The organism is Myxococcus sp. AM009, from assembly GCF_013372605.1.
GTDB classification, from domain to species: domain Bacteria; phylum Myxococcota; class Myxococcia; order Myxococcales; family Myxococcaceae; genus Myxococcus; species Myxococcus vastator.
In genome coordinates this window covers 1-44531 of the sequence record NZ_JABXEP010000063.1, presented here as the reverse complement: position 1 = coordinate 44531, position 44531 = coordinate 1, and the positions used below count along the sequence as shown (strand labels likewise).

33 protein-coding genes, 1 tRNA gene and 2 pseudogenes are annotated in these 44531 nt (G+C 69.2%); 3 read left to right on the top strand and 33 right to left on the bottom strand.

The window, feature by feature from the left end; translation table 11 throughout:
* From HV824_RS37420 to HV824_RS17475, 7 genes and pseudogenes are all read right to left on the bottom strand, one after another.
* Positions 1 to 199 (bottom strand): annotated as a pseudogene (locus tag HV824_RS37420) (prepilin peptidase); the annotation flags it as partial.
* A 109-nt stretch (positions 200 to 308) separates the two neighbouring features.
* A complete protein-coding gene (locus tag HV824_RS17500; protein WP_176419613.1) occupies positions 309 to 1178 on the bottom strand; it encodes an FHA domain-containing protein in 870 nt (289 codons plus the stop codon).
* Between the two features lie 63 nt (positions 1179 to 1241).
* Positions 1242 to 3308 carry a hypothetical protein gene (locus HV824_RS17495; RefSeq protein WP_368738071.1) on the bottom strand — a complete coding sequence of 689 codons (2067 nt, stop codon included), beginning with the start codon at positions 3306 to 3308 and terminating at the stop codon, positions 1242 to 1244.
* A complete protein-coding gene (locus HV824_RS17490) occupies positions 3305 to 4783 on the bottom strand; it encodes a YncE family protein (RefSeq protein WP_176423805.1) in 1479 nt (492 codons plus the stop codon). Before HV824_RS17490 ends, HV824_RS17495 begins: the two co-directional genes overlap by 4 nt.
* Positions 4784 to 4920: 137 nt before the next feature.
* On the bottom strand, positions 4921 to 7032 hold the full coding sequence (glyS, locus tag HV824_RS17485) for a glycine--tRNA ligase subunit beta (RefSeq protein WP_176423804.1): 2112 nt from the start codon (positions 7030 to 7032) through the stop codon (positions 4921 to 4923).
* Positions 7022 to 8014 (bottom strand): glycine--tRNA ligase subunit alpha, encoded by a 993-nt coding sequence (glyQ, locus tag HV824_RS17480; protein WP_176419609.1) that lies wholly within the window; start codon positions 8012 to 8014, stop codon positions 7022 to 7024. Before glyQ ends, glyS begins: the two co-directional genes overlap by 11 nt.
* 47 nt (positions 8015 to 8061) lie before the next feature.
* On the bottom strand, positions 8062 to 10344 hold the full coding sequence (locus HV824_RS17475) for a serine/threonine-protein kinase (RefSeq protein WP_176423803.1): 2283 nt from the start codon (positions 10342 to 10344) through the stop codon (positions 8062 to 8064).
* A gap of 225 nt (positions 10345 to 10569) precedes the next feature.
* Here HV824_RS17475 and HV824_RS17470 point away from each other — a divergent pair, with 225 nt between their 5' ends.
* Complete coding sequence (locus HV824_RS17470; protein WP_176423802.1) at positions 10570 to 11742, top strand: PAS domain-containing sensor histidine kinase; 1173 nt, start codon at positions 10570 to 10572, stop codon at positions 11740 to 11742.
* Positions 11743 to 11765: 23 nt separating this feature from the next.
* On the opposite strand, the gene HV824_RS17465 is transcribed toward HV824_RS17470, so the two are convergent.
* Positions 11766 to 12965, bottom strand: coding sequence for a cyclic nucleotide-binding domain-containing protein (locus tag HV824_RS17465; RefSeq protein ID WP_176419606.1), 1200 nt, complete (start codon positions 12963 to 12965; stop codon positions 11766 to 11768).
* 649 nt (positions 12966 to 13614) lie between these two features.
* Here HV824_RS17465 and HV824_RS17460 point away from each other — a divergent pair.
* Positions 13615 to 14964: a sigma 54-interacting transcriptional regulator gene (locus HV824_RS17460; protein WP_176410666.1), complete on the top strand. Its 1350-nt coding sequence runs from the start codon at positions 13615 to 13617 to the stop codon at positions 14962 to 14964.
* Between the two features lie 3 nt (positions 14965 to 14967).
* Here HV824_RS17460 and HV824_RS17455 read toward each other — a convergent pair whose 3' ends face one another.
* From HV824_RS17455 to HV824_RS17435, 5 genes are all read right to left on the bottom strand, one after another.
* Positions 14968 to 16341: a serine/threonine-protein kinase gene (locus tag HV824_RS17455; protein ID WP_176419605.1), complete on the bottom strand. Its 1374-nt coding sequence runs from the start codon at positions 16339 to 16341 to the stop codon at positions 14968 to 14970.
* A gap of 12 nt (positions 16342 to 16353) precedes the next feature.
* Entirely contained in the window at positions 16354 to 17898 is a 1545-nt protein-coding gene (locus HV824_RS17450) for a hypothetical protein (protein WP_176423801.1), read from the bottom strand.
* Between the two features lie 161 nt (positions 17899 to 18059).
* Complete coding sequence (locus HV824_RS17445) at positions 18060 to 21884, bottom strand: serine/threonine-protein kinase PknK (protein WP_176423800.1); 3825 nt, start codon at positions 21882 to 21884, stop codon at positions 18060 to 18062.
* A 15-nt stretch (positions 21885 to 21899) separates the two neighbouring features.
* Entirely contained in the window at positions 21900 to 23756 is a 1857-nt protein-coding gene (locus HV824_RS17440) for an OPT family oligopeptide transporter (RefSeq protein WP_176423799.1), read from the bottom strand.
* Between the two features lie 16 nt (positions 23757 to 23772).
* A complete protein-coding gene (locus HV824_RS17435) occupies positions 23773 to 24576 on the bottom strand; it encodes a MerR family transcriptional regulator (protein ID WP_176423798.1) in 804 nt (267 codons plus the stop codon).
* A gap of 55 nt (positions 24577 to 24631) precedes the next feature.
* Between HV824_RS17435 and HV824_RS17430 the strand changes: the two genes are divergently transcribed.
* Positions 24632 to 25120 (top strand): GyrI-like domain-containing protein, encoded by a 489-nt coding sequence (locus tag HV824_RS17430; RefSeq protein ID WP_176423797.1) that lies wholly within the window; start codon positions 24632 to 24634, stop codon positions 25118 to 25120.
* Positions 25121 to 25177: 57 nt separating this feature from the next.
* Here the strand turns inward: HV824_RS17430 and HV824_RS17425 are convergent, their stop codons facing one another.
* The 20 genes and pseudogenes from HV824_RS17425 to tuf all read right to left on the bottom strand — a co-directional run.
* A complete protein-coding gene (locus HV824_RS17425) occupies positions 25178 to 26173 on the bottom strand; it encodes a carbohydrate kinase (protein WP_255208111.1) in 996 nt (331 codons plus the stop codon).
* Between the two features lie 23 nt (positions 26174 to 26196).
* Positions 26197 to 26931: a DNA repair protein RecO gene (gene recO, locus HV824_RS17420; protein WP_176423796.1), complete on the bottom strand. Its 735-nt coding sequence runs from the start codon at positions 26929 to 26931 to the stop codon at positions 26197 to 26199.
* Positions 26932 to 26940: 9 nt separating this feature from the next.
* Positions 26941 to 27327 carry a helix-turn-helix transcriptional regulator gene (locus HV824_RS17415; RefSeq protein ID WP_176419618.1) on the bottom strand — a complete coding sequence of 129 codons (387 nt, stop codon included), beginning with the start codon at positions 27325 to 27327 and terminating at the stop codon, positions 26941 to 26943.
* Between the two features lie 22 nt (positions 27328 to 27349).
* Positions 27350 to 28111: a social motility TPR repeat lipoprotein Tgl gene (gene tgl, locus HV824_RS17410; protein WP_176419598.1), complete on the bottom strand. Its 762-nt coding sequence runs from the start codon at positions 28109 to 28111 to the stop codon at positions 27350 to 27352.
* Between the two features lie 37 nt (positions 28112 to 28148).
* Positions 28149 to 28616 carry a social motility and stimulation tgl protein gene (locus HV824_RS17405; RefSeq protein ID WP_176419597.1) on the bottom strand — a complete coding sequence of 156 codons (468 nt, stop codon included), beginning with the start codon at positions 28614 to 28616 and terminating at the stop codon, positions 28149 to 28151.
* Positions 28617 to 28648: 32 nt separating this feature from the next.
* Positions 28649 to 29338 (bottom strand): hypothetical protein, encoded by a 690-nt coding sequence (locus HV824_RS17400; RefSeq protein WP_176419596.1) that lies wholly within the window; start codon positions 29336 to 29338, stop codon positions 28649 to 28651.
* Positions 29339 to 29469: 131 nt separating this feature from the next.
* Positions 29470 to 30210: a lytic transglycosylase domain-containing protein gene (locus HV824_RS17395; RefSeq protein WP_163783658.1), complete on the bottom strand. Its 741-nt coding sequence runs from the start codon at positions 30208 to 30210 to the stop codon at positions 29470 to 29472.
* The gene (locus HV824_RS17390; protein WP_176412683.1) at positions 30207 to 30557 is read right to left on the bottom strand and encodes a phasin family protein; all 351 of its coding nucleotides are present in this window, start codon (positions 30555 to 30557) and stop codon (positions 30207 to 30209) included. The genes HV824_RS17395 and HV824_RS17390 overlap by 4 nt, the downstream gene beginning before the upstream one ends.
* A gap of 172 nt (positions 30558 to 30729) precedes the next feature.
* Positions 30730 to 31260 (bottom strand): hypothetical protein, encoded by a 531-nt coding sequence (locus tag HV824_RS17385; RefSeq protein WP_176423795.1) that lies wholly within the window; start codon positions 31258 to 31260, stop codon positions 30730 to 30732.
* Between the two features lie 210 nt (positions 31261 to 31470).
* A complete protein-coding gene (gene rpoC / locus HV824_RS17380; protein ID WP_163783661.1) occupies positions 31471 to 35682 on the bottom strand; it encodes a DNA-directed RNA polymerase subunit beta' in 4212 nt (1403 codons plus the stop codon).
* A gap of 135 nt (positions 35683 to 35817) precedes the next feature.
* Entirely contained in the window at positions 35818 to 40044 is a 4227-nt protein-coding gene (gene rpoB / locus HV824_RS17375) for a DNA-directed RNA polymerase subunit beta (RefSeq protein ID WP_163783662.1), read from the bottom strand.
* Positions 40045 to 40221: 177 nt separating this feature from the next.
* Positions 40222 to 40590 (bottom strand): 50S ribosomal protein L7/L12, encoded by a 369-nt coding sequence (gene rplL / locus HV824_RS17370; protein WP_176419594.1) that lies wholly within the window; start codon positions 40588 to 40590, stop codon positions 40222 to 40224.
* Between the two features lie 102 nt (positions 40591 to 40692).
* Entirely contained in the window at positions 40693 to 41214 is a 522-nt protein-coding gene (rplJ, locus tag HV824_RS17365; RefSeq protein ID WP_176419593.1) for a 50S ribosomal protein L10, read from the bottom strand.
* A gap of 389 nt (positions 41215 to 41603) precedes the next feature.
* Entirely contained in the window at positions 41604 to 42317 is a 714-nt protein-coding gene (gene rplA / locus HV824_RS17360) for a 50S ribosomal protein L1 (RefSeq protein ID WP_176419592.1), read from the bottom strand.
* A gap of 36 nt (positions 42318 to 42353) precedes the next feature.
* Positions 42354 to 42800, bottom strand: coding sequence for a 50S ribosomal protein L11 (rplK, locus tag HV824_RS17355; RefSeq protein ID WP_163783666.1), 447 nt, complete (start codon positions 42798 to 42800; stop codon positions 42354 to 42356).
* A gap of 146 nt (positions 42801 to 42946) precedes the next feature.
* Positions 42947 to 43489, bottom strand: coding sequence for a transcription termination/antitermination protein NusG (nusG, locus tag HV824_RS17350; RefSeq protein ID WP_090494984.1), 543 nt, complete (start codon positions 43487 to 43489; stop codon positions 42947 to 42949).
* Entirely contained in the window at positions 43489 to 43932 is a 444-nt protein-coding gene (secE, locus tag HV824_RS17345) for a preprotein translocase subunit SecE (protein ID WP_176419591.1), read from the bottom strand. The genes nusG and secE overlap by 1 nt, the downstream gene beginning before the upstream one ends.
* A 100-nt stretch (positions 43933 to 44032) precedes the next feature.
* Positions 44033 to 44108 (bottom strand) — tRNA-Trp (locus tag HV824_RS17340).
* A 23-nt stretch (positions 44109 to 44131) separates the two neighbouring features.
* On the bottom strand, positions 44132 to 44296 hold the full coding sequence (rpmG, locus tag HV824_RS17335) for a 50S ribosomal protein L33 (protein WP_011553120.1): 165 nt from the start codon (positions 44294 to 44296) through the stop codon (positions 44132 to 44134).
* 99 nt (positions 44297 to 44395) lie between these two features.
* A pseudogene (tuf, locus tag HV824_RS17330) lies at positions 44396 to 44531 on the bottom strand (elongation factor Tu); the annotation flags it as partial.

The window sequence follows — 44531 nt, the reverse complement described above, 5'->3', positions numbered from 1 at the left end:
CTCCCCCCGATACCACACCACTGATGAGCCCATGCTCCAGGTCCCCCACCCCTTCGGTGGCCAGGCGCACGCCCAGGCCCACCGCCATCAGCGGGTAGGTGACCGCGTCGAGGATCTCGCGGCGAAGCACATCCGTCACCACGGAGATCACGAGGGCCACTCCAAGAACCGTCCACAACACGATTTGAACAGGCGTCATCAGCGCCTGTCCTCTTCGCGGCAGGCGTCCGGTATCAAACCAGGGACGCCTGGAGCCCGTCAATTGGCGAACAACCAGAAGCCCCGCGGGACGGGGCCTGGGTCACCGATTATCGGACCAGGAGACGGATTTTCTCGCTGCAGATGAAATACTCGTCCCCGTCTTCAATCTTGCGGCGCTTGATGCGCTGCTTGTTGAACCAGGTGCCGTTGGACGAGCCCAGGTCTTCGATGATCCAGTCGTCACCCTCGTGGGAGATGACGGCGTGCTCACGGGAGACCTTGCCGGAGTTGATGACGAAGTCGCAGTGCTTGCCGCGGCCGATGACGAAGCGCTCCTTGACGATCTGCTCCTGATCACCGGACTCGGTCACCAGGTACAGCGCGCCGACCTCCTCCTCCTCGGCGAGGTCGTCAGCGGGCTCTTCGTCGGCCTCCTCGGGGAGCGGCTCCTCGTCCAGGAGGCCTGGATCCTCGGCCTCGGGAAGCGGCTCCTCGTCCTCCTCCACCAGGTCGTCGGCGGGCGGAGGCGGCTCGCTGTTCTTGCCCTTGATGAGGCGCTCCAGCTCCGCGGCGGTCTCCAGGACGCGCTCGGCCACCTCGCGGCGCACCGGGTCATTGTCGAGGCCGTTGGCGGAGGCCCGCTCTTCCGGCGTGGCGCGCACGGGAGGCCGCGCGGGCGGGGGCGTGGACTCTGGACGGGGCGCGGGCGCCAGCACCGGCGGCGCGGACGGACGCGGAGGCGCGGAGGCAGCGGCCTGAACGGGCTTCATCGGCGCAGCGGCGGCCGCGGGTGCCACGGCGGCCTCGGAGCGAGACTTCACCTCGAGGAAGCCGTTCAGGCGCGCGAACATGAAGAGCGCCTGGTTGATCAGGGCATCGCGATCCGAGCCCATCTGCTGGGCCATGTCTTCGAACGTCTCCCACAGGTGGTCGGCGATGCCAACCTTGCGGGCAGGACGGGAGTTCTGATCGATCATCGGTCTTGACTCGCGTGAACCAGGAAGCCCCGGACGATAGCAGAGGCCTCCCCGTCCGCCCAGTTACTCGAAGGGGACCAGCGCCAATGACTGCGCCCGGTTGTCGGAGAGGCCCTCGAAAGCGACCTGGAGGATGCCGTCCGCCGATGGGTAGGCGATGTACGCCATGCTGGCCTCCCGGTCCTGGGCGGCGACCACCGGCCCCGGCAGCGTGTAGAAGGCCAGCCCCGTCCCCGCCGTAGCATCCGGCGTGAAGATGTAGCTGCGGATGCCGGAAATCACCGTCACGGCGTAGCGGTCTCCCCGACGCACCTCGCGGCCCACGGCCGCCACCCGGATGCGCACCGGCGGCGGCGGCTGGGGGAACCTGGACAGGTTCGGCACCGGCGGCGTCAGAGGGTTGGAGTCGTCGTCGAAGTAGAAGCCTTCAGCGTGGAAGAAGTACTCCGTGGGGATGCTGTAGCTCGAGGCCCCCGTCACATCGCGGGACAGGAAGGTGCCCGCCTCGTCGAAGAGGACGAAGGGCTGGTCTCCACCCGCACGCACGGTGAACCGCGTCAGGCTGGCGCAGTCCGTCGGAATCTCCTGTGCGTCCGCGATGGCGAAGCGCACCCGGGACGTCCCCGCCACGGGCTCCACCGACGTGATGGGCAGGTCGACGGCGCACAGGACATCCGTGCCCTCCAGGACGATGAGGTCCCCGGCCCGCGCCGAGGCGGCAACGGTGGCCTCGGCCTCGAAGGTCCGCGGGGCGTCGAGGTCCCGCGGCAGGCTGCTCAGCCCTGGCAAGCCCCCCTGGTAGATGATCCGGTAGAAGCCGTTCGGAACGGAGCCCTCATAGAGCACCGTCGACTGGAGCGTCGGGTCCTGAGTCACCGTCACCAGGTCCGCCGTCTCGATGACGACGGGCAGCTCGTTGCTGTCCAGCAGCGCCACCGTGGCGCGCGCGGCCGCCCCCGACAGGTCGAACTGGCGCAGGTCGCTCGCGGAGAACAGCGAGATGTAGCCGTTGGAGGACGGCATGACGCCCAGGAGCGGCACCCGAATGGGGACCGCCGTGCCATCGTCGAGCAGGATGCGAAGCGGCGCGTCCGGAACCAGGGCCAGTCCGGTCGGCAAGCCGCCCGCGGGGAAGATGGGGAGCATCGGCGCCCCGCTGAGGTCCCGCGCCGTCTGCCCGGGGGGGGACGACTCGGTGTCCACCGCGAGCACGCCAGAGCACTCGCGCGCGGCGGAGCACGCGGACTCGTCCCGGACGCCGAAGATGTAGCGGCCCGCGTTGATGGGCTCGACGTCGGGGATGGCGATGCGGGGGTGGCTGACCAGGAGCCGCACCGGCACGCTGCCGAAGCCCTCGGACAGATCCACCGTGGGCGCGGAGGGCTGGAGGCAGTCGGCGACCGGGCCCGAATCGGTGACGAGCAGCGTGCGGCCCGACCGGCCCGACGCCTGCCGCGTGGCCACCGCGAACTGGCCCTCGCCGGCCAGCATCGTCATGGCCAGGATGGACTCACCGGGCTCGAGGCAGAACACCGTCACTGGTTCGGGAATCGCCGCGGGCTCCGCGGCCTGCAGTGCATCGGGCCCCGGGAGCTCCTGCCGCATCACCCGGGCACCGCCGGTGTCCGCGCCGAAGAGGCCGTCGGGGTCCTGGATGGCGTAGTACAGCGTGCTGGGGCCGCCGCTGCCCTCGGCGGGCGAGCGCGCCGCGAAGGCCGTGACGATGCTCGCCGCCTGGAGCCGGACGACCTGCCGGAGCTGGTCGCGCGCCGACGCCACCACCGAGACCTCCGACGAGCCCGAGCTGCGCGCGTAGATGTACGGCCCCGGGACGTCGTTGCCTTCCGCGTTGTAGGCCACGTCGCGCGTGAGCCCGTCCGGCCGGTCCAGCACGGGGATGGACAGCGCCTCCAGCGGGTTGGGCGCCGGGACGAAGGTGCGGGGGTTCGAGTCCAGGTCGAGCACGCGCAGCTCGTCCCGGTCCGACGACGTGACGAAGACGAGGTTGTTGGCCAGCGTCACGTCGAAGGTGCCGGACAGGCCAGCGAAGCCCGTCGTCACGTTGGTCGATGAGCAACTGCCGGACAGGCCGGCGCTCGCGAGGAGCAGAGCAAGGGTACCGCGCTTCACGGGGAGGTCTCCTGGCACAGGCTGGTGCCCTGGCGCGGGTCTCTTCCCTGCCGGGCGCCGAGCCGCGCCACCAACCGGGCGTTCTGCGGCCGGTCGAGGTCGGGAATGTCGATGATGGCCACGCGGCCGTCACCAAACGTGCTGGTGAAGATGCGAGCGCTGTTGCCGCGCACGTCCGCGGCCAGGCCGAAGGGCTGGCTGGGCTGGTTCGGGTCGTTGTCGCCCACCTGCACCTGGGCGACGAGCTGCCCCACTTCTTCGTCGAAGATGGCCACGGCCTCGTCGCCGCTGCCCGTCACCGCCACCAGGTTGCCGCGGCCAGGGCCGCGCGGAATGACCTCCAATTCGCTGGCACCCGCGGGCACCGGCAGCGCCGACACGATGCGCACGCTGGGGGCCGTCCCCGCGTCGGGCGCCGTGCCCGCCGCGTTCAGCACGTCCAGGATGAGCAGCGTGTCCGGACCGCGCGCCAGCAGGTAGACGCGCTCGTCCACGATGGTGAGCTCGGGTGACGCCGGGTCGGGCACGCGCGTGGCAGCCGGGACGACCGCCACGCCGCGCGCCTCGCGCACCGAGTACGACAGCTCCAGGTCGGTCTCCAGCACGCGGCCCGCGACGGTCCGGTCCACCAGCCGCAGGATGAAGCGCGCCGGCAGCGCCCCCAGCTGCGTGGAGGAAGAGTTGCGCCCCGAGGCGTACACATACCGGCTGCCAATCGCCGTCGCGTGGGCGACGCCGGAGAGCCGGTCATTGGTCCCCAGCGTCACGAACTCGCTGGTGCTCAGCGCGTCGCGCGTGGGGTTCGCCGCGGGGAGGTGCAGCACGTAGCCCGCCAGGTCCGCTTCGGCGAAGGTCGTCGGCGGCCCGGCCAGCTCCGTGTGCGTCACCCAGACGCGAGCGTCCTCGCCGTTGCCGGCCACGCTGACACCCAGCGGCCCCGGCGCCGAAGGCAACCCGTTGGAGGCCCCTGGGACATCCAGCAGCGACAGCGCGTTGACGCGGCAGTCGCGCTCGCCGCCCTGCACGCAGCTCAGGCTGAGGCCGTCATCGCCCACGTCGATGGCGTGAAGCAGACTGCCCTCCGCCCGCGCTGGGACGAACAGCCGCGGCGGACGGCCCGGGGGGCTCCACATGGCCATCTCCCCGGCGAAGCTTTGAATCTGCACGTAGGACTGGGCGCCAATCCCCAGCGACGTGACGTCGTTGGGCAGCGACTCCTCGGGGCCGAAGTCCGTCCCGAAGGGCCGCACCCCCACCGCGTCCAAATCCAGCGCGATGACCGAGCCGGAGTCGTAGCACTTGTCGAAGTTGGCGCTCGCCACGTAGAGGTATCCGTTGGTGGACGGACCCGCTTCGGGGCGCCAGAAGGCAAGACCGCTCGGGTACACGAGCCGGGTGGACGGGGGAGGCTTGCTCTCGGTGCCAACGTTGCAGGACACGAGGAGCAGCGCGGAGGTAAGAAGGTAGGCGCGCATCAGAGGGGGGCGGAGTGTAGGAAGGGGCCTCCCCCCGGGCAACCGGAAACGCGGCGCGCCATTCCCATGCGCCGTGCGCCCGACGCCGCCGTGCCCCCCGGGGTGCTTCTTCCCCCGGAGGGCAGGCAGGCCACGCCTCAGGCCGCGGCGGCCGTTTCGGCCTGGATCTTCGAGAAGTCGGCCACCTGGTTGAACAGGGCGCCAATCTCCACGAGCAGGCGGATGCGGTTTTCCCTCAGGGCCTTGTCCTCGGCCATGACCATCACCTTGTCGAAGAAGGTGTCCACGGCGGGCTTCAGGCCCGTGATTTCCCGGAGAGCACCGGAGAAGTCATCCGCGCGCACCAACCCCGACACCGTGCTCCGGGCCTGGGTGAAGGCGGTGTGGAGGTTCCGCTCCGGCTCGTCCACCAGCTTCTGGGGGTTGGTCTCCCCTCCCTGTACGTCGCGGCCCTGCTTCTCCACGATGTTGACCACGCGCTTGAAGGCCGCGGCCAGGGGTTGGAAGTCCGCCCGGCCCACGAGGTGGCTCAGGGCCTCCAGGCGCTTCTGCGCGGCCACCAGGTCGTCGAAGCCGGCGGACAGCACCGCCTCCACGACGTCCGTGCGGTGCTGCTCGCCCCACAGCGCCTTGAGGCGGCCGCGGAAGAACTCCAGCACCTGCTCACGCGGCGCGGGCTCGCCGGCCTTGCGCTTCGCGTTGGCGATCTTCGGGGCCAGCAGCCGGAGTGACTCGTCCACCGCGGCCGACAGGCTGAAGCGGTAACCCCGCCCCAGCACCAGCCGGATGATGGCGATGCACGCGCGGCGCAGGGCGAACGGGTCCGCCGCGCCCGTGGGCGCCTTGCCGATGGCGAAGATGCCGCACAGCGAGTCCAGTCGGTCCGCGATGCCGATGAGCGCGCCCGCGTCCTGCGTGGGCAGCGCGTCGTCGGCGCCGCGCGGCAGGTAGTGCTCCGCGATGGCCAGGGCCACGGCGTCTGGCTCACCGCCCGCGCGGGCGTACTCGCGGCCCATGATTCCCTGGAGCTCGGGGAACTCGCCCACCATGCCGGTGACGAGATCCGCCTTGGCCAGGGTGGCGGCGCGCTCGATGGTGGCCGCCTCCCCTGCCCGCCCCGTCTGCTGGCCCAGCCACACCGCCAGCGTACGGAAGCGCTCCACCTTCTCCAGGTAGCTCCCCAGCTGCCCCTGCCACACCACGCGGCCCAGCTTCTCCACGCGGTCGATGAGCGGCGTCTTCCGGTCCTCGTCGAAGAAGAACCGGCCGTCCGCCAGTCGCGCGCGCAGCACGCGCTGGTAGCCGCGCAGGCTGAGCTGCTCGTCGCGCACCGGCGTGTTGGACACGGCGATGAACTTCGGCTGCAGCTTGCCCGCGCTGTCCACCAGCGAGAAGTAGCGCTGGTGGCTCTTCATCTCCTGCACCAGCACCTCCGGGGGCAGGTCCAGGTGGCGCTCCTCGAAGGTGCCCACCACCGGGCTGGGCAGCTCGACCAGGTTCGTCACCTGGTCCACCAGCGACTCGTCCTCCAACAACTGGGCGCCGGCCTTGCTCGCAGCGGCCTTCACCTTCTCCACCAGCTGCGCGCGGCGCTTCGCGATGTCCGCCACCACGTGCGCCTTCTCCAGCGCCGCCTCGTAGTCCGCCGGAGCCGTCAGCTCGATGGCGCCGGGCGACAGGAAGCGGTGGCCCCGCGTGGTCCGGCCGCTCGTCACGTCACCGAACACCACGGGCAGCACGTCGCCGCCCAGCAGCGTCACCAGCCACTGCACCGGGCGCGCGAAGGACGTGTCCACGTCCCCCCAGCGCATGGACTTGCGGAAGTTGATGCCGCGCACCGCCGCGTGCAGCGTGTCCTTCAGGATGTCCGCCGCCGGGCGGCCCTTCTCCTCCACGCGCGCGGACAGGTACTCGCCCTTGGCGGTGGTGGCGCGGCCCAGCTGGTCCACCGTGAGCTTGAGGCCCTCGGCGAACTTCTCCGCCGCCTTGGTGGGCTTGCCCTGCGCGTCGAAGGCCGCCTTGGCGCTGGGGCCCAGGACCTCCTTGATGATGTCCTCGCCCGCGTCGGCCACGTCCCTCACCCACACCGCGAGCCGCCGCGGCGTGCCGAAGGTCCGCACCTCGCCGTGCTTCAGGCGGGCGTCGGCCATGCGCTCGGTGATGACGCGCTTCAGGTCGTCCAGCGCGGGGCCGATGAATGACGCCGGAATCTCCTCCGCGCCCACTTCCAGGAGCAGGTCACGCGCCACGGGTCACCTCCGCCTTCTGCTTCTTCTCCACGGGCTTGTTGAGGACGACCGTCTTCCAGTAGTCGCTGGCCGGCTTGCCCTCCAACACCGGGGGCTGCTCACCCACCGTCCACGGCGACTTGAGCAGCGGGTAGCCCAGCCGCTCACGCATCTGGAGGTAGCCCTCCGCGCACAGCCTGGCGTTGTCGCGCACGCGCTTGATGAAGTTGGCGCGCTCCGTGACGGAGATGGCGCCGCGCGCGTCCAGCAGGTTGAACGCGTGCGAGCACTTCAGCGCGAAGTCGTACGCGGGCAGCGGCAACTGGCGCTCGATGAGGCGCTTGCACTCCTTCTCGTACGCGTCGAAGAGCGCGAAGAGCATCTGCGCGTCCGACTCCTGGAGCGCGTACCTGCTCATCTCCACCTCGTTGGGGTGGAACACCTCGCGGTACTTCACGCCCTTGACCCATTCGATGTCGAAGACGTTCTCCACGTTCTGCAGGTACATGCAGATGCGCTCCAACCCGTAGGTGAGCTCCGCGGACACGGGCTTGCAGTCGAAGCCGCCGCACTGCTGGAAGTAGGTGAACTGCGTCACCTCCATTCCGTCACACCACACCTCCCAGCCCAGGCCCCAGGCCCCCAGCGTGGGCGACTCCCAGTCGTCCTCGACGAACCGGATGTCGTGCGCCAACGGGTCGATGCCAATCTTCCGCAGCGACTCCAGGTACAGCTCCTGGACGTTCTTCGGCGCCGGCTTGAGGATGACCTGGAACTGGTGGTGCTGGAACAGGCGGTTGGGATTCTCTCCGAACCGGCCGTCCGCGGGGCGCCGCGAGGGCTGCACGTACGCCACGTTCCAGGGCTCCGGGCCCAGGGCACGCAGGAAGGTGTACGGGGCCATCGTGCCCGCGCCGACCTCGACATCATAGGGCTGCGTGTTGATGCACCCCTGGTCGGCCCAGTGCTTCTGGAGCGTGAAGATAAGGTCCTGAAAATACATAGCGCGCGGACCCTAGTGACGGGGGTCCAGAGCGTCAAGGACGGCGCTCACTCCTTGTACGGTGGGAGGTCCGCCAGCCGGATTTGAAGCTTCGTCTCCTCGCCCGGCTTGATGGGGGCCGACAGGAGCCGGCTCTCCGCAGCCACCTCCGTCGGGTCCACCACGCGCAGGCGGTAGACGCCCACGGGCAGTGGGAATCGCTTCAGGGGCGTGGTCCCCAGATGGGTGGCGCCGTCGAACACGGCCGCGCGCGGCACCGTGTAGAGCGTCATCCACCCCAGTCCCGCCTTCGCGGCCCCCTGCGCCGTGCGGGTGTCCAGCACCTCCGCCATTCCCTCCGGGTCCTGCGTCACCGTGGTGACGGGCTCAGCCGCCGGAAGGGCCTCCGCCACGCGAGGCGCTGGCTCGCGTGGAGGTGGGCTGCCCTGCGCGACCTTGGCACTGGCCGGTTCGGGCTCGGCCTTGGGAGCGGCCGCCCACCGCGCCGGCGAAGAGGCGCCTTCCTTTGCCTTCCGCACGGCAGGGGCCTTCGTCGGAGCCTTGGCTCCGGGTGCGTCCTCCACCGCCGCTTCGTCCAAGGCGGCCTGCTCGGCCTGGGAGGGCGCGGAAGGTGCGGGTTCCGGCTCGGCCCGACGGAAGCCCGGCGGCGGGCCCGCCTGCCGCGGTGGCCAGGGCTGGTTCGCGGGGTCTTCCGGCGGCGGCGAATTCAGCTCCGCGCTCACCCACGCCTTGGCGGCTTCGAAGCCCGGCTGGAGCTGCGCACGCACGGCGGGCAACGTCGCCGCCCAGCCGAGGCCTCCCAGCAGGAGGAGCAGGAACAGCCGACGGGCCCAGCGCGACGGCGGGCGGGCGGCGGGCGTCTCCACCGGCGTGTCCGAGGCCCGGGACGCACCAGGGCGCGCCGGCCGTCCGGAGGCCCGAGCACCGTCCGCGCCGGGCCGCTGGGGCCTGGAACGGAACCGCTGCGTCTGGAGCTCACTCGGCTCGTCAAAGGACTCGGCCGGGGCCTCCTGCCGGGCAGTGGAACGCGGCCGAGGCGTACGCGAGGCCGGCGCGCTGTCTTGACCTCCGCGCGGCGTGCGCGAAGCCGAAGGGGCCGCCTCACTGGCGCGCCGCTGAGGGGTGGGCTTGGGCGCGCTCCCGTTGCCGGCGCTTGAGGGTCCACGCGAGGCCACGCCGCCCTCCGCCGGACGGCGCAGGGGCTTGGGCGCGCTCGAGGGCCGGGCCGAGGGCGAACCGGGCCGTCCGCGCGGGGCGGGCATCTGCGACGTGGGGGCGGCGTCCGAGCTGTCCTCCTGCTGGAGGGCACCCGCCGCCTCGCTGACGCGGGCGTCCTCCGCGCGGCTGGCCAGCTCCAACAGCGTGCGCGTCTTCTGACGCTTGTCGGCGAAGAGGTCGCCCATGACGGCGGTCATGCCGTCCTCGTCGAAGAGCTCCGAGCCGAGCGCCGCTTCAATGGCGCGCGCCATCTCCCGGCAGTTGGTGAAGCGCTGGGACACGTCCCGTGAGAGCGCTCGCGTCACCACGGCTTCCAAGGCCTCGGGGAGGTCCGGGTTGAGGCCGCGCAGCGGAGGCACGTCGGCCTCGGCGATCTGCATCATCACCGCCGCTTCGTGTGGCCCGCTGAACAACCGCTGGCCGCTCAGCAGCTCGTGCAGCATGACGCCCACGGAGAACAAGTCACTGCGGCCATCCAGGGTGGCCGCGCCCCGCACCTGCTCCGGGGACATGTAGCCGCTGGTCCCCTTCACCGTCCCCACCTGCGTGCGGCCCAAGCGTCCGCGCGCCTTGGCGATGCCGAAGTCAATCACCTTCACGACGCCGTCGTAGGTGAGCATCACGTTCTTCGGAGACACGTCGCGGTGCACCACCACCGCGGGCCGGCCCGACGGGTCCGTGAAGTGGTGCGCGTAGTGCAGGCCCAGGCAGGTATCGCGAATCACCCGCCCGACGAAGCCGAGCGGCAGCGGGTAGCCCTGGCGCGCGGAGGCCTTCACCACCTGCTCCAGGTTCTGCCCGGGCAGGAACTCCATGGCGAGGTACAGCTCCCCGCCTTCCTCGCCCAGGTCGAACACCTGGCCGATGTTCGCGTGTGAGAAGGCCGCGGTGATGCGCGCCTCGTCCAGGAACATCTGGACGAATTGCTCGTCCTTCTTGATGTCCGGGAGAATCTGCTTCACCGCGACGAACTTGCGAAATCCCCCGGGCCCGGAGGTGTAGGCCAGGAACAGCTCCGCCATACCTCCTATCGAGAGGCGCGTGAGGATTTCGTATTTTCCGATGCGCCGCCCCCGATCGGGATCGTCACCGGCGCCACCCTGCATGGACATTCGCGCGGCATGTTATCGCCCGCCTGGGTCCACGTCGACCTTCGTGACGACCCCTTTCTTGACGCGCCGTAAGGGTGCTCGGGCACACCGCGTCGGGGCTGGGTAGCGGCGGGCCGCCAGCTCGCGCGCCGACCGGAGTGTCTGCTGGCCGATGGCCACGTCACGCGATTCCCCGTGACGAAAGGGGGCGTGTTCTCATACCAGCCAGTCAGGAGCAGGAGGCCCATGGAAGACACCAACGGCTGCCCCGGAAGCGCCAGGCGCATCGCATACTCCGGGCAAGGCGAATCCAAGCAAGACACTGCGGACCAGCTCCGGCTGTTGATTGAGAGCGTCACCGACCACGCCATCCTGACGCTCGACCTGGACGGGTACGTCGCGAGCTGGAACCCGGGCGCCGAGCGCATCAAGGGCTACCGGGCGGACGAAATCCTGGGGCAGCACTTCAGCCGCTTCTATCCACCCGAAGCCGTGGCGCGGGACCGGCCGCGGTACGGGCTCGACGTGGCGACGCGTGAAGGCCGCTTCGAGGAGGACGGCTGGCGCGTCCGCAAGGACGGCCGCCGCTTCTGGGCCAACGTCGTCATCACCGCGCTGTACGACGAGACGGGACAGCTGCGTGGCTTCGGCAAGGTGACGCGCGACTTCACCGCCCGCTATCAGGCCCAGGAGCAACGGGAGATGGAACGCCTGCGGGAGGCGCTTCGCATCCGTGACGACTTCCTGTCCGTGGCGTCCCACGAGCTGCGCACCCCGCTCACCCCGCTGCAACTGAAGCTGACGGCCATGCGCCGCGCCATCGACAACGCCTCGGGTGGCCTGCTGCCAAGCGCGCGCGTGGAACGCGACCTCGACGTCGCCGTCCGTCAGGTGCGCAAGCTGGTGGATTTGGTGGACGACCTGCTCGATGTGTCACGCATCAGCGTGGGCAAGCTGACCCTGGAGCACGTGCCCGCGGACCTCACCGCGCTGCTCCGGGAGGTCATCGCGCGCTACCTGCCACAAGCCACCCAGGTCGGAAGCACCGTGGCGCTGGACGCGCCGGAGCCCGTGCGCGGCGAATGGGACACGCGCCGGGTGGAGCAGGTGATGACCAACCTCCTCTCCAATGCCATCAAGTACGGAGAGGGCAAGCCGGTTCACGTCAGCCTGCGCGCGGAAGGTGGCATGGCGCTGCTGAACATCCGCGACGAAGGCATCGGCATCGCGCCGGAGGCACTGCCCCACGTCTTCGACCGGTTCATGCGGGCCGTGTCCGGCCACAACTACAGCGGGCTGGGGCTCGGCCTCTTCATCGCCCACCAGGTCGTCACGGCGCACGGGGGCGACATCCAGGTGTCCAGCGTGGTGGGCCAGGGGAGCACGTTCAGCGTCCGGCTCCCGCTCGGCCCCACGTAGAAGCGCGCCCTGGGCCGTCGCCGTCAGGTGCTCAGCGCACGCACCCGGCCCGCGAGGTTCTGGGTGAAGAGGCGGTAGATGCGCAGCGCCGCCGCCTCGTGCGTGTCCACGAAGCGGTCGAAGTCGGCGCGGCTGATGCGCAGCGCCCGCACGGAGGTCCGCGCACGGACGTGCGCGGACACGGGCCCGTCCTGCACCAGGGAGATTTCCCCCAGGTAGGCCCCTGGCCCCAACGCGTTGAGGTGCCGAGCGTCCTCTTCGGGTCCACTGAAGACGTCCACGGAGCCGTCCATCAGGACGAAGAGCCCCACGCCGGGCGCGCCCTTCTCCAGCAACACCGCGCCGGGCGCGATGACGACCTGACGCGCCAGCCGGTAGAGGTCCTTCATGTCCTCCAGGGACAGCTCGCCGAAGATGGGGATGGCCTTGAGGAACCGGTACCCGTTCGCCGCGGGCGCCGACGCGCCTCCGGAGCGGCGGATGAGCATGGCCTCCGCCTCCGCCTCCATCCCCATGCGGCGCAGCAGCCGGGCCTTCTCCGTCACCAGCGCCGGGTCTCCGCGCGCGTCCTCCGAGCTGCTCACCGCGTCCGCGAGCACCGCCAGCGCCCGGTGCGTGAAGCCCTCCGCGTCCAGCAACTGGCAGATGCGCAGCACCGCCTCCACGAAGCGCGAGTCCTCCACGCGCACGCCCCCGAGCGCCTCCACCTCCGCGTGCGCCTGCCCCAGCTCCCGGTAGAGCGTGGCCGCTTCGAAGGGGCGATCCAGACGCACCAGGCACTGCGCCATGGCTTCGCGCGAGCCCAGCTCTTGATAGACGGCCAACGCGCGCTCCAGCGCCCCGCCTCGCTCGAAGGCGGCGGCGGCGCGCTCGGCCTCCCCCGCGCGGAGGTAGCTCTCCGCGGCGGCCATGTACTGGCCACTCTGGAAATAGAGGTCCCCGGCGGTGGCGTCCTCGCCCTGGCCATCCATCAGCCGGGCCGCGCCCAGGAAGTCCCGCGCGCGCCGCAGCACCTCGACGAAGCCCCGGCGCTCCTTCGCCGGACCCTGTTCGGCTTCGTGGCGGATGCGCTCGCGCTGCGCATCGCCCAGTTCCTCGTAGAGCTGCGCCGCCCGGTCCGTGTCCTCCAACTCGACCAGGGAGCGCACCGCGCGGAGGGCCCCCTCCACGGGCGTGCGCAGCCGCCCGCTCCCCTCGCCCTGGCCACCTGCTGACTCTGACATGTTGGGTCTCCCGTTCCGGTGAGACCGGCCAGCATGGGCGCTGCCAACGCATGGCGCCCCCTCCCGGCCTGCCCCCCTCTTCTCCCAGAGACTCGCATTGAATGCCGGGCCTGCCAACGCCCGCCGCGAAAACGCTGGCGTCAGTCCGCGCCCCGCGCCCGCTCCGCCGCCACGCGTCCTCCAACAGCTCGGGGACCAGCGCCGGACGCGCCGCGGCAACACGCACGCGCGGGTACTCGGGGCACCCCGCGTCATGTTCGGTGAACGTGAAATGACAGACATGAAGTCCCCCGGGGCGGATGTGGCGCCGCGCGGCACCCGCGGTGTCATGTCTGTGATTTCACCGGCGCGACCGCTCGCGTCGACTTGTGGGGTCCGTGACACTCCGAGTCCGCTGTGACACAGCGCTCTCAGGCGAAGAGGTCCAGACAGCCTCGACTAGCGGAAACCCCGGAGACGCCGCGCCTTCCGCGCGGGCCCTGCCTTGCTCCCAGAGCGGGCGGCCAATACCCACCCCACAATAAAAATGAGCCCGGGAGAGAAGCGTTCGGATGTCGGCCCCCGTGATATCTTGACTTCCATGTCTGCACTGGATCGGGCTCGGGCCGCACCCTCCTCGCCGGACGTGAAGGGCGAATCGCAATGGAGGATGGAAGTCGAAGGTGGGGGTGAGACGCCGCTGCACGTCACGCTGCCCTACGAGCACGCACGCCGGGGCTATGACGCCTCCACGGTGCGCCGGTTCCGGCTCACGGTGGCGGAAGGTCCGAACATGGGGACGACGTGGGAGTCCACGGGCGACACGTGCTCGGTGGGCTCACACCCGCTGAACGACTTCGCCGTGGAGGACTCCACGGTGTCACGGTTCCACTGCGAGGTGCGCATCGGGCCTCGGGGCCCCCAGGTGAAGGACCTGGACAGCCTCAACGGCGTCATCGTCGACGGGGTGCAGGTGGTGGAGGGCGTGCTGCGCAGCGGCAGCCTGCTGCGCCTGGGACGCGTGGTGCTGCGCTTCGACTTCAGCGCGGAGAACAACCGCCTGCCGCTGTCGGAGAGCACGCGCTTCGGCACGCTGGTGGGTGCCTCCGTGGCCATGCGCGGCTGCTTCGCGATGATGGAGCGCGCGGCGGGCCGCGACGTGACGGTGCTGCTCGAAGGTGAGACGGGCACCGGCAAGAGCCAGGCCGCGCTGGCCATCCACCAGGCCAGTCCCCGGCGAGACGCCCCCTTCCTCATCGTGGACTGCGGCGCCATCCCCGAGCACCTGCTGGAGAGCGAGCTGTTCGGCCACGAGAAAGGCGCGTTCACCGGCGCCGTCCAGCGCCGCGCGGGCGTCTTCGAGGAAGCCGACGGAGGCACCGTCTTCCTGGACGAGATTGGCGAGCTGCCCCCGGAGCTGCAGCCCAAGCTGCTGCGCGTGCTGGAGAACCGCGAGATTCGCCGCGTGGGCAGCAACACCTATCAACCGGTGAACGTGCGCCTCCTCGCCGCCACGCACCGGGACCTCCGCGCGGAGGTCAACGCGGGCCGGTTCCGCTCCGACCTCTTCTTCCGGCTCGCGGTGCTGCGCTTGCTGCTTCCACCGCTGCGTCAGCGCCCGGAGGACCTGCCCATGCTGGTGGAGGGCATCCTCGACCTGCTCGGCGCGGACCGCGAGCGCACGGGCGCGCTGCGCACGCAGGACTTCCTGGCCAGGCTGCGGCACGCGGCGTGGCCCGGCAACGTGCGCGAGCTGCGCAACTACCTGGAGCGCTGCCTCGTCTTCGAGGAGGCCGTGGAGCTCTCCGAGGAAGAGGCCCGCCGCTCCGGCCCGCCCGAGGTGGACCCCTCGCAGCCGTACGCCGACCAGCGGCGGCACGTCGTCGACGACTTCGAGCGCCGCTACCTGCGCGCGCTGCTGGAGAAGCACCAGGGCAAGGTGGCCCAGGCCGCCGTCACCGCCGGCATGGACCGCGTCCACCTCTACCGCCTGCTGCGACGCCACGGCATCAAGCCGTGAGCCTCAACGCGGGCGGCTGACGCGCCAGCACCCCAGCCCCGCGGCGGACACGGGCGTCGCCAGGAAGCCCGCCTCCAGGCCCTCGAGCGCACGCGAGGTCGCCACCAGGTCCGTCCCCGGTGGCTCCGCGACCCAGCCCGGCAGGTGCAGCAGACCGCCGCCACCAGCCTCGCCAGGCAGCTCCGCGACGTGAACGGTGATGGCCAGGTCCACCGGGCGCGGCGCCTCGCTCGCCGCCACGAACTCCACCAGGGCCAGCGCGGCGTGAAGGACGCGTGCTCGCGCGGCCTGCTCCGCCCCTGCGTCCGGAGGCAGCGGCGCGAAGGCCAGCAGGCAGCCGCTCCCCTCCAGCCGCACGTCCAGTCCCGCGGCGCGCGCGGCTCCCCCCACGCGCTCCAGCAACACATCCAGCCGCTCCAAGGCGGAAGGCTCCACCGCGCCGTGGAGCCGGGCTTCCGCGTACAGCGCCACGGCGAGCATGGGGGCGTCCTTCGTGGGGCTGCCCTTCACCGCGCGCCGGAGCGCGTCGAGCCAGGCATCGACGTCCGGGTAGCGGTCCTCGCGCCGCTTTCCCAGGCTGCGCAGCACCACGGCATCCAGCGCGGCCGGCACCGGGGCGCGCTCACTGGGCCGAGGAGGCGGCGCATTCAGGTGCAGGTCCTCCACCTCGTGCCGGGTTGCCCCCTGGAACGGCGGCTGTCCGGTGACGAGCTGGAAGAGCAGCACGCCCATCGCGTACAGGTCCGTGCGGGCGTCGGGCGGCTCGCCGCGAATCTGCTCGGGCGCCATGGACAGCGGCGTGCCCAGGGAGACGCCCGTCAGCGTGAGCGTGGACGCGCCCGGCGCATCCGGCGTCAGCCCCTTCGCCACGCCGAAGTCCACCAACTTCACGCGCGGCGCGCCACCGCCCGTGCTCAAGCGCACCACGTTCTGGGCCTTCAAGTCGCGGTGCACGACGCCGGCCTGGTGGGCGGCACGCAGCGCGCCGCCCACCTGCTCCAGCACCTCCAGCGCCTCTCCCGGCGACAGCGGCCCGCGTGAGGCCAGCTCCGCTGCGAGGTCCCTCCCCTCCAGCCACTCCATCGCGATGAAGGGCCGCCCGTCCGCGAGCGTCCCATAGCCGAGCACATCGACGATGTGCGGATGGCTCAACCGCTGGAGTGTCTCCGCCTCTCGGCGGAAGCGGCGCAGCGCGACGTCCGAGGGCTGCGGGAGCAGGACCTTCAGCGCCGCGGGCCCGCCCGTGCGGACATGACGGGCGCGGTAGAGCGTGGAGACAGGTCCCCGGTAATGGACCTGCTCCACCAGCCAGTCCGACACCAGGGCGCCGACGCCCAGCTCCTCACCATAGAGGGCCTCTTCGTCACCCGGCGCCATGCGGCAGGTGGCCTACTTCTTCCGAGGGAAGGGAAAGGGCAGCTCCTCCACCGGAGGCAGCGGCTCGGTGGGCACCGCCGCGCGCACGCAGGACTGGGCGCGCTGCTCCTTCGGCACCGTGTCACACGGGGCATGGAGGTAGGTGGTCACCGACTCCGTCCACAGCGCGTTGGTATGGTCGCGGCACAGCTCGTAGTCACCGTCCCCCGGCGTGAGGGGCCCATCCTGGACCAGGCACTTGCCGGCCACCGGCGGCTTGAGGGACATGAAGCAGGCCCCCGTCACGCGCGCGGCGCAGTTGGAGCCCGACGTGGGCAGCGCGCAGACGCGGTTCGCCGCGTACGCCGCCCCGCTGGACCAGGCCGGGTCGTAGCAGGAGAACATCTTCCGGTAGATGGAGCCGCGCACGATGACGTCGGCGCCCACCACCACGTACTGCCGCTTGTCTCCCTCGCCCAGCGCCACGACCTCCACCTCCGCCCCCAGCTCGCCCGGCACGAAGATGTTTCCGTAGAACGCGCCCTCGCGCACGGCATAGACCTGCTGCTCGGAGAGACCATAGGTGGACGCGGAGTCCGGATGAGACTCGACGTTCGCCACCAGCCCCACGGTCGTGCTCGAAGCCGGCGCGGTCATCACGCTGTAGTAGCCCCCGGCCGGGCAGGTGAAGACGACCACCGGATTGGCGGGCGCGGCCCCGCATGTCCCGGTCGCCTCGCCCAGGTTGCGCCCGTCGAAATGGTCGCACCCCGCGATGCCCTGGCACACCCGCAGGGCGGCGGGCCCATTCACACTGGAGCCCAGCGTGGGAGACGGCCCCGCGCAGGACAGCGGGCCGCCAGCGCCCACCACGACGGTCGAGGAGGGCGTGCAGCTGCCGATGCCATCCGGCGTCCAACCGCAGTCACGCTGCGCGCCTGACTCGCCCAGGACGCAGTCCTCGAAGCTGGCCAGCGGACTGCCCGTGATGGGAACGTGCCGGGCCGGGAGCGTCTTCGCATCCAGCGTGTAGATGTTGGGCCCCGACGCGTAGAACTGGTGCTCGCCGCGCATGGACAGCTCCACGCGCCGGCCCTCCGCGTTGTTGCGCGCCAGCACGCACGCGGAGACGCGCTCCAGGCACTCCTCCGACGGCGCGGCGGTGGCCCAATCAGGGCAGAGCCCCGCCTGTCCAACCCACTTCCGGATGCCGGGGCTGGGCAGCCGCGGGTCGAAATAGGCGACCTCCTGTTCAGGCGTCAGCGCGCAGCCCACCAGGTACTCCATGAACCGCTGCGCATTGGGGTCATGCAGCCGTCGGCGCGTGTTCGCGTCGCCCAGCGTGGGGTGGAACAGCTGGAGCAGGGCCGAGGTTCCCAGCAGCTCGTTGGACTCGGCGTTGGTGGAGATGGCGTTGAGCACCAGCGCCTGCGTCGTGAGCGCGTTGGCGATGCGAATCTCCGACACCTGCGCCCCTACCGTGGGCGTCTCCTCTTCGTGAGGCCCGGTTCCGCAACCCCACAGGGCGAAAAACAGGAGCGAGGTAACCGCCAACAGGCGAGGCGAACCAAGGGCCATGAGACGTCCTCCAGGAACGACGGAAGGAAGGAGAGCTTCCTCCCAGCAAGCATGTGCCGAGCCAGCCTGGGAGGTTGTGTGCGGTGACATGAGAGCAGATCTGCGGGCAGCATTCGCGTAGCGCTTCACGTCACACCGCCGCCAGACAGTGACATTTCTCGTTACACGTTGAAAAGGGCGGCCCGCAGGGACTCCAGCCGGGCTCGCCACAGGGGCGCGCCCTCCTCCACCGCGCGCTCGGCTCGAAGCACCCAGGTGCGCGCCTCGTCGGCGCGTCCCGCCTGAAGCGCGCCCTGGGCGGCCTGGAGGAGTATCTCCGCCTTCTCATCCGCCGAAGCCAGGGTGTCCGCGTCGTCCGCCAGGGCCAGCCACGCCTCCCGCGCCGAGCCACCGCCCCGTGCGTCCTGGACCTGCAGCTCCACCAGCCTTCGCATGACGGCGGTGGGGGGCAGCGATTCGGGCGGGCAGTGGGCGTCAATCCACCGGAGCTGCCGCGTCGCCTCCTCCAGGTCGCCCAGCGCGGCGGCCAGGCGCCCGAGCAGCAACGCATCCACCGGGACGGGATGCTCACGGAAGAAGCGCACCCCCAGCTCGTGAGCACGCCGGGCCAGCGGCAGCGCCTCCTCCAGGCGGCCTTGCATGTAGAGCACCTCGGCGAGGTTGAAGGTGGACCAGCGCTCCACCTGCGCATGGCCCAGCTCCCGGCCCAGCGCCATCGCGCGGCGCAGGTCCTCTTCCAGGCGAGCCACGTCCCCCAGGCGCAACCACAGCAGCACGCGGTTGATGAACGTGGCGGCCCGGTGCAGTGCGTCCCCGGCCTGCTCACAGCGCAGCAGCGCCAGGTCGAAGTGGGACGCGGCGTCGTCGGTCCGGTCCAGGAACGTGAGCGCCGAGCCCAGCAGCGCCAGCGACACCACGAGCGTCTCGTGGTCATGTGCCCGCTCCGCGCCTTCCACCACGCCAGTGAGGACGCGCACGGCGGCGCCCCACTCGCCCAGCCGCACGTGGAGCCGGCCCCGGGCCAGCGAGCAGCGCAAGGACAGGCGAGGCTCATCCAGCCGCTCGATGCGCTCCAAGGCCTCACGCGTACAAGCCGAGGAGCCCTCCACGTCCTCCATCCAGTCGCGCGCGGTGGCTTCCTCCAGGAGCAGCTCCACCTGCTGGGCCTCGTCACCACGAGCCACGGCCAGCGCCCGCGCCGCGCCCAGGTCCGCCAGCCCCTCCCGGAAGCGCTGGAGCCGGTGGCGGACGCGCCCACGCCCCGACAGCGCCAGGGCCCTGCGCTCCACTTCTCCCTCCGGCAACAACGCGAGCGCGCGCGTGTAGTGCTGCTCCGCCTCGACGGACAGGTGCGCGCGGCGCGCGGACTCCGCGAGCGCGAGGAACGCCGTGGTGGCCTCCGCGTGAGCGCCACAGGCCGCGGCATGGTGGGCCCAGCGACGGCGCTCGGCCATCCCGTCCCGGGGCGTGGCACGCAGCGCCGCGGCGTGGAGGACGCGACGCGAGGACGCCGGCAGCAAGGCCTCCAGCGCCTCGCGCAGCAAGGGGTGACGGAAGGCGAAGTGGCCCGGCGCCGTGGGCCGTAGCAGCCCCGAGCGCGCCAGCCGCTGGAGCCCGGCCCCCGCGTCGAGCGACGTCACGCGCGCCAGGTCCTCGCTCGGCGCCAGGTGTCGCAGGGCGGCATCCACCCGGGACACCTCCACCTCCGTTCCCAGCACCGCGCACAGCCGCGCAAGAACTCGGTGTGCCGCGGGGAGTCCGGCCAGCGCCCGCGCGGCGAGTCGCTCGAAGAGCGGCGTCACGGAGACGTCCAGCAACGCGTCCGGCGCGATGTACCACCCGCCCCCAGGGGACGCCCGCAGGGCCCCCGCGGCCCGCAGCGCGCCCGCGAGCTCCACCAACGACAAGGGGACGCCCTGCGCCAGCTGTTCCAGCCGCGCCAGCACCGGCTCGGGGACGTGCTCCGCGGGTCGCAGCAGCTGCAGCAACAGGGAACGGCTCGCCTCGGGCGTCAGCGGCGGCAGTGCGATTCGCGCGACGCGCGCGCTGCGCTCACCCAGGTGCGGCCTCAACCCGAGCAACGCGGGCCGCGCGGCGACACAGACCCAGAGCGGTGCACGCACGCCGGCCAGGGTGGCGACTTCCAGTGCGTCCAGGCTGGTGGGGTCCGCCAGGTGCGCGTCGTCGACGAGCAACACACGGGGAGCTTCGTGAGCCTGGCGCTGGAGCCCCTCGGCGAGCGCGCGCGCGGCGGCGTGTCGCTCATCCACGAGCGGAAGGCCCGGCGCCTGGACGACGCGCGGTGGCTCGGCGGTGGCCCTCAGCGCGTCCAGCAACGACTCCGAGGACGCGGCATCGGGAGCGGGCGCGCGGAGCCGCACCACGAGACACCGCCCCGCGGCCTCCAGCCGGGTGGCCAGCGCCTCCAGGACACGGGACGTGCCGTGCCCCACGTCGCCCGTGAGAACGCACAGGCCCGGGACCCCCTCTTCGATGCAGCGTGAGGCTTCGGCCTCCAGCGCCGCCAGGACGGCATCGCGGCCCGACAGGGACGGCGCATCCGCGGAGGACGTGGCCGCGCCACCGTCGTGCAGTCGCAGGCGCGCGCCATCGGACAATGGCTCCGTGGCGCCCGGCCCCAACCGCGCCGCGGCGGAGGCAGTGACGCGCGCCTCTCCCAGGGCGAGGTCTTCCGGCCACCAGTCCCCCACGGCCTCCAGCGCGGGCCCCGCGACGCGCGTGGTCGTGGCGCCTGGATGAACGTGCAGTCGCGCCAGGTGCAGGACGGTGGCGGCCTTCCCCTCCTCCATCAGCTTGCGCGCCACCAGTGCACCTGCGCGAAGGTTGGCCTCGGCGGACAGGGACTCGGAGAACCCGACCAGATAGCCCCGTGTGCGGACGCGCGCGAGCGTGCCGCCCTGAGGCTCGAAGGTCGGCCGAAGCGCATCGACCGGTAGGTCCGCGCGGACGCCCAGCAGCGCGACCCACCGCTCGCCGGCCCCCGGCCCGGACGACGTGGGCACCGCGGCGGGCGCACCCTCCGGCGGAGCCATGGACAGGGACTGGCTGCACGCGGCATCAAACGCGGCGAGCACGGCCGAAGCGCGCGGGAAGCGTTCGGCGGGCGCCTTCGCCAGACACCGCGACAGCACCGCGTCGAGCGCCGTCGGCACGGGCGCGCGGGCCGACACCCGGGCTGGGCGAAGGCTGACGTGCCCGTGGCGAATCTCCTCGGCCCCGCCGAGGAAGGGCGGCGCGCCGGTGAGCAGCTCGTACAGGAGGACGCCCAGCGCGTAGACATCCGCGGCGGCGCCGGCCTCGCGTGCGTCCAGGCACTGCTCAGGTGCCATGTAATCGGGCGTACCCAGCCGCTGCCCCACGAGCGTCAGGCCCGCTGCCTCCGGGCGCGCTTCGTCGTCAGGCGTGTCCAGGAACCGCGCGAGTCCCAGGTCCAGCAGGCTGAGCGCCCCTCCCTCACGCAGGAAGATGTTCTCCGGCTTGAGGTCACGGTGGGCCACGCCCGCGGCATGGACGCGCTCCAGGGCGGCGCAGAGGCCACTGAGCAGCTCGCGCACGCGGGGCACTGACGCCGCCCCCGAACCCGGCAGCGCCGCCATCCACGCGGCGAGCGTCTGGCCATGCAGCCGCTCCATGACGAGGAACGGCCGCCCTCGGACCACCCCCGACTGGTGGAGCGCGGGCGTCGTCGGCGCGCCGACGCGGTGGAGCGCGGCGGCCTCCCGGGCGAAGCGCTCACGGTGAGGCGGCCGTCCCACCTTGAGCGCGACCTCACGGCCATCCTCCTCGCGGTACGCGGTGAAGACGTGTGAGAAGCCACCCGAGCCCAGCAAGGCCGCGGGGCGTAAACCTGGCACGTCCGGGAGCGGAAGGGGCTCCGCGTCAGGGCCAGGCGACGAAGCGCGCTGGCCATGCACAGGACACACCGCGCCGGTGGCGAGACGGCGGTGGCAGACCGGACAGCGCATGGGGTGAGACGAAGGTTACCAGAGCGCCTGGCTCAGGACGATGACAACCCCCACCAGCCCTTCGCCCGCGATGAGGCCGGCGGCCAGCGTCACCACCCGCCCCTCCTGCGCCCCTGGCTGCGCCCTGCGGGCCAAGGCCGCCGCCACGCCGCCCAGGAAGAACCCCAGCGCGGTGGAGGCCGGCAACAGGCAGGCCAGGCCCATGCCCAGGGGCGACGGCACCCAGTGTCGCACCCGCGTGGGAAGCAGCCGCTCCGCCAGTGTGAGGACGGCGGCGGCCAGCGCGGCCCAGCCGAGCGCCGCACGCGTGCCCGGCTCCAACCCCGAGAGGCCCGAAGCCAGCACCTGGGCGATGCTGGCGGTGACCGTGGCGGCGGGTGCGGGGAAGCGCTCGCCTCCCAGCGCCGAGCGGTCCGGCACCAGCAGGAAGAACAGCGGCACCACCGCGGCGGCCCCTACCGCGCAGCCCATGAGCTGCGCCAGGAACACGCGCCGGGGATGGGCGCCCAGCAGGTGTCCTGTCTTCACGTCGCTGAGGAGGTCCGCCGCGGACGACGCCGCGTTGACGGTGATGCCCGCGGTGGCGAGGTTCGCCTCCACATTGCGAGGCAGCAGCACGCCATAGGTCATCTGCGTCACCTGCCCCAGCGGGCCCACGGGCGTGACGTCCGTCTCCCCGGTGACGCGGCAGGCGATGAGACACAGCACGAAGGACAACGCCACCGCGAGCGCGGCGTGTGGCAGGGGAACACCAAAGCCCACCTTGGCCACGGCGAGCGTGGCGGGCGTCAACACCGCGAGGCCCGCCAGCAGCCAGCGTCCCGGCACCTGCAGCGCGTCCACTGGATGGGGCGTCACGGCGGAGCGCTTGAAGAGCCCCTTCAACGCGCGCCCCAGGACGCGGCCCTCCAGCGCGAAGTGCAACAGCGACGCGGTGGTGAGCGCCGCGGTTCCCGGCCAGAGGCTCCAGGCGAGGAAGTCCCCCTCTGGAGGCAGCAGCCCCGAAGTGAACACGCGCGGCGCCACGACGCCGTGGATGAGCAGCGCCCCCAGGAGCCAGGACGCGGTGAGCCGCAGCCCCAGCAGCGCGCCCGCGCCCAGCGGAAGCAGGCTCGTCTCGAAGCCGAAGCCCAGGCGCTCCAGCGACACCCCGCTCAGCGTCCCGGGAAACGGAAACACGTAGGGAAGACGGCCCAGCCCATCCCGCACCAGGGTGACGAGCGCGGCGATACCACCGCCCAGGCCCAGCATCGACAGCCGCGGACGGGACGACACGCCCGTGGTGTGAAGCGCGCGGATGGTCGCCGCCGCGGCCGTGCCCGTGGCGAACGGGAGCTGTTCGTGGTCCACCAGCTTGCGCTTGAGGGGCACCGCGAAGAGCACCCCCAGCGCGGACAGGAGGAAGGTCCACGCGAGCAGCGCCCACCCGGGAGGATGACTGCCCGTCGTGAGCAACCAGGCGCCCTGGACAGACACCAGGGCGCCGCCCGTCGCATAGCCCGCGGACGACGCCACCGCCTGCGCGGAGCACGTCTCCAAAGGTGAGAGCGGCGCACCGGCGACGCCAGGCGCCACGCGCCGCATCGCGCCGTGTGCCGTATGCGCGAGCAACGCGGCGGTGATGGCCACGGGAAAGGCCACGGCCATCTTCAGGCCCGCGTAGAGGTTGGTGGCGCAGGTGATGGCGCCAATGCCACTCCCGAGCAGCACCGCCCGCAGGGTGAGCTGCGGCACCCTGTCTGTCTGGAAGACCTCGCGCAGCCAGAAGGTGTCCAGGGCCTCGGGGGAGTCCCCCGGGATTCGCAGCAGCGTCAGCGGGGCCTGCGTCGGTGCCACTTCCTCGGAGTCATCTTGGGGGACGGGCTGAGACATGGGCCGTTCCATCTTTTCATTCCGAGGCCCTCGGGGACGAGCCCCCTTCCCCATTCTCCACCGCTGGGCGCAGGCGCCGCACGCCCAGCATCAGGAGGTACCGGTCCGCGACGCCGGGCAGGTAGCGCTCCAGGTGGAGTCCATCGGGGCGGAATCCCAGTTCGGCCAGGAAGCGGAACACGCGGTGCGCGGCCACGTCATCGCGGACGGCGCACTCCAGCGTCGCGAACAGGGTCGGCGCCATCTCCTGCCGGCGGCTTCCTGGAGGAAGACGCCGGCGGGGTTTGATGCGGAAGCCCACCTCGCCCAGGAGCTGCCCATCCACCACGTCGAGCGTGCGGACGTAGCCACTCGTCAGCACGGGGACGCCCCGACGCTCGAGCGCCTGCTTCCACCCGGGCACCGCGGCGCGGAACGCCAGGGGCCCGGGCGGAGCTGTGACGGGGAACCACACGAGCACGGACGGCTCGGCCCAGTGCTCCAGGTGGACCCGCGGCCCCGGCGACGCGCCGAGCCCCCGGAGGTACTGGTCCGCCAGCTGGAGCGAAAGCAGCCGCGCGGAAAGGTCCTGCCGCCATGACGTGAGCATCACCTCGCGCGTCCGTGCGTCTCTTCGGAGGAACTCACGGATGGCGGAGAGTGAAATGCCCGCGGCGCGCAGGCTGCTGATGAAGCGCGCTTCTCCGACCTGTCCAGGAGCGTAGGCGCGGTAGCCATTCGCGCGCCTCGCGGAGGGCAGCAGCAGGCCCTTGCGCTCATAGAAGCGCAGCGCGCTCGGTGCCAGGCCACATCGGTCCGCGAACTGGGAAATCGTCAGCATCCGGAGGCTTTCCCCTTGAGGTTGAACCAGCTTCAAGGTGGAGGGTTTGGAAACCATGAACGTTTCCATCGTCTCCCGAGGTGAAATCAAGCTGGTGGGCATCAAGGTCGTCGGCCGGCGCAGCGAGCTGAGCCACCGCGTCCCGCTGGCGTGGCTGGAGCTCCTCTCGCGCGTGGACGGACTGCCCGGCGTGGTGGACCGCGACCTGTTCCATGGCTGCGTGCCGGGCAGCGACCACGAGCAGCCGGGCGCTGACCCCGTCTACCGGTACTGGGTCACCACCGAGGTTCGGGACCTCGACGCAGTCACTGACGGGTTACAGACGCTGGTGATTCCCGCGCGCGACTACGCCATGACGCCAGTGCAGGGCACGGCGGACGCCATCAACGCGGCCTACAGTCGGCTGGCGGCCTGGCTTCAGGCGCAAGGCAGGCGCTCGGAGCCCGCCGCCTACGTGCTGGAGCGGTACGACCAACGTCGACAGCCCGTCACACCGCCGTACGAGCGCTTCGACTACGAGCTGCTCACGCCACTGGCCTCCTGAGCGACTTCGCACCAGGGGCTGTCCGCGAGGGGGCGCGACGACATCAGCGGCGCCGTTCTACGCGCCAGGCCTGGCCGGACGCGACGGCATGACCCGGGCCAGCGCCTCCGCACGAGGAAGGCCCTCCACCGCGCCAAGCCTCTCCACCACACGGGCGCCGACCTCGCACGCGAACGAGGCCAGCGCCGCCAGCTCCGCACCTGTTGCGTCGCGCAGCCCCTCGGCGCCGCCGTACCAGCGCACCAGCCCATGCAGCAGGCCCGCGACGAAACCATCACCAGCACCGGTGGTGTCGACGACGCGCGTCAGCGGCGCCGCGACGTGGATGCGCGCCCCCTTCCACAGCAGCAGCGCGCCACGCTCGCCCAGCGTCACCACGGGCAGCGGCACGCCCATCGCGGCCAGTCGCGTCAGCGCTTCGTCGGGCACCTCCGTCCCGGTGACGAAGCCAATCTCCTCCTCGGAGAGCTTCACCACGGTGCACAGCGGCAGCATCCGGGCCAGCAGGCCCTTCAGCAGAGACGTGTCCTCCCATGCATGCAGCCGCAGGTTGGGGTCACAGCTCACGATGAGCCCCGCGTCGCGCGCCAGGCCCAGCATCCGCACCGCGGCCTCCTGCGCCTCCGGCCACTGGAGCGAGTTGGAGCCACAGTGCACCGCCTTCGCCCCCGACAGGAACGCCGCGTCGACATCCGCGTGCCCCAGCAGGAACTCAGCGGAGCGTGTCCGGAAGAAGGTGAAGCTGCGCTCGCCCTTCCCATCCAGGGAGATGAACACCAGTCCGGTGCGCGCCTCCGCCGTCTGACGCAGGTGGCTCACCTCCACGCCCTCCGCCGCCAATCGCTCGCGAAGGAAGTGACCGAACTCATCCGCGCCCACCACGCCCAGCATGGCCGGACGCAGCCCCAGCCGGGCCAGCCCCACCGCGACGTTCGCCGGCGAGCCACCGGGACACGGATGCCACGCGGGCACGTCGCGCACCCGGTGCCCCGGAGCCGCCGGGAGGAAGTCCACCAACGTCTCGCCAAAGCACACGACATCCGGCGGCGGCATGAGCCCCTCGCTTCCGAACTCCGTCAGTCCAGGCCCACCTGGGCCATGAAGTCCACGCTCTTGAGGCGGCGGCCCAGGTGATGGGCGATAAAGACGTTGAGCAGGCCGCGAGCACGCGCGCGCAGGTCCGGAGGCAGCGGCGTGCGAGCCCCCTCCTGGAGCGCGCGCAGGCCCGACAGCAGCGCCACCGGCACCGCCACGGACTCACGCGCACGGGCGCCACACGGCTCACACACCGCGCCGCCATGGGCCTGGTCGAAGCGGGGCCGCTCGCCCGGCGCGCCGCCACACAGCGCGCACGAGTCGAAGCGAGGCATCAACCCCGCGTGCGCCAGCGCGAACAGCTCGAAGGCCAGGAGCGACGTGGGCCCGGCCTCCTTCGCATCCAGCCGCGTCAGGTACGACTCCAGCAGGGCGAACAGCTCCTGCTGCGGCTCATGGTCTTTCGTCAGCTCGCGGCACAGCTCCACCGCGTACAGGGCCCGGGCAATCAGGGACAGGTCCTCGCGCGCCGCATAGAAGCCCGCGACGATGTCCGTGCCGTCCAGCCGCACCGTGCTGCCGCGCGTCTCGACGATGTGCACGCGCAGCCGCATGAACGGCTCCAGCGCGCCGGCGAAGCGCCGCTTGCTCTTGCGTGCGCCCGCCGCGAAGGCCGTCAGCTTCCCGTGCTCGCGCGTCAGCAAGGTGACGAGCCGGTCGGACTCGCCATAGTCCACCGAGGACAGCACGAGCGCGTCGTCGTCGTATCGCTCCATGGAGATGCTTCAACCCGCGAGCGGGTTGGGGAGCTTTCCGCTCAGCACCAGGAACAGGTACACACCCAGGAGCAGGGCCGCCAGCAGCACGGACAGCCCCACGTAGGCCCGCTTGCGCCGCTCCTGCTCCAACTGCACGGGCGATGGCGCCGGGACGGACTTGTCCACCTCCTCGTAGCGCAGCACGGCCTCTTCCGGAGACATGCCGATGACCTGCGCGTACGCGCGGATGTAGTTCACCACGAAGATGCGCGAGGGCAGCCGCTCCACCTGCCCGGCCTCCAGCGCGGTGATGAGCGTGGGAGGAATCTTGGTCTCCCGCGCGACGTCGTCACGCGAGAGTCCTCGGAGCTCTCGCTGCTGGCTCAGATATTTGCCGAAGTCGACGTGGTCCACGGGTCCCCAGATACCCAACGCGCTAGAGCTTTTCCAGCAGCCTCCGGCAGTCGTCCTTCATCACCTGTTCACCAGCTTTCGCCTTGCTCTCACAGGTGGCAAAGGCCTCCTTCGCCGCATCGACCTGCCCCAGCTTCGCCTGACAGACGCCCTCACGCATGTACGCTTCCGCCACGTCCGGGCAATTCTCGCGGTAGTGCGTGAACTGGCGGCACGCCTCGGAGGTGCGCCCCGTCTCGTCGTAGATGAGCCCCAGGTTCTTGTAGCCCAAACAGAAGCTGGGGTTGGTCGTCACCGCGGCCTTGATGCTCTCCACCGCGCGCTCCGCCTCACCCTTCTTGTAGTACGCCCACCCCAGGTTTCCCTGGGCGATGAAGGGCGTCGGGTAGAGCATGTCGTTGAGGACCAACTCATAAAGCTTGATGGCGTCGTCGTAGCGGCCCTGGTCCAGGTGCACGTTGGCCAGGTTGGTGCGCGCCTCGGAGAAGTCGGGGCGAACCTCCAGCGCCTTGGTGTAGTGCTTGACGGCCTCGTCGGGACGGCGGAACGCCAGGTGCAACAGGATGCCCATGGCGTTGTTCGCGTCGGGGTAGTCCGGGTCGTTCTTCAGAGACAGCTGCAGTTCGCGCAGCGCCTCCTGGAGCTCGCCGGCCTGCTGGGCCTGCAGCGCCAGGTCGTAGTGAATCTCGGCGCTCCGCTTCTCCTTCTCCGTGGGCGTGTGGGAGCAACCGGAGGACACCAGCAGGAGCGCGAGCGAACAGGACGCGGTGGAAAGGCGGAACATGGGGAGCGGCTCTCGACGTGGGTGAGGGGGCGGAGACTCAGAAGGCGGCCAGGAAGCGGCCCAGGGTGGTGGTGACGTTCTTCTTCTCCTCGGCGCGCGCCACCACGGCGGGCACGAGCGTCGGGTCCTTGAAGAACACCGGCAACGTCTTGAGGTGCTCGTCCTGCTGCTCGGGGGCCAGCGCGCGCCAGTTGGCGTCATCCATCATGAACCCGAGCGACTCCACGAAGGCCAGCGCGTCTCCCTCGTCGTCGCGGTACTCCTCCGCCGACGCGTTGCGCCGGCCGGACAGGTACACCGCGCAGTCCGCGGCCTCCGCCAGGTACAGGTAGACGAAGACCGCCGCGGTCCCCTGCCCTCCCCGGAGGCCCACGACGAAGGCCTGCGCCGGCCCCGCCTGCTTGCCCGGAATGGCCACGTGCGGCGTGTTGAGGGAGGTGTGCAGCGCCAGGATTTGTTCCCGCGTGGCGGGCAGCCCGCGGTAGCGCTCGTCGAGGTTGAACACGGTTGTCTCCGTTACCCGAAGCCCCACACCTGTCAGCGCGTGGTGAGGGTGAACTCCTGCGTCGCATCCTGCGTGTCCGCCGCGGTCTTCTGGAAGCGCAGAAGGGGATTGTCGATCATCACGTTCCCGCCGCCCTCGTTCCCCTCGCCAATGATGACCCGAAACACGTGGGCAGGCGAACTGCTGCGCGCGTCCCCGGGGTTCCCCTTCCGGGCGATGAACGTCACCTTGTTCGCCCCCGGCCGCAGGTTGCGGGTGATGTCCACCACCACCTGGTCCTCGTTGCCGCGCAGCTTGCGCAGCCACGTGGAGTTGATGAACACGTCGATGTCGTACCCCGTCATCCCCGGCACCGTCTGCTCCGTCACCAGCCAGTAGCGCTGGGTGAGGCGCCCAGGAGCCGTGGGTGCGCCGGGCGCCTGCTGCGCCGCGGGAGGCGCCTTCGCTGCGGGGGCGGCCGTCCCAGGGGGAGCGGCGGCGGGCGCCGGCGCCGGCGCGGCGGGGGCCGCGGGCGTCACCGTCGACACCCGGGCCGCGTAGCCGGGCGCGTCGATGTGCACGTTGCCGGCCTCGTCGATGCGGACGGTGGCCTTCTCGAACTTCTGGTTGGTGACGCCGTCAATCTTGACGCCATTGAGGAAGACGGAGCCGGCGTGAGCCCCGAACGGGGCCAGGGCCAGGGCGGCGGCCAGCGCGGCGCTGGGGAACAGGGGCTTCTTCATGTGGGTCACTCCTGAGAATCTCCAACAGTCCCGGGCACTTGGAACGCTTAGCGCACCCGGCGGGACGGAACAAGGCGCGCGTGCACCCCGTTGGAGCGGCCCAACTGCCCGGAGATTCACCCAAGCCCACTTCAGGGCATGGGCTCGGGAGGTACCTCGCGCTGCGCCAGGGCCCAGTCACCGCCCAGCCCGTGGCCCTCACGGAAGCGCCGGAAGTCCCGGCGGACCGCCCGTGGATAGCGCCGGAAGCGCTCCAGTTCGCCCTGCTTGATGGCGTTGCGGATGCGCGTGGGGCCGGCGTTGTAGGCCATCAAGGCCAGGTCCAGGTCCCCACCGAAGCGCTCCTGCAGCGAGCGCAGGTAACGGATACCCAGCCGCACGCAGAGCGCGGTGTCCGCCGTCACTTCCTCGCGGGACAGGCGCAGGCCTTCCTTCTCCGCCAGGAAGTGCAGCGTGCTGGGTTTGATCTGCATCAACCCACGCGCGCCCTTCACGGACACGGCGTCTTCCGTGAAGTCGGACTCCACGTCGATGATGGCCAGAATCAGCAGCGGATCATACGCGAGCCGCCCTGCCTCCTCGGCGATGGCCTGGATGAGTTGCCGGCGCAGCGTCAGGCCCAGGTCCGGGGCACGGCGCGCCAGCACCGCGTCAATCAGCGACGCGTCGGGGGAGATGACCTCCGCCGCCACGACGCCCGGGACCACGGGCTGCACCGGCCGCTCCTCCAGCAGCGGCACCAGTCGCGCGGACACGACGAGCGCCGCGCCCGCGAGCAGCGGGAGCCGGGAACAACCCGAGCTGAAGGCGTGGAGACGTTCGAAGAGCCGCGTACCGAAGGACCTCCCGCCCGAAGGGGCGGGGGCTTTCACTTCCGGTGCTCCAGGGCCTGGATGCGCTCGGCGAGCTTGTCCAGCCGGGTCCCAAAGGCCGCCAGCTCCTCGCGGCGGGGCAGCTTCATCTTCGTCAGGGCCTGGCGCACGCGCTCTTCCACGTTGTGCTCCAAATCCCTGCGGTGGCCCACCAGCCGCTCACTGAACTCCCGGGCCTGGCGCTTGACCTCGTCCTGGCTCCAACCCGCCACCGAGGCCACGCGATGCACGGCCCGCGAGGCTTCTTCCTCGGCCGTGTTCACCGCCAGCAGGGCCTGGCTCCAGAGACGCTCGAACGTCTCCGTCACGGGGTTCTTCTCTCGGGGGGCCTCGGGCTTGCTGTCCATGGGGTCTCTCCGGGAGGTGTACGGGCCGGACGTTCAGGCCCGAACCGGTCGGGGAACGGCCGAAATAAGCACACCCCCGACGTGAAGGGAACGACGGCGATGTGCCTCCCCCTTCCCTTTCGCACTCTGCGAAAGGGAGAGGTCACACTGTCTGTCGTGATTTGACGAAACTTCAGGCGCGCGGCGAGGACGCGGGGCTGCCCGCGGGCTTCGCGCCATTCACCCGGCGCACCGGCTTCAGCAGCGAGTCCACCTTGCGGGACAGCTTCGCCAGCTCCTTGTTGAGGTCCTTCAGCTGCGCCTGGCTGGCCACGCCCACGGCCTCGACGACGCGCGTCTGGATGCCGTCAATGCGCTTACGCAGCTCGGTGCCCGCGGCGTCCACGCGCCGGCCCAGCTCGGTGCTGGCCTCGTTGGCGCGCTTGCTCAGCTCCTGCACGCGCGGATCCGTCAGCAGCTCACCCGCCTGGAACTTCGTCCACAGCGTCTGGGCCTCCTTGGCGGCCTCCTGCCCACGGGACTCCAAGCTCTTCACCACCTTGCCCGCTTCGCCTTCCAGCTCCTCGATGCGCTTCTGCGCCTGAGACAGCTGGGCCTTCAGGAAGCTCTCCACGTTCTGCGCCAGTCCGCTCTTCGCGGCGGCGGCCTCGGAGCTCTGAACTTCGTTCTGCGTCGCCTCGGTCTCGGTCTTCATCGTGGCCATACCGTCCTCCCCTATCCCGGCTTTCGCCAAGCGGTAACCAGGTGCGTCACTGCAACGTCCAACAGCTAACGCAGCGCGCCATGAGCGTCAAGCCAACGACGAGCTCCTAACGCGATTAGCCATGAACAAAGGAAAACCGCCGCCCCGGAGGAAGCTCCGGGAGCGGCGGTTGTCTTCAAGCGAACGCTTTGAGGACGGCTGGCGCGCGGACTAGGCCGCGCCGGTCGTCTGCGTGCCTACCGGGCGGGAAGGCTCGCCCAGGGGGCCGGTGTCGCCGTGAGTGGCGGCCAGGGCGGCCTCCATCTCGTTGACCTCGTCGGTGGGGCTCTCCACCGCGATGTCCAGGTGCTTGTAGTTCGGCAGACCCGTGCCGGCGGGGATGAGCCGGCCCATGATGACGTTCTCCTTGAGGCCGCGCAGGTAGTCCACCTTGCCGTTGATGGCGGCCTCGGTGAGCACCTTGGTGGTCTCCTGGAAGGACGACGCGGAGATGAAGGACTCGGTGGAGAGCGAGGCCTTGGTGATGCCGAGCAGCAGCGGCTCGCCGACGGCGGGACGCTTGCTTTCCGACATGACCTTCTCGTTCTCCTCCTCGAACACCCACTTCTCGACCTGCTCGTCGACCAGGAAGTTGGTGTCGCCCACATCGGTGACGCGCACGCGGCGGAGCATCTGCCGCACGATGGTCTCGATGTGCTTGTCGTTGATCTTCACGCCCTGCAGTCGGTAGACCTCCTGCACTTCGTCCACCAGGTAGCGCGCGAGCTCCTTCTCGCCCAGCACCTTGAGGATGTCGTGCGGGTTGGCCGAGCCGTCCATCATCGCCTCGCCGGCCTTCACGCGGTCGCCGGAGTGGACGCTGATGTTCTTGCCCTTGGAGATCAGGTACTCCTTGGCCAGGTCCGTGCGCTGCTCGCCGTTCACCTCGGGGGTGATGATGAGCTTGCGCTTGCCCTTGGTGTCCTTGCCGAACGACACCACGCCGTCGATTTCGGCGATCGCCGCCGCGTCCTTCGGCTTGCGCGCCTCGAAGAGCTCGGCCACGCGGGGCAGACCGCCCGTGATGTCCTTGGTCTTCGTCGTCTCGCGCGGCACCTTGGCGATGACCTCGCCCGGGTGAATCTCATCGCCGTCGTTGACGGTGATGATGGAGCCCTGCGGCAGGAAGTAGCTCGCCGGGTTGCGGGAGCTGGGCAGGTCCTTCACGTTGCCGTTGGCATCGCGGATGGTGACGCGCGGACGCGCCTCCGGGTCCTTGGACTCGATGACCGTCTTGCGCGAGAGGCCAGTCACCTCGTCCAGCGCCTCGGACATCGTCACGCCTTCGATGATGTCCTCGTAGCGCACGACACCGCCGACCTCGGTCAGCAGCGGAATCGCGAACGGGTCCCACTCCGCCATGAGGACGCCCGGCTCGATGCGCTGGCCTTCCTTCACGAGGATGCGGGCACCGTAGATGACCTGGTAGCGCTCACGCTCGCGGCCTGAGTCGTCCACGACGACGATTTCGCCGTTGCGGTTCATGGCCACCAGCGTGCCGTCCGTCTTCTGCACGGTGGTGAGGCCCGCGAACTTCACGCTGCCCGCGTAGCGGTTCTCCAGGCTGGACTGCTCCGCGCGCCGCGTCGCCGCGCCACCGATGTGGAAGGTGCGCATCGTGAGCTGGGTACCCGGCTCACCGATGGACTGCGCCGCGATGACGCCGACCGCCTCACCCACGGACACCTTGCGGCCGCGGGCCAGGTCACGGCCGTAGCACTCCACGCAGATGCCGCGCTTGGCCTGGCAGGTGAGCACCGAGCGGATCTTCACCTTGTCCATGCCGCTGTTCTCGATGCGGCGGACGCGCTCCTCGTCGATCTCCTCGTTGGCGCGCACCAGCACCTCGCCCGTGACGGGGTCGAGGATGTCATCCAGGGCCACGCGGCCCAGGATGCGCTCGCCGAGCGGCTCGATGATCTCGCCGCCCTCCACCAGGGCGCCGATGAACAGGCCGTCCATGGTGCCGCAGTCGTACTCGTTGATGATGGCGTCCTGCGCCACGTCCACGAGACGGCGGGTGAGGTAACCGGAGTTGGCCGTCTTGAGCGCCGTGTCCGCCAGACCCTTACGGGCGCCGTGCGTGGAGATGAAGTACTGCAGCACGGAGAGACCTTCACGGAAGTTGGCCGTGATGGGCGTCTCGATGATTTCGCCGGAGGGCTTCGCCATCAGGCCACGCATACCCGCCAGCTGACGGATCTGCTGGGCGCTACCACGCGCGCCCGAGTCGGCCATGATGTAGATGGGGTTGAAGGACGGCTGCTTGCGCGTCTCGCGCTTGCCGTCGCGGTCCCCGGACGTCTCCTCCTGGGAGATCTGCTGCATCATCTCCTGGGCGACCTTCTCGGTGATCTCCGCCCAGATATCGATGACCTTGTTGTAGCGCTCGCCGTCGGTGATGAGACCCTCGAGGTACTGGTTCTCGATCTCCGACACTTCCTTGCGCGCGAAGTCCAGGAACTCCTGCTTCTTCGCAGGGATGATCATGTCCTTGAGCGCAATGGAGATACCGGCGCGGGTGGCGTTGTAGTAGCCCAGGCTGCGCACGCGGTCCGCGAGCAGCACCGTCTCCTTCTCACCCGTGAGGCGGTAGCAGAGGTCGATGAGGCCGCCGAGCGACTTCTTGTCGAGCACCTTGTTGATGGCGTCGAAGCCCACCGCGCGCGGGACGACCTCCCACAGGAGGACGCGGCCGACGGTGGTCTCCTTGCGCTTGCCGTCGATGCGGCAGACGACCTTCGCCTGGAGGTGCACTTCGCCGTGGTCGTACGCGGCACGCACCTCGTCCGGCGAGGCGAACACGCGGCCCTCGCCGTTGGCGAACTCGCGGGCGCGGGTCATGTAGTAGATGCCGAGCACCATGTCCTGCGTCGGGACGATGATGGGCTTGCCGTTCGCGGGGCTGAGGATGTTGTTCGTCGACATCATCAGCACGCGGGCCTCCATCTGAGCCTCGATGGAGAGCGGCACGTGCACGGCCATCTGGTCGCCGTCGAAGTCGGCGTTGAAGGCGGCGCACACCAGCGGGTGCAGTTGGATGGCCTTGCCTTCAATCAGCACGGGCTCGAAGGCCTGCATGCCCAGGCGGTGAAGCGTGGGGGCGCGGTTGAGGAGCACCGGGTGCTCGCGGATGACGTCCTCGAGGATGTCCCAGACCTCGGGGCGCTCCTTCTCCACCATCTTCTTCGCGGACTTGATGGTGGTGACGTAGCCCTTCTCTTCGAGCTTGTTGTAGATGAACGGCTTGAAGAGCTCGAGCGCCATGATCTTCGGCAGGCCGCACTGGTGCAGGCGCAGCTCGGGGCCCACCACGATGACGGAGCGGCCCGAGTAGTCCACGCGCTTGCCGAGCAGGTTCTGGCGGAACCGGCCCTGCTTGCCCTTGAGCATGTCGGACAGCGACTTCAGCGGGCGCTTGTTGGGGCCCGTGATGGTCTTTCCGCGGCGGCCGTTGTCGAACAGCGCGTCCACGGCCTCCTGCAGCATCCGCTTCTCATTGCGGATGATGATGTCCGGAGCGTTCAGCTCCTGGAGGCGCTTCAGCCGGTTGTTGCGGTTGATGACGCGGCGGTACAGGTCGTTCAGGTCGGAGGTCGCGAAGCGGCCACCATCCAGGGGAACGAGCGGGCGCAGGTCCGGCGGAATCACCGGAATCACGTCCAGCATCATCCACTCCGGCTTGTTGCCGGAGACGCGGAACGCCTCGGCCACCTTCAGGCGCTTGGCGTACTTCTTCCGCTTCGCCTCGCTGGTCGTCTCCCGCATGTCCTTGCGCAGCTCTTCGGACAGCTTCTCCACGTTCAGCGACTTGAGCATCTCCCGGACGGCCTCGCCGCCCATGCCCGTGGTGAAGGAGTCCTCACCGTGCTCCTGGTAGAGCCGGTGCATCTTGTCCTCGCTGATGAGCTCGCCCTTCTGCAGCGGCGTCGCCTTTGGATCGAGGACGATGTAGCTCTCGCAGTAGAGGACCTTCTCCAGCTCCTTCAGCGTGATGTCGAGCAGGTTGCCGATGCGGCTCGGCAGCGACTTGAGGAACCAGATGTGGGCCACCGGCGTGGCCAGGGTGATGTGGCCCAGGCGCTCACGGCGCACCTTGGACTGGATGACCTCCACGCCGCACTTCTCGCACACCACGCCGCGGTGCTTCATGCGCTTGTACTTGCCGCAGTTGCACTCGTAGTCCTTCACCGGCCCGAAGATGCGGGCGCAGAAGAGCCCATCCCGCTCCGGCTTGAAGGTGCGGTAGTTGATCGTCTCCGGCTTCTTCACCTCGCCATGGGACCACTGGCGAATCTTGTCGGGCGACGCCAGCGCAATGCGGATGGCGTTGAACGACAGCGGGTCCTTCGGCTTCTCGAAGAAGTTGAAAATGTCCTTCACGTTGCCTCCGAAATCTCGTTGGGCGCCCCCCTCTTCCAAGGGGGGCCGCCAGCTGATTCGGGCCCCCGCCCCGTTCCGGCCGCGCCCGCCCCTTTCGGGACGGCGGGCGGCCGGTCAGGCGGGCGCTCCGTGCAATCAGGCCTCGGTTCCCGTCTTGCGCTCCTCGCCGTCACCACCGCCGAGGAAGTCGCCTCCGAAGCTGCGCTGCCGCTCCGGTGGGGCGCTCTCCAGCAGCTCCACGTCGAGCGCGAGCGACTGGAGCTCCTTGAGGAGCACGTTGAACGACTCGGGCAGACCGCTCTCCAGGACGTTGTCGCCCTTGACGATGGCCTCGTACATGCGCGTGCGGCCCACCACGTCGTCCGACTTGACGGTGAGGAACTCCTGCAGCGTGTACGCCGCGCCGTAGGCCTCCATCGCCCAGACTTCCATCTCGCCCAGACGCTGACCGCCGAACTGCGCCTTGCCGCCCAGGGGCTGCTGCGTGACGAGCGAGTAGGGTCCGATGGAGCGGGCGTGGATCTTCTCGTCCACCAGGTGGTGCAGCTTCAGCATGTACATGACGCCCACGGTGACGTTCTGGTCGAACGGCTCACCCGTGCGCCCGTCGAAGAGCACCATCTGTCCCGTGCGGGGCAGCTGGCCCTCGTCCAGCAGGGCGTGGATCTCCGTCTCCTCCGCGCCGTCGAAGACGGGCGTGGCGACGTGGATGCCCCGCTTGGAGCGGCGGCACAGCTGCTTGATCTCCTCGTCGTCGAGCTTGTCGAGGAACTCGCCGAACGCCGGGTCGCTGTAGATGACCTTGAGGCGCTCCTTGATGGCGTCCGAGCTCCAGTTGGACTCGACGTAGCGCTGCAGCGCTTCGCCGGTGCCCTTGGCGGCCCAGCCCAGGTGCGTCTCGAGGATCTGCCCGATGTTCATGCGCGAGGGCACACCCAGCGGGTTGAGGACGATGTCCACCGGACGCCCGTCCTCCAGGTACGGCATGTCCTCCTCGGGGAGGATGCGGGACACGACGCCCTTGTTTCCGTGGCGGCCGGCCATCTTGTCGCCCACGGCCAGCTTGCGCTTGATGGCGACGTACACCTTCACCATCTTGATGACGCCCGGCGGCAGCTCGTCGCCCTTCTTGATGCGGGCGATCTTCTCGCCGAAGGCCAGCTTCACGGCCTCCTTCGTCTCCTCCAGGTGGCGGAGGATGTCGCGCAGGCGCGAGTCCAGCGGATCGCCGACGGAGATCTCACCCCAGTACTTGTAGGGCACCGTGGACAGCAGCTCGTCGTCGAGGATGTCCCCCTTCTTCAGGAGGATCTTCCCCTTGTCGTCCACGAGCTTGCCCTGGACCTCCTTGGTGCGCACCAGGCCGCGGATGCGGCCGAACGCGCTGTCCTGGAGGACCTTGATCTCGTCGTTCTGGTCCTTGAGGAGCTTCGCCTCCTCCATGGACTCGATCTGCTTGGCGCGCTCGTCCTTCTCCACGCCCTTGCGGCTGAACACCTTGGCGTTGATGACGGTGCCCACCACGCCCGGCGGGACGCGCAGGGAGCTGTCACGCACGTCGCCGGCCTTCTCACCGAAGATGGCGCGCAGCAGCTTCTCTTCGGGAGACAGCTGCGTCTCGCCCTTCGGGGTGATCTTGCCCACCAGCACGTCGCCGGGCTTCACCTCGGCGCCGATGCGGATGATGCCGCTCTCGTCGAGGTCCTTGAGGGCCTCCTCACCCACGTTCGGGATGTCGCGGGTGATCTCCTCCTTGCCCAGCTTGGTGTCGCGCGCGATGCACTCGAACTCCTCGATGTGGATCGACGTGTAGACGTCGTCCTTGAGGATGCGCTCGCTGATGAGGATGGAGTCCTCGAAGTTGTAGCCCTGCCACGGCATGAACGCGACGACCACGTTCTGCCCCAGCGCCAGCTCACCCGTCTCGGTGGCCGGGCCGTCCGCGATGACGTCACCCTTCTTCACCCGGTCGCCCTTGCTGATGATGGGCTTCTGGTTGAGGCAGGTGTTCTGGTTGGAGCGCTGGTACTTGAGCAGGTTGTAGATGTCGACCTCGCTCGTGACGTCGCTCAGCGAGGCCGGCACGTCCGCCTTCACCACGATGCGGCCGGCGTCCACGCTCTCCACGATGCCGTCGCGCCGGGCCACGCAGGTGACGCCGGAGTCGCGGGCGACAATGGACTCGATGCCCGTGCCCACCAGCGGCGCCGCGGTGCGCAGCAGCGGAACGGCCTGGCGCTGCATGTTGGAGCCCATGAGCGCGCGGTTGGCGTCGTCGTTCTCCAGGAACGGGATGAGCGACGCGGCCACCGACACCAGCTGCTTCGGGGACACGTCCATCAGGTCCACGTCCTCGGCGCGCGCCTGGACGAACTCACCACCACGGCGGCTGGACACCAGCGCGTTGGCGAACTTGCCCTTCTTGTCCGTCTCCGCGTTCGCCTGGGCGATGGTGTGCTTCTCCTCCTCGAGCGCGGAGTAGAAGGCCACGTCCGTCGTCACCACGCCGCCCTCGACCTTGCGGTACGGCGTCTCCACGAAGCCGAACTCGTTGACGCGCGCGTAGGTGGACAGCGACGCGATGAGGCCGATGTTCGGACCTTCCGGCGTCTCGATGGGGCAGATGCGGCCGTAGTGCGTCGGGTGCACGTCGCGCACCTCGAAGCCCGCGCGCTCGCGGGTCAGGCCACCGGGCCCGAGCGCCGACAGGCGCCGCTTGTGCGTGACCTCGGACAGCGGGTTCGTCTGGTCCATGAACTGCGACAGCTGGCTGGACCCGAAGAACTCCTTGATGACCGCCGTGACGGGCTTGGCGTTGATGAGGTCGTGCGGCATGAGCGTCTCGATCTCCTGGAGGCTCATGCGCTCCTTGATCGCCCGCTCCATGCGCACCAGGCCGATGCGGTACTGGTTCTCCAGCAGCTCGCCCACCGCGCGGACGCGGCGGTTGCCCAGGTGGTCGATGTCGTCGATGGTCCCCTTGCCGTTCTTCAGATCGATCAGGTAGCGGATCACCTCGAGGATGTCCCGCTTGGTGAGGATCTGCCCGTCGAGCGGCTCCTCAAGACCGAACTTGAAGTTCAGCTTGAGGCGGCCGACCTTGGAGAGGTCGTAGCGCTCCGGGTTGAAGAACAGGTTGGTGAACAGGTTGATGGCCGTCTCCGGCGTCGGCGGATCGCCAGGGCGCAGGCGGCGGTAGATCTCCATGATGGACTGCTCGGGGGTCTCGAGCTTGTCCAGCATCAACGTCTCACGCAGGTACGGCCCCACGTTGAGGTTGTCGATGAAGAGGACCTTGAACTCCTTGATGCCGTGCTTGAGGAGCTCGTCCACCTTCTCCTGGGTGACCTCCTCGTTGCACTCGAGGAGCACCACGCCGTTGGTCTCTTCGACCACGTCGTAGGCGGACACCTTGGTGAAGAGCTCGTCCGCATCGATGGGGAGCGTCTTCATCTTCGCCGCTTCGAGCTTCTTGATGGCGGCGCGGGTGAACTTGCGGTTCTTCTTGACGATCAGCTCGCCCGTCTTGGTCTTGATGTCGCGCGTCGCGCGCTGACCGGGCAGCAGCTCGAGCTCGACGCTCTTCTCGAACTCCTCCGCGCTATGGAGGTAGATCGTCTCCGTCGCGTAGTAGTAGTTGAGGATCTCCTCGGTGGAGCCCTTGAACTCCAGCGGGTTCTTCTTCGCGGTGTCCGGGACGGCGCCGAGCGCGCGGATGAGCACCGTGGCCGGCAGCTTGCGGCGACGGTCGATGCGCACGTACAGCAGGTCCTTGTGGTCGAACTCGAAGTCGATCCACGAACCGCGGTAGGGGATGATGCGGGCGTTGTAGAGCAGCTTGCCAGACGAGTGGCTCTTGCCCTTGTCGTGGTCGAAGAAGGCGCCCGGGCTGCGATGCAGCTGGCTGACGACGACGCGCTCGGTACCGTTGATGATGAAGGTGCCGTTCTGGGTCATCAGCGGGATTTCGCCGAAGTAGACCTCCTGCTCCTTCACGTCACGAATGGACTGGGCGCCGGTCTCCTCGTCCTTGTCCCACACGACCAGGCGCACGACGACCTTGATGGGCGCCGAATACGTCATGCCACGCTGGTGGCACTCATCTACGTCGTACTTCGGGCGCTCCAGGTGGTAGCTCACGAACTCCAGCGAGGAGGTCTCGTTGAAGTCGCGGATGGGGAACACCGACTTGAAGACGCCCTGAAGACCGAGGTCCTCGCGCTTGTCGGCGGCAATGTCCGCCTGGAGGAACTTCTCGTAGGACTGCTTCTGGATGTTGATAAGATTGGGAATGTCGATGATCTTCGCGATCTTCGCGAAGGTCTTCCGCACGCGGAAATTGTTCTGGATCTGCGTCGGCATTCTGGCTCCGGGGACTACTGCTCGGGCGGGCAAACTTCAGTAACGCGCGGCGGCGCCGGGAAATTTGCAACGGTCAAATGGGCAAAGCCGGCGCCCCCACTCAGGGAGCGCCGGCCTGCACATCCGGTCAGGAGGCTGCCCGAAATTTCCCGGAAAACCGGGCAGCCCCTGTAGAAATTACTTGACTTCGACGGTCGCGCCAGCCGCGGTGAGCTGGTCCTTGATCTTCTTGGCGTCGTCCTTGCTGACGGCTTCCTTGACGTTCTTCGGAGCGCCCTCGACCAGGTCCTTGGCCTCCTTCAGGCCCAGGCCGGTGATCGCGCGGATCTCCTTGATGACGTTGATCTTGTTGGCGCCGGCGTTGGCCAGCACCACCGTGAACTCCGTCTGCTCCTCGACAGGAGCGGCGGCGGCGGCCGGGCCCGCGGCAACGGCCACGGCGGCGGCGGACACGCCCCACTTGTTCTCGAGCTGCTTCACGAGCTCGGCCGCCTCGAGGACGGTCAGGGAGGAAAGCTGGTCAACAATCGCGTTCAGGTCAGCCATTGAAATGTGTCCTTCTGGTTTCGACTAACGGCCAACTCCCCTTTGGAGAGTTTCGGCCGGAGAGGTTGCGGTAGAAAAACTTCTCGAACAGATGAGGGGAAACTACCCCTGCGCCTTGTCCGCGTTGGCCTGGACGACTCGGGCGAGCTGCGAACCCGGAGCCGCGATGGTCCGAACCAGCTTGCTCGCGGGCTGGCTGATGACGCCCAGCAGCTGCGCGCGAAGCTCGGGCAGACCCGGCAGCTTCGCCAGGGCCTTCACACCGGCGACGTCGACCTTGCGGCCTTCGACGACGGCGGTGCGGATCTTGATCTTGTCCTCGATGTCCTTCGCGAACTCGACCAGGATCTTCGCGGGAGCCACCACGTCGCCGTAGCTGATGCACAGGGCCACGGGGCCCGTGAAGTCATCAGCGATGACCGACACGGACGTGCCCTGCGCGGCACGGCGCGCCAGCGTGTTCTTGATGACCCTGTACTCGACGTTGCCCTCGCGGAACTTCTTGCGGAGCTTGGTCACCGTCTCCACGTCCACCTTGGTGAACTCGGCGACGACGGCGGAGGTCGTCCTCGAGAACTTCTCGTGGAGCTCCTTGATCATCTCTTCCTTCTCGCTCTTCAGCACTTTGACTCACCTCCTTACTGGGCCCGCCTTTTCAGGACGGGCGTGATGCCTGGGCCAAAGTGGCAGAGCGAGAGGAGCCTCCGAGAGGCACCACACCGCACCTCCAGTCTCGGCAGGGCTGACCTTGCGGTCGTTTGAACCAGGGGTCGAAGATGCCGTCCGGCCGGTTGCCCGGCTGCCAACGGAACATGCATCCTCTCCACCCAGGTCCCTGCTGTCATGAACCAGGTGTCGGGACGCCGCGCCTCACGACGTGGCGCCCCAATTGCAAAAGCCGGGGGCCTATACCCCCGGCTTCAGCAAAGATCCAGAACTTTCGAACCTGTGACGTCAGACAGGTGACAGCCCCGACTCAAAGTCCGGGCTGCGCCCCCTTGTCCGGGCGGCGATTAGCCGTGGCGCGCCTTGATCTCCGTGGTGTCGAGCTTGATGCCCGGGCCCATGGAGGACGAGATGGCGATACCCTGGAGGTACACGCCCTTCGCGGCGGCCGGCTTCAGCTTCATCACCAGGTCCACCAGCGCGTTGAAGTTGGCCTCGAGCTTCTCCACTTCGAAGGAGCACTTGCCCAGCTTCGCGTGGACGATACCGGCCTTCTCAGCGCGGAAGTCGACCTTACCACCCTTGGCATCACGGATGGCCTTCGCGACATCCATGGTCACCGTGCCGACCTTCGGGTTCGGCATCAGGCCGCGGGGACCGAGCACCTTACCGAGGCGACCGACGACACCCATCATGTCGGGGGTGGCGATGACGGTGTCGAAGTCGAGGAAACCCTCCTCGATGCGCTTCTGGAGGTCCTCGGCGCCCACCACGTCCGCGCCGGCGTTGGCCGCGTCGGTGGCCTTCTCACCCTTGGCGAACACGGCCACGCGCACGGTGGCGCCAGTGCCATGCGGGAGCACCACGGCGCCACGGACCATCTGGTCCGCGTGCTTCGGGTCCACGCCCAGGTTGATGGAGACGTCGACCGTCTGGTCGTACTTGGTGGCGCGAGCCTCCACCGTCTTCTTCAGGAGCTGAAAGCCCTCGCCGAGGGCGTAGCGCTTGTCGCGGTCAACCAGAGCGGTGGCCGCACGGAACTTCTTCCCAGTCTTAGCCATGACAGAAATCCTTGTCGTGAGTGGGTGCGCGGCGGCCTAGCCGACGACGTCGATGCCCATGGAGCGTGCGGTGCCGGCAATGGTGTTCATGCAGGCCTCGAGCGACGCGGCGGTGGTGTCCTGGATCTTCTTCTTCGCGATGTCCTCGAGCTGAGCGCGGGTGATCTGCCCGACCTTCTCCTTGCCCGGCTTCTTCGCGCCCGAACCCTTCTTCTTCTCCGTGTGGAGACCCGCGGCCTTCTTGATGAGGACGGCGGCGGGAGGGGTCTTCAGGATGAAGGTGAAGGAGCGGTCCGCATACACGGTGATGACCACCGGGATGATGAGCGCTTCCTTGGCCTCCGCCTGGGTCTTCGCGTTGAACTGCTTGCAGAACTCCATGATGTTCACGCCCTGCTGACCGAGCGCGGGGCCGATCGGCGGAGCGGGGTTCGCCTTTCCGGCGGGAATCTGCAGCTTGACCTGACCTGTGATCTTCTTCATCGAACGACAACTGCCTTTCGAGTGGGTGGTGCGAGCGGGCTACCAGACGGGGAAGCCCTCCCACCCATGAGCCCGGCCCCGATACGGGGACCGGAAATGCGAACGCCGCGCACCCCATACAGGGGTGCACGGCGCGGCATCAACTGCTAGCCGGTGGTCTTCTCCACCTGCATGAAGTCCAGCTCCACCGGGGTGGCGCGGCCGAAGATGCTGACCAGCACCTTCACCCTGCCCTTCTCGGCGTTGACCTCTTCCACGGTGCCATTGAAGTTGGCGAACGGACCGTCGATGACGCGCACCGTGTCGCCGTCGTCGAACTGAACCTTGGGCTTCGGCTTGAGCGTGCCTTCGGAAATCTGGGACGTCAGGCGCGCCACCTCCTGGTCGGAGATGGGCAGTGGATTCTGATGCTGCGCCGTTCCCGGGAAACCGGTGATCTTCGGCGTGTTCTTCACCAGGTGGAGCGTCCGGTCGTTCAGCTCCATCTGCACGAAGATGTAGCCAGGGAAGAACTTGCGACGAGAGGTCTTCTTCTCGCCCTTCACCATTTCGACGACCTGCTCCATCGGAATCAGGATTTCACCGAACTGGTCCTGAAGGCCCTCCAGACGAACCTTCTCTTCCAGGCTCTTCTTCGCCTGGTTCTCGAAGTTCGAGTAGGTGTGGACCACGTACCATTTCATCGCCATTACAGCTTCCCCCACACGGCCGGCAGCCACTCCACCATCAGGTTGTAGGCGGCGGTATCGATGCAGAAGAGGATGACGGCGGCCACCAAGGACGCCACGACGACGGCCATGGTCGACGCCTTGGTCTCCGACCAGGTAGGCCAGGTGACCTTCATCAACTCCGAAGCCACGTCGATGGACAGCGCATGGGTGCGCGGGTGGAAGTACGCGCCCACGGCCAATCCCACGGCCAGCACGTAGCCCACCAGGGTGGAGACCTTCCAGTCCAAGCCCTCGATGAGGACCGGGTCGCTCCAGCTGAACCGCGCCCACAGCAACCCGAGCAAGCGCTCCAGGAAGAGGGCCAGGACGATGCCGGCGAGAAGATAGAAGATGACCACGAGCCGCTTCGGATCCATCGCCGAGCGGTTAGCCTGCTGGCTGGCCTCTGATGCCGTCGCCATGGTGCCTCACGAGGTACTGCGGATGCGAATTCGCGGGACTGCGAAAACACAGGAACCCCCGGCACCTCCAGGTACCGGGGGCCCCGCGACTACTGAGAGTTGGCAGGCCAGGAGGGATTCGAACCCCCAACACGCGGATTTGGAGACCGCTGCTCTACCGTTGGAGCTACTGGCCTAGAACCTTCCCTGAACTACCGACCTAGACCTTGCCTTCCTTATGGTCCTGGTGCTTCCGGCAGCGAGGACAGAACTTGCTCAGCTCGAGCTTGTCCTGGCTCTTCCGCTTGTTCTTCGTGGTCGTGTAGTTCCGCTCTTTGCACACAGTGCACTCGAGCGAAATGATGGAACGATTGCCCTTCGGCATGACCTACCTCACCAGATACGAGAAGGGAAGGCTACTACAACGCAGCCCTCCCTTCGGAGTCGGGACAGTGAGCCCGGCGGCCTCACGGCCGACCCGGCATTACTCGATGACTTCCGCCACGACGCCGGCGCCCACCGTGCGGCCACCCTCGCGAACCGCGAAGCGCAGCTCCTTCTCCATGGCCACCGGGGTGATGAGCTCCACCTCGATGGCGATGTTGTCGCCCGGCATCACC

What these genes read in the sequence shown, in the direction of transcription:
- HV824_RS17390 (WP_176412683.1), bottom strand. Translation starts at nt 30,557, where the DNA reads ATGGACAGCAAGCCCGAGGCCCCCCGAGAGAAGAACCCCGTGACGGAG.
- HV824_RS17450 (WP_176423801.1), bottom strand. Translation starts at nt 17,898, where the DNA reads ATGGCCCTTGGTTCGCCTCGCCTGTTGGCGGTTACCTCGCTCCTGTTT.
- HV824_RS17500 (WP_176419613.1), bottom strand. Translation starts at nt 1,178, where the DNA reads ATGATCGATCAGAACTCCCGTCCTGCCCGCAAGGTTGGCATCGCCGAC.
- recO (WP_176423796.1), bottom strand. Translation starts at nt 26,931, where the DNA reads ATGGAGCGATACGACGACGACGCGCTCGTGCTGTCCTCGGTGGACTAT.
- HV824_RS17465 (WP_176419606.1), bottom strand. Translation starts at nt 12,965, where the DNA reads ATGTCAGAGTCAGCAGGTGGCCAGGGCGAGGGGAGCGGGCGGCTGCGC.
- HV824_RS17440 (WP_176423799.1), bottom strand. Translation starts at nt 23,756, where the DNA reads ATGTCTCAGCCCGTCCCCCAAGATGACTCCGAGGAAGTGGCACCGACG.
- HV824_RS17490 (WP_176423805.1), bottom strand. Translation starts at nt 4,783, where the DNA reads ATGCGCGCCTACCTTCTTACCTCCGCGCTGCTCCTCGTGTCCTGCAAC.
- HV824_RS17435 (WP_176423798.1), bottom strand. Translation starts at nt 24,576, where the DNA reads ATGCTGACGATTTCCCAGTTCGCGGACCGATGTGGCCTGGCACCGAGC.
- rplL (WP_176419594.1), bottom strand. Translation starts at nt 40,590, where the DNA reads ATGGCTGACCTGAACGCGATTGTTGACCAGCTTTCCTCCCTGACCGTC.
- rpmG (WP_011553120.1), bottom strand. Translation starts at nt 44,296, where the DNA reads ATGCCGAAGGGCAATCGTTCCATCATTTCGCTCGAGTGCACTGTGTGC.
- HV824_RS17400 (WP_176419596.1), bottom strand. Translation starts at nt 29,338, where the DNA reads ATGAAGAAGCCCCTGTTCCCCAGCGCCGCGCTGGCCGCCGCCCTGGCC.
- HV824_RS17470 (WP_176423802.1), top strand. Translation starts at nt 10,570, where the DNA reads ATGGAAGACACCAACGGCTGCCCCGGAAGCGCCAGGCGCATCGCATAC.
- secE (WP_176419591.1), bottom strand. Translation starts at nt 43,932, where the DNA reads ATGGCGACGGCATCAGAGGCCAGCCAGCAGGCTAACCGCTCGGCGATG.
- HV824_RS17460 (WP_176410666.1), top strand. Translation starts at nt 13,615, where the DNA reads ATGGAAGTCGAAGGTGGGGGTGAGACGCCGCTGCACGTCACGCTGCCC.
- HV824_RS17455 (WP_176419605.1), bottom strand. Translation starts at nt 16,341, where the DNA reads ATGGCGCCGGGTGACGAAGAGGCCCTCTATGGTGAGGAGCTGGGCGTC.
- rpoB (WP_163783662.1), bottom strand. Translation starts at nt 40,044, where the DNA reads ATGCCGACGCAGATCCAGAACAATTTCCGCGTGCGGAAGACCTTCGCG.
- rplK (WP_163783666.1), bottom strand. Translation starts at nt 42,800, where the DNA reads ATGAAGAAGATCACAGGTCAGGTCAAGCTGCAGATTCCCGCCGGAAAG.
- tgl (WP_176419598.1), bottom strand. Translation starts at nt 28,111, where the DNA reads ATGTTCCGCCTTTCCACCGCGTCCTGTTCGCTCGCGCTCCTGCTGGTG.
- HV824_RS17445 (WP_176423800.1), bottom strand. Translation starts at nt 21,884, where the DNA reads ATGCGCTGTCCGGTCTGCCACCGCCGTCTCGCCACCGGCGCGGTGTGT.
- glyQ (WP_176419609.1), bottom strand. Translation starts at nt 8,014, where the DNA reads ATGTATTTTCAGGACCTTATCTTCACGCTCCAGAAGCACTGGGCCGAC.
- HV824_RS17475 (WP_176423803.1), bottom strand. Translation starts at nt 10,344, where the DNA reads ATGTCCATGCAGGGTGGCGCCGGTGACGATCCCGATCGGGGGCGGCGC.
- HV824_RS17425 (WP_255208111.1), bottom strand. Translation starts at nt 26,173, where the DNA reads ATGCCGCCGCCGGATGTCGTGTGCTTTGGCGAGACGTTGGTGGACTTC.
- HV824_RS17430 (WP_176423797.1), top strand. Translation starts at nt 24,632, where the DNA reads ATGAACGTTTCCATCGTCTCCCGAGGTGAAATCAAGCTGGTGGGCATC.
- nusG (WP_090494984.1), bottom strand. Translation starts at nt 43,489, where the DNA reads ATGGCGATGAAATGGTACGTGGTCCACACCTACTCGAACTTCGAGAAC.
- HV824_RS17385 (WP_176423795.1), bottom strand. Translation starts at nt 31,260, where the DNA reads ATGGCCACGATGAAGACCGAGACCGAGGCGACGCAGAACGAAGTTCAG.
- rplA (WP_176419592.1), bottom strand. Translation starts at nt 42,317, where the DNA reads ATGGCTAAGACTGGGAAGAAGTTCCGTGCGGCCACCGCTCTGGTTGAC.